Origin of the sequence: Actinoplanes sp. NPDC049598 (assembly GCF_040675435.1) — a bacterium.
Classification (GTDB): Bacteria; Actinomycetota; Actinomycetes; order Mycobacteriales; family Micromonosporaceae; genus Actinoplanes.
In genome coordinates, this window is the sequence record NZ_JBFAOX010000001.1 from 735886 (window position 1) to 791412 (window position 55527).

General features: G+C 72.2%; 53 protein-coding genes, 4 tRNA genes and 1 pseudogene (2 of these 58 cut by a window edge). 35 read left to right on the forward strand and 23 right to left on the reverse strand.

What is annotated here, in order from left to right:
* Together AB0J66_RS03700 and AB0J66_RS03705 are read right to left on the reverse strand one after the other, a co-directional pair.
* On the reverse strand, window positions 1-956 hold the 5' portion of the coding sequence (locus AB0J66_RS03700) for a GGDEF domain-containing protein (RefSeq protein WP_364655371.1). 430 nt of this gene lie to the left of the window's left edge; the window shows 956 of its 1386 coding nt (coding positions 1-956); the start codon lies at window positions 954-956; its stop codon lies beyond the left edge, outside the window.
* Window positions 944-1780 (reverse strand): PaaX family transcriptional regulator C-terminal domain-containing protein, encoded by an 837-nt coding sequence (locus AB0J66_RS03705; protein WP_364655372.1) that lies wholly within the window; start codon window positions 1778-1780, stop codon window positions 944-946. The genes AB0J66_RS03700 and AB0J66_RS03705 overlap by 13 nt, the downstream gene beginning before the upstream one ends.
* An 87-nt stretch (window positions 1781-1867) precedes the next feature.
* Here AB0J66_RS03705 and AB0J66_RS03710 point away from each other — a divergent pair, with 87 nt between their 5' ends.
* The 12 genes from AB0J66_RS03710 to AB0J66_RS03765 all read left to right on the forward strand — a co-directional run bounded on the left by AB0J66_RS03710 (window position 1868) and on the right by AB0J66_RS03765 (window position 9755).
* On the forward strand, window positions 1868-3028 hold the full coding sequence (locus tag AB0J66_RS03710; protein ID WP_364655374.1) for an ABC transporter substrate-binding protein: 1161 nt from the start codon (window positions 1868-1870) through the stop codon (window positions 3026-3028).
* Window positions 3028-3795 carry an ABC transporter ATP-binding protein gene (locus AB0J66_RS03715; protein ID WP_364655376.1) on the forward strand — a complete coding sequence of 256 codons (768 nt, stop codon included), beginning with the start codon at window positions 3028-3030 and terminating at the stop codon, window positions 3793-3795. The genes AB0J66_RS03710 and AB0J66_RS03715 overlap by 1 nt, the downstream gene beginning before the upstream one ends.
* Window positions 3792-4463, forward strand: a complete 672-nt coding sequence (locus AB0J66_RS03720; RefSeq protein WP_364655377.1) for an ABC transporter ATP-binding protein — start codon at window positions 3792-3794, stop codon at window positions 4461-4463. The genes AB0J66_RS03715 and AB0J66_RS03720 overlap by 4 nt, the downstream gene beginning before the upstream one ends.
* Window positions 4456-5307, forward strand: coding sequence for a branched-chain amino acid ABC transporter permease (locus AB0J66_RS03725; protein ID WP_364655379.1), 852 nt, complete (start codon window positions 4456-4458; stop codon window positions 5305-5307). The genes AB0J66_RS03720 and AB0J66_RS03725 overlap by 8 nt, the downstream gene beginning before the upstream one ends.
* 304 nt (window positions 5308-5611) lie before the next feature.
* A complete protein-coding gene (locus AB0J66_RS03730) occupies window positions 5612-6979 on the forward strand; it encodes a branched-chain amino acid ABC transporter permease (RefSeq protein WP_364655381.1) in 1368 nt (455 codons plus the stop codon).
* A gap of 81 nt (window positions 6980-7060) precedes the next feature.
* Window positions 7061-7267 (forward strand): hypothetical protein, encoded by a 207-nt coding sequence (locus tag AB0J66_RS03735; protein ID WP_364655383.1) that lies wholly within the window; start codon window positions 7061-7063, stop codon window positions 7265-7267.
* Between the two features lie 65 nt (window positions 7268-7332).
* A complete protein-coding gene (locus AB0J66_RS03740) occupies window positions 7333-7788 on the forward strand; it encodes a MaoC family dehydratase (RefSeq protein WP_364655385.1) in 456 nt (151 codons plus the stop codon).
* Between the two features lie 4 nt (window positions 7789-7792).
* Complete coding sequence (locus AB0J66_RS03745) at window positions 7793-9286, forward strand: long-chain fatty acid--CoA ligase (protein WP_364655386.1); 1494 nt, start codon at window positions 7793-7795, stop codon at window positions 9284-9286.
* A 107-nt stretch (window positions 9287-9393) separates the two neighbouring features.
* A tRNA-Gly gene (locus tag AB0J66_RS03750) sits at window positions 9394-9466 on the forward strand.
* A 15-nt stretch (window positions 9467-9481) separates the two neighbouring features.
* A tRNA-Leu gene (locus AB0J66_RS03755) sits at window positions 9482-9554 on the forward strand.
* 12 nt (window positions 9555-9566) lie between these two features.
* Window positions 9567-9659: transfer RNA gene (locus AB0J66_RS03760), tRNA-Ser, on the forward strand.
* Window positions 9660-9678: 19 nt separating this feature from the next.
* Window positions 9679-9755 (forward strand) — tRNA-Ile (locus AB0J66_RS03765).
* Window positions 9756-10268: 513 nt separating this feature from the next.
* Here the strand turns inward: AB0J66_RS03765 and AB0J66_RS03770 are convergent.
* A complete protein-coding gene (locus tag AB0J66_RS03770) occupies window positions 10269-11105 on the reverse strand; it encodes a helix-turn-helix transcriptional regulator (RefSeq protein ID WP_364655387.1) in 837 nt (278 codons plus the stop codon).
* Window positions 11106-11192: 87 nt separating this feature from the next.
* Here AB0J66_RS03770 and AB0J66_RS03775 point away from each other — a divergent pair, with 87 nt between their 5' ends.
* Window positions 11193-12029, forward strand: a complete 837-nt coding sequence (locus AB0J66_RS03775; protein WP_364655389.1) for an oxidoreductase — start codon at window positions 11193-11195, stop codon at window positions 12027-12029.
* A 47-nt stretch (window positions 12030-12076) separates the two neighbouring features.
* Here AB0J66_RS03775 and AB0J66_RS03780 read toward each other — a convergent pair whose 3' ends face one another.
* A complete protein-coding gene (locus tag AB0J66_RS03780) occupies window positions 12077-12688 on the reverse strand; it encodes a HEAT repeat domain-containing protein (protein ID WP_364655391.1) in 612 nt (203 codons plus the stop codon).
* Between the two features lie 159 nt (window positions 12689-12847).
* Entirely contained in the window at window positions 12848-14344 is a 1497-nt protein-coding gene (locus AB0J66_RS03785; RefSeq protein WP_364655392.1) for an MFS transporter, read from the reverse strand.
* A gap of 127 nt (window positions 14345-14471) precedes the next feature.
* Between AB0J66_RS03785 and AB0J66_RS03790 the strand changes: the two genes are divergently transcribed.
* The 3 genes from AB0J66_RS03790 to AB0J66_RS03800 are packed head-to-tail and all read left to right on the forward strand — an operon-like array spanning window position 14472 to window position 18626.
* A complete protein-coding gene (locus AB0J66_RS03790) occupies window positions 14472-15092 on the forward strand; it encodes a hemerythrin domain-containing protein (protein ID WP_364655393.1) in 621 nt (206 codons plus the stop codon).
* A complete protein-coding gene (locus tag AB0J66_RS03795; RefSeq protein WP_364655394.1) occupies window positions 15089-15847 on the forward strand; it encodes an AfsR/SARP family transcriptional regulator in 759 nt (252 codons plus the stop codon). The genes AB0J66_RS03790 and AB0J66_RS03795 overlap by 4 nt, the downstream gene beginning before the upstream one ends.
* A 19-nt stretch (window positions 15848-15866) precedes the next feature.
* Window positions 15867-18626, forward strand: a complete 2760-nt coding sequence (locus AB0J66_RS03800) for a BTAD domain-containing putative transcriptional regulator (RefSeq protein ID WP_364656034.1) — start codon at window positions 15867-15869, stop codon at window positions 18624-18626.
* Between the two features lie 266 nt (window positions 18627-18892).
* On the opposite strand, the gene AB0J66_RS03805 is transcribed toward AB0J66_RS03800, so the two are convergent.
* Entirely contained in the window at window positions 18893-19429 is a 537-nt protein-coding gene (locus AB0J66_RS03805) for a TetR/AcrR family transcriptional regulator (protein WP_364655395.1), read from the reverse strand.
* A gap of 64 nt (window positions 19430-19493) precedes the next feature.
* Here AB0J66_RS03805 and AB0J66_RS03810 point away from each other — a divergent pair, with 64 nt between their 5' ends.
* Complete coding sequence (locus AB0J66_RS03810) at window positions 19494-20528, forward strand: aldo/keto reductase (RefSeq protein ID WP_364655396.1); 1035 nt, start codon at window positions 19494-19496, stop codon at window positions 20526-20528.
* A gap of 24 nt (window positions 20529-20552) precedes the next feature.
* Complete coding sequence (locus AB0J66_RS03815) at window positions 20553-21761, forward strand: lycopene cyclase family protein (RefSeq protein WP_364656035.1); 1209 nt, start codon at window positions 20553-20555, stop codon at window positions 21759-21761.
* On the opposite strand, the gene AB0J66_RS03820 is transcribed toward AB0J66_RS03815, so the two are convergent.
* A complete protein-coding gene (locus tag AB0J66_RS03820) occupies window positions 21706-22968 on the reverse strand; it encodes a phosphatase PAP2 family protein (RefSeq protein WP_364655397.1) in 1263 nt (420 codons plus the stop codon). The genes AB0J66_RS03815 and AB0J66_RS03820 overlap by 56 nt on opposite strands.
* Before the next feature lie 135 nt (window positions 22969-23103).
* Between AB0J66_RS03820 and AB0J66_RS03825 the strand changes: the two genes are divergently transcribed.
* The gene (locus tag AB0J66_RS03825; RefSeq protein ID WP_364655399.1) at window positions 23104-23775 is read left to right on the forward strand and encodes a GntR family transcriptional regulator; all 672 of its coding nucleotides are present in this window, start codon (window positions 23104-23106) and stop codon (window positions 23773-23775) included.
* 59 nt (window positions 23776-23834) lie between these two features.
* Entirely contained in the window at window positions 23835-24581 is a 747-nt protein-coding gene (locus tag AB0J66_RS03830; protein ID WP_364655400.1) for a DUF1932 domain-containing protein, read from the forward strand.
* Here the strand turns inward: AB0J66_RS03830 and AB0J66_RS03835 are convergent.
* From AB0J66_RS03835 to AB0J66_RS03855, 5 genes are read right to left on the reverse strand one after another with little or no spacing between them, the layout of a single operon-like run.
* Window positions 24568-25953 (reverse strand): HAMP domain-containing sensor histidine kinase, encoded by a 1386-nt coding sequence (locus AB0J66_RS03835; RefSeq protein WP_364655401.1) that lies wholly within the window; start codon window positions 25951-25953, stop codon window positions 24568-24570. The two genes, AB0J66_RS03830 and AB0J66_RS03835, sit on opposite strands and share 14 nt — an antisense overlap.
* A complete protein-coding gene (locus AB0J66_RS03840) occupies window positions 25950-26639 on the reverse strand; it encodes a response regulator transcription factor (RefSeq protein ID WP_364655402.1) in 690 nt (229 codons plus the stop codon). Before AB0J66_RS03840 ends, AB0J66_RS03835 begins: the two co-directional genes overlap by 4 nt.
* Window positions 26640-26650: 11 nt before the next feature.
* A complete protein-coding gene (locus tag AB0J66_RS03845; RefSeq protein ID WP_364655403.1) occupies window positions 26651-27103 on the reverse strand; it encodes an FMN-binding protein in 453 nt (150 codons plus the stop codon).
* An 8-nt stretch (window positions 27104-27111) separates the two neighbouring features.
* Window positions 27112-28548, reverse strand: a complete 1437-nt coding sequence (locus AB0J66_RS03850) for a ferredoxin reductase family protein (protein ID WP_364655405.1) — start codon at window positions 28546-28548, stop codon at window positions 27112-27114.
* A 55-nt stretch (window positions 28549-28603) separates the two neighbouring features.
* Window positions 28604-29059, reverse strand: coding sequence for a MarR family transcriptional regulator (locus AB0J66_RS03855; protein ID WP_364655407.1), 456 nt, complete (start codon window positions 29057-29059; stop codon window positions 28604-28606).
* A 98-nt stretch (window positions 29060-29157) separates the two neighbouring features.
* Between AB0J66_RS03855 and AB0J66_RS03860 the strand changes: the two genes are divergently transcribed.
* Both AB0J66_RS03860 and AB0J66_RS03865 read left to right on the forward strand, forming a co-directional pair.
* Complete coding sequence (locus AB0J66_RS03860; RefSeq protein WP_364655409.1) at window positions 29158-29391, forward strand: hypothetical protein; 234 nt, start codon at window positions 29158-29160, stop codon at window positions 29389-29391.
* 4 nt (window positions 29392-29395) lie between these two features.
* Window positions 29396-30166, forward strand: a complete 771-nt coding sequence (locus tag AB0J66_RS03865) for an endonuclease/exonuclease/phosphatase family protein (protein ID WP_364655410.1) — start codon at window positions 29396-29398, stop codon at window positions 30164-30166.
* 7 nt (window positions 30167-30173) lie between these two features.
* On the opposite strand, the gene AB0J66_RS03870 is transcribed toward AB0J66_RS03865, so the two are convergent.
* The 7 genes from AB0J66_RS03870 to AB0J66_RS03900 form a co-directional block, all read right to left on the reverse strand.
* On the reverse strand, window positions 30174-31400 hold the full coding sequence (locus AB0J66_RS03870; RefSeq protein ID WP_364655412.1) for a HAMP domain-containing sensor histidine kinase: 1227 nt from the start codon (window positions 31398-31400) through the stop codon (window positions 30174-30176).
* Between the two features lie 208 nt (window positions 31401-31608).
* Complete coding sequence (locus AB0J66_RS03875) at window positions 31609-32283, reverse strand: response regulator transcription factor (RefSeq protein ID WP_364655413.1); 675 nt, start codon at window positions 32281-32283, stop codon at window positions 31609-31611.
* Between the two features lie 72 nt (window positions 32284-32355).
* Entirely contained in the window at window positions 32356-33615 is a 1260-nt protein-coding gene (locus AB0J66_RS03880) for a cation:proton antiporter (RefSeq protein WP_364655415.1), read from the reverse strand.
* On the reverse strand, window positions 33612-34883 hold the full coding sequence (locus AB0J66_RS03885) for a cytochrome P450 (protein WP_364655416.1): 1272 nt from the start codon (window positions 34881-34883) through the stop codon (window positions 33612-33614). The genes AB0J66_RS03880 and AB0J66_RS03885 overlap by 4 nt, the downstream gene beginning before the upstream one ends.
* Window positions 34880-35887 carry an alpha-hydroxy acid oxidase gene (locus AB0J66_RS03890; protein WP_364655417.1) on the reverse strand — a complete coding sequence of 336 codons (1008 nt, stop codon included), beginning with the start codon at window positions 35885-35887 and terminating at the stop codon, window positions 34880-34882. The genes AB0J66_RS03885 and AB0J66_RS03890 overlap by 4 nt, the downstream gene beginning before the upstream one ends.
* 1 nt (window position 35888) lies before the next feature.
* Window positions 35889-37427, reverse strand: coding sequence for an NAD(P)-binding domain-containing protein (locus AB0J66_RS03895; RefSeq protein ID WP_364655418.1), 1539 nt, complete (start codon window positions 37425-37427; stop codon window positions 35889-35891).
* Window positions 37428-37438: 11 nt separating this feature from the next.
* Complete coding sequence (locus AB0J66_RS03900; protein ID WP_364655420.1) at window positions 37439-38932, reverse strand: aromatic amino acid ammonia-lyase; 1494 nt, start codon at window positions 38930-38932, stop codon at window positions 37439-37441.
* Between the two features lie 63 nt (window positions 38933-38995).
* Here AB0J66_RS03900 and AB0J66_RS03905 point away from each other — a divergent pair, with 63 nt between their 5' ends.
* The 6 genes from AB0J66_RS03905 (at window position 38996) to AB0J66_RS03930 (ending at window position 46316) form a co-directional block, all read left to right on the forward strand.
* Entirely contained in the window at window positions 38996-40534 is a 1539-nt protein-coding gene (locus AB0J66_RS03905; RefSeq protein WP_364655422.1) for an NAD(P)-binding domain-containing protein, read from the forward strand.
* Window positions 40524-41891, forward strand: a complete 1368-nt coding sequence (locus AB0J66_RS03910; protein WP_364655424.1) for a long-chain fatty acid--CoA ligase — start codon at window positions 40524-40526, stop codon at window positions 41889-41891. The genes AB0J66_RS03905 and AB0J66_RS03910 overlap by 11 nt, the downstream gene beginning before the upstream one ends.
* A 268-nt stretch (window positions 41892-42159) precedes the next feature.
* Window positions 42160-43077, forward strand: coding sequence for an LD-carboxypeptidase (locus AB0J66_RS03915; protein WP_364655425.1), 918 nt, complete (start codon window positions 42160-42162; stop codon window positions 43075-43077).
* 744 nt (window positions 43078-43821) lie between these two features.
* Window positions 43822-44226 (forward strand): MarR family winged helix-turn-helix transcriptional regulator, encoded by a 405-nt coding sequence (locus tag AB0J66_RS03920; RefSeq protein WP_364655426.1) that lies wholly within the window; start codon window positions 43822-43824, stop codon window positions 44224-44226.
* Window positions 44223-44987: an SDR family NAD(P)-dependent oxidoreductase gene (locus AB0J66_RS03925; RefSeq protein ID WP_364655428.1), complete on the forward strand. Its 765-nt coding sequence runs from the start codon at window positions 44223-44225 to the stop codon at window positions 44985-44987. Before AB0J66_RS03920 ends, AB0J66_RS03925 begins: the two co-directional genes overlap by 4 nt.
* A gap of 63 nt (window positions 44988-45050) precedes the next feature.
* Window positions 45051-46316 (forward strand): FAD-binding oxidoreductase, encoded by a 1266-nt coding sequence (locus tag AB0J66_RS03930; protein WP_364655429.1) that lies wholly within the window; start codon window positions 45051-45053, stop codon window positions 46314-46316.
* A gap of 147 nt (window positions 46317-46463) precedes the next feature.
* Here AB0J66_RS03930 and AB0J66_RS03935 read toward each other — a convergent pair.
* Window positions 46464-47420, reverse strand: a pseudogene (locus AB0J66_RS03935) (acyltransferase); the annotation flags it as partial.
* 88 nt (window positions 47421-47508) lie between these two features.
* Between AB0J66_RS03935 and tnpB the strand changes: the two are divergent.
* Window positions 47509-48474 (forward strand): IS607 family element RNA-guided endonuclease TnpB, encoded by a 966-nt coding sequence (gene tnpB / locus AB0J66_RS03940; protein WP_364655431.1) that lies wholly within the window; start codon window positions 47509-47511, stop codon window positions 48472-48474.
* Window positions 48417-48653: a zinc ribbon domain-containing protein gene (locus AB0J66_RS03945; RefSeq protein ID WP_364655433.1), complete on the forward strand. Its 237-nt coding sequence runs from the start codon at window positions 48417-48419 to the stop codon at window positions 48651-48653. Before tnpB ends, AB0J66_RS03945 begins: the two co-directional genes overlap by 58 nt.
* Before the next feature lie 152 nt (window positions 48654-48805).
* Here AB0J66_RS03945 and AB0J66_RS03950 read toward each other — a convergent pair whose 3' ends face one another.
* The 3 genes from AB0J66_RS03950 to AB0J66_RS03960 all read right to left on the reverse strand — a co-directional run bounded on the left by AB0J66_RS03950 (window position 48806) and on the right by AB0J66_RS03960 (window position 51828).
* A complete protein-coding gene (locus tag AB0J66_RS03950) occupies window positions 48806-49690 on the reverse strand; it encodes an ABC transporter ATP-binding protein (RefSeq protein ID WP_364655434.1) in 885 nt (294 codons plus the stop codon).
* Window positions 49687-50739: an iron ABC transporter permease gene (locus tag AB0J66_RS03955; RefSeq protein WP_364655436.1), complete on the reverse strand. Its 1053-nt coding sequence runs from the start codon at window positions 50737-50739 to the stop codon at window positions 49687-49689. The genes AB0J66_RS03950 and AB0J66_RS03955 overlap by 4 nt, the downstream gene beginning before the upstream one ends.
* A 108-nt stretch (window positions 50740-50847) precedes the next feature.
* Complete coding sequence (locus tag AB0J66_RS03960) at window positions 50848-51828, reverse strand: iron ABC transporter permease (protein ID WP_364656037.1); 981 nt, start codon at window positions 51826-51828, stop codon at window positions 50848-50850.
* A 199-nt stretch (window positions 51829-52027) separates the two neighbouring features.
* Between AB0J66_RS03960 and AB0J66_RS03965 the strand changes: the two genes are divergently transcribed.
* The 5 genes from AB0J66_RS03965 to AB0J66_RS03985 form a co-directional block, all read left to right on the forward strand.
* Window positions 52028-53032, forward strand: coding sequence for an ABC transporter substrate-binding protein (locus AB0J66_RS03965; protein ID WP_364655438.1), 1005 nt, complete (start codon window positions 52028-52030; stop codon window positions 53030-53032).
* On the forward strand, window positions 53033-53632 hold the full coding sequence (locus tag AB0J66_RS03970) for a GNAT family N-acetyltransferase (RefSeq protein WP_364655439.1): 600 nt from the start codon (window positions 53033-53035) through the stop codon (window positions 53630-53632).
* Window positions 53633-53704: 72 nt separating this feature from the next.
* On the forward strand, window positions 53705-53938 hold the full coding sequence (locus AB0J66_RS03975; protein ID WP_364655440.1) for a phosphopantetheine-binding protein: 234 nt from the start codon (window positions 53705-53707) through the stop codon (window positions 53936-53938).
* The gene (locus AB0J66_RS03980; RefSeq protein ID WP_364655442.1) at window positions 53935-55431 is read left to right on the forward strand and encodes an FAD-dependent oxidoreductase; all 1497 of its coding nucleotides are present in this window, start codon (window positions 53935-53937) and stop codon (window positions 55429-55431) included. The genes AB0J66_RS03975 and AB0J66_RS03980 overlap by 4 nt, the downstream gene beginning before the upstream one ends.
* On the forward strand, window positions 55428-55527 hold the beginning of the coding sequence (locus AB0J66_RS03985; RefSeq protein WP_364655444.1) for an MbtH family protein. The gene runs 116 nt beyond the window's last position; only the first 100 of its 216 coding nucleotides appear in the window; the start codon lies at window positions 55428-55430; its stop codon lies off the right edge, out of view. The genes AB0J66_RS03980 and AB0J66_RS03985 overlap by 4 nt, the downstream gene beginning before the upstream one ends.

The following is a 55527-nucleotide window of genomic DNA, read 5'->3' on the forward strand; positions in this document are numbered from 1 at the left end:
CGGTTGGGCAGCCCGGTCAGCGGGTCGCGGAACGCCCGGTCATCGAGCTCGGCCCGCAGTCGCCGCACGATCAGCAGGCTCAGGAACTGCCGCCCGATGGCCATGACGGCCGAGCCCAGCACGACGGCGAACAGCACCGGGCTCAGCGTGCCGCCGGCGCGGTAGTCCATGACGACGGAACCCATCAGCAGCACGGTCGGCACGGTCGAGACCGTGCTCCACGAGCTGGTGAACGCCCGCCACCCGGTCGGGTCGGCCGGCGGCAGGCCCTCCCGGCTGGCCATCGCGAACAGCAACCCGGCCACCAGGTAGGTTCCGCCGAGCCCGTAGGAGTACCAGGGCAGGTCGAACGCGTGGACCCGGACGTTGAGAACCCCGGCCAGGGCGAAGGTCGCCACTGCGACGGCCAGCAGCTGCAGCGTGTTGCGGCCGCTGGTGCGCGACATCATCATCAGCGCCAGCGCGGCCGTGACGATCTCGGGGGTCAAGGTGGCCACCCAGACCGGGTCGGCGCCGGCCGGCACCAGCACGAACTGCCAGACCACGGCGAAGATGGCGGCGGCCGCCGTGACGACCTCGATGAGGTACATGAGACGGGTGTGCCAGTCGGGGAAGGGCGGCGAGGCGAGCAGCACGCCCGGAACGCTGACGAGCGCGGCCGCGATCGACGCGAGGTCGCCCATCGGCTCGATGGCGCCGGCCGGTCCGGGGACGCCCTCCAGGGCGTACAGCAGGTAGGAGACGCCGAGCAGCACGCCCGCGCCGGAGCCGAGCAGCAGGCCGGCCCGTTCCCGGCCGGTGTGGCGGCGGGCCTGGGCCCGGAAGCCGGCCCACGCGACCAGACCGGCCACCGCGATGGGCAGGTTGCCCAGCACCAGACCGGCGCCCTCGTCCAGATGGGGGAGGGCCGCCTGCAGGGCCACGCCCGCGGCGAGGACCAGGATCAGCTTCCGCACTCATTTCCTGTCGGCAAGTTGCTCAAAGAACTCAAGTATTCGAGGACCTCGCCGGCCACGGCCCGGGCCGGTTCGGCGTACGCGGTCTCCAGCTCCCGGAAGACCTTCTGCGCCCGCGGCGCCGGCCAATCGGCGGGCAGGTGCTCGACCGGCAGCCTTGGATCGCGCCGGATGGCGTGCAGCCACTCGGCCATCAGGCTCAGCCGGGCCGCCAGCGGGTCGGCCAGCGGGGGCGGCCCGTCCCAGCGGGCCAGGAAGTCCTCGTAGCGGGCGGCGAGACCCCTCAGGTCGTACGCGTCGGAGACCATGGCGGCGATGTCGGTCAGCCCGCCCGCCCGGGCGTGGAAGACCCGGGCGTGCGCCTCGAGCCCGAGGTCGCTGACGATCTGCTGGGCATCGACCTCGCCCGGCGCGATCCACAGGCCGCCCTGGATCGGCCCGAAGCCCGACCACGCGAGCTGCGAGCGCAGGTCGTGCCGCTGGCGCTGCCACGACTCGGGCAGCGAGAAGCTCAGCAGCGTCCAGGTACCGTCCCAGTGGTCGTTGACCGCGCCGGTGCCCCAGATCCGGGTGCGGCCGTCGCGCAGCAGGGCGGTCGAGCGCTCGGTCAGCCCGAAGTACATGCGCCGGCCGGCCCGCTGCCGGTGCAGCAGATCGCGGCCGACCATGCGGGTCAGCGTGGAGCGGGCGGCGTGCGAGGAGATGCCGAGCCGGGCGCAGACGTCGATCACGCTGCCGGAGAAGACGCGGACGCCGCGGTCGAGCACGAAGTCGCCGAACAGCATCAGCAACAGGGTCTGCGGCCGGGCCTCGGTTATCGGCATGGGCTAGATGTTAGGCAGAATATTGACGGCTGTGGAAGATGCGCCTAACTTCGGTGGCTATCGATGGCCCTGTTACGGGAGGTACCCGTGCGCAGATCCGTGCCGCTTGTCGCTTTCGTGCTCATGTTGAGCGCTTGTTCCGGCTCTTCTTCCTCGGACGACTCCATCCAGGTCGGGCAGATCGTCTCGCTGACCGGCAACTACTCGCCGCTCGGGACCGAGAACCAGAAGTCGGTCGCCCTCGCCGTGGAGCAGATCAACGCGGCCGGCGGCATCGGCGGCCGCAAGATCGAACTGTCCGTCAAGGACGACAAGAGCCAGCCCGACCAGGCCGTCCTGGCCTTCAACGAGCTCAAGGGCGACGCCGACGCCGTCATCGGCTCGCCCTTCTCCAACTCCGCCCTGGCCACCGTCCCGCTGGTCGACCGCGAGGAGATCCCGTACCTCTCCCTGACCCCCGCCGACGAGCAGGTCACGCCCGTCCACCCGTACGTCTTCGTCGTGCCCGCCCTGTCCGGCACCTACGCCGAGGCCGCGCTGCAGTACTTCCAGGCCTCCCGCCTCAGCAAGGTGGCCGTCGCCTACGACACCAAGAGCAGCTACGCGGTCGCCGGCTTCAAAGGCCTTCAGGCCAAGGCCGGGCAGTACGGGGTGACGCTGAACCCGATCGAGCAGTTCCAGACCACGGCCACCGAGTTCGGGGCGGTGTTCACGCACGTACGCTCCTCCGACGCCCAGGCCCTGATGGTGTGGGCCACCGGCGCGCCCGCGGTCGCCCTGACCAAGCAGTACGCGGCCAGTGGCCTCAAGATCCCGCTGGTGCTGACCGGCGCCCAGGCCAGCAAGCTGTTCCTCGACCCGGCCGGGCCGGCCGCCGAGGGAGCGGTCGTGGCCGGCTCGATCGGGATCGTCGGCGACACGCTGCCCGCCGGTGAGCAGAGGACGGCGGTCGAGGAGCTGTCCAAGGCGTTCCAGGCCAAGTACGGGTACCCGCCGCCGCAGTTCGCGCAGGACGGCTACAGCGCCGTCAAGTTGCTCGCCGCCGCTCTCGGCAGAGCCGGCGGCACGGACAAGAAGAAGGTGCGCGACGCCCTGGAAGGCCTGACACTGACCACGCCGAACGGCGCCTACAAGTACTCCGCGTCCGATCACAGCGGCCTCACCACCGACTTCATCGCCATCACGACGGTGACCAAGGGCGCGTTCGTGCCCACCGACTACTCCGCGCAGAAGCTGGGCGGGCGCTGATGACCGGCGCCGCGCTCGCGGTGACCGGTGCGTCGCGGGCCTTCGGGGGCGTCTATGCGGTACGCGACGTCGACCTGCACGTGGCGCCGGGCGAGCTCCGGGCCGTCATCGGGCCCAACGGCGCCGGCAAGTCGACGCTGTTCGCCCTGATCGGCGGTCAGCTCGCGCCCGACGCGGGAACCGTGCGGCTCGACGGCGTACGCATCGACCGGCTCGCGGCGCACCGCCGGTCCCGGCTCGGGGTGGGGGTGGTGTTCCAGGCGGCCCGCATCTTCCCGGGGCTGACCGTCCTGGAGAACGTGATGGTGGGGGCCCACGGCACCACCCGGGCCGGGTTCGTGGCCGCGGCCCTGCGGCTGCCCGCCCACCACCGGGCCGAGCGGGTGATCCGGGCCCGGGCGTTGTCGTGCCTGGAGGCGACCGGCCTGGCCGGCTGGGCTTCACGGCCGGCGTCGTCGCTGCCGTTGGGACAGCAGCGGGCTCTCCAGCTGGCGCGGGCTCTGTGCGGTCAGCCGCGGCTGCTGCTGTTGGACGAGCCCGCCTCCGGCTTGCGGGCGGGGGAGCGCGAACAACTGGCCGCCCTCCTGTCCTCATTGCGTGATTCAGGCCTGACGATGCTCCTGGTCGAGCACGACGTGTCCTTCGTGATGCGGCTGGCGTCCCAGATCACCGTCCTCGACCTGGGCCGGGTCATCGCCTCGGGCTCGCCGTCGTCGGTCCGCGCCGACCCGGACGTCATCGCCGCCTACCTGGGAGCGAACGCATGACGCTGGTCGACGTCTCGGATCTGACGGTGCGGTACTCGGGCGCCACCGCCCTGGCCGGCGTGTCGCTGTCGTTGGACAAGTCCGAGATGGTCGCGCTCATCGGGGCCAACGGGGCCGGCAAGTCGACATTGGTCAAGGCCCTGTCCGGCCTGGTCGCCCCGGCCGCCGGGCGGATCTCGATCAACGGGCGGCTGGCCCAGGTGCCCGAGGGCCGCGAGGTGTTCGCCGACCTCAGCGTCGACGACAACCTGCGGCTGGGCGGCTGGCGCAACGGGCGGCGCGGCCGGAACACCGACGGCATCTACGACCTGATGCCGGCGCTCGTGCCGTTGCGCCGCCGCGACGCCGGGACGCTCTCCGGCGGGCAGCAGCAGATGGTGGCGATCGGGCGGGCGCTGATGGCCCGGCCCGACGTGCTGGTCATCGACGAACTCAGCCTGGGCCTGGCCCCGCTGGTGGTCGCCGCGCTCGTCGAGCACCTGCGGGAGCTCCATCGCACCCGCGGGCTCGCCGTGCTGCTGATCGAACAGAACGCGCGCCTCGCGCTGTCGTTGTGCTCACGGGCGTACGTCCTCGAAGCCGGACGGATCGTCCTGGCCGGCGAATCGCCGGTGCTGGCGAGCGACGAGCGGGTGACCGCGGCCTACCTCGGCGGGCACTATGCGTGACTTCCTCGGCTATCTGCTGACCGGGCTCGGCCTCGGGGCCGGCTTCGCGCTGGTCGGCAGCGGCCTCGTCGCCATCTACCGGGTCACCGGCGTGGTCAACTTCGCGCAGGGCGCCTTCGCGGTCATCGCCGCCATGCTCACCTCGTCGCTGTTGACCGCCGGGCTGCCACACGTCGTCGCCGAGCTCGCCGCGGTGCTGGTGGCCGCAGTCGTCGGAGTCCTCGTCGGGCTTGTGGCCACCGGCCGGGACCCCGGCGCCGCCCTGATCATCACGCTCGGGCTGGGTGTCCTCGCGTACGCCGTGGAGATCGTCATCTGGGGCGACCAGCCCCGCTCCTTCGCCGGCCTGAGCGGCGTGGTGACCGTCGGCGGCGCCCGCATCCAGGCCCACTACCTGCTGATCCTGGCTGTCACCGGCCCGGTCTTCCTGGCCCTGGCCCTGTTCTTCACCCGCACCGACCTCGGCAAGGCCCTGTCCGCCTGCGCCTCCAACCGCTACGCCGCCCGCGTCGTCGGCATCGACGTCCGCCGCATGGGCCTGCTGGCCTTCGCCCTGGGCGGCGCGCTGGGCGGCCTGGCCGGCGTCCTGACCACCCCCGTCCAGCAGGTCACCTTCGACAGCGACGTCACCCTGATCGTCAACGGCTTCGCCGCCGCCGTCCTGGGCGGCCTCACCCGCCCCGGGATCGCCCTGGCCGGCGGCCTCCTGCTGGGCGTCACCCAAACCATGATCGCCGGCTACGGGGGCGCCGCCTACCAGCTGGAGGTCGCCCTCCTCCTGATGCTCACCGTGATGATCGTCCAAGCCACCCGCTCCGGCCCCGTCCGCGAGGCCACCGGATGACCAGCTTTGCCGCCGCGCCCCCGCCCCTCGCGAACCGGGCCGCTTTCCCCCACTCGCGGCGCCTCCGCTGGGCTGCCTTCTGTCGCTCGTGCCTCCTCCGCTGGGCCGTCTTCCCTCGGTCCCGGTCCTTCCGCCGGGCTGTTTTCCCTCGCTCGCGGTCCTTCCACCGGGGCGCCTTCCCCCACTCGCGACTCCTCGGCCGCGCTCCCCAGGCCGGGCCGATGCCAACCTGCCCGCCGCCACCGCGTGATGGGGTCGGCCCATCGCCGTGGTGCCGCGCGGGCGGGCGACGAGGGGCGGTCCGGTGAGGAAGTTGCTTCTGCTTGCTGCGGGTGTGGTCACGCTCGTGCTACCACCGCTCCTGCCGGAGCGGCAACTCTCGGTCTTCATTCTGCTCGGCCTCGCCGCGACCGTGACCGCCGGTGTCTCTCTCCTCATGGGATATGCCGGGCAGGTGTCCCTCGGTCAGGCCGCGTTCTACGCCATCGGTGCCTACGCGGCTGGTCTCTCCGCCGTGCACGGTGTCCCGTCGCTGGTCGGACTGTTGCTCGCCCCCGTGGTCGCCGCCGTCGCTGCCGTGCTGCTCGGGGCGCCCCTGCTGCGTCTGCGCGGCCACCACCTGGCGTTCGCCACCCTAGCCGTCCAGCTGATCCTGCTGTCTCTGCTCGGCCAGGGCACCTGGGCCGGCGGCGCGATCGGCCTGCAGGGCATCCCGCGCCTGTCCCTCGGCCCCCTGGAACTGAAGGAGGACATCGGCTACGCGTACGTCGTCTGGGCCGTCCTCGCCATCGTCCTGCTCATCTCCCGCAACGTCGTCGCCTCCCGCCCCGGCCGCGCCCTGCGCGCCGCCGCCACCAGCGAGATCGCCGCCGCCGCGAGCGGCGTCCCCGTAGGCGGCTACCGCCTGGCCGTCTTCACCCTCTCCGCCGCCTTCGCCGGCCTGGCCGGCGGCGTCTACGCGTTCTACCTGGGCTACCTGGCCCCCGGCTCCTTCCCGGTGCTCCTGTCCATCGAGTTCGTAGTCATGGCCGTGGTAGGCGGCCTGGGCACCATCGCCGGCCCGCTGGTCGGCGCCACGGTGATCGTCCTGCTCGTCCAGCTCCTCAACGAGCTCGGCACCCAGCCCGGCATGCCCAGCTACGCCCCCAGCGTCCTGTCCTACGCGGTCTACGCCCTGCTCCTGATCCTCGCCATCCTCTACATGCCCAAAGGCATAGTCCCCGCCCTCCACCAGCTGTCCGCCCGCTTGCCGCTGCTCCGAACCCCCTCACCCCAAACCACACCCACACCCGCGCCGTCGTCCCCAGCCCGAAATGCCCCTGTTGCCGAGCCGCCGCCCGCTGCCCGTGGTGTACCGATGGCCGAGCCGCCGTCCCCAGCCCGAGATGCCCCTATCGACGAGCCGCCGTCCACAGCCCGAGAGGTCCGTCCTGGCGAGCCCGCGTCCACAGCCCGAAATGTCGCTGAGGAGGCGGAGCCTGAGCACGGTAGATCGGACGGTGGGGTGCCTGGGGTCTCCGGTGGGGGTGCCGCGTCGGGTTCGAGTGGGGGCGCTGAGTCGGATTCGGGTGGAGGTGCCGTGTCGGGTTCAGGCAGCGGTGCGGGGTGGGGCGCGGCGTCGGGTTCGGGTGGGGCTGGGTCGTCTGCTGATTCTTTGGAGGGGCGCGCATGAGGATTCGCCGCGATCATCGGCGCGCTGGTGGGGGGTGCTGCGCCGGTTTCTGCTCCGGTTGCACAGGGCTCGCAGCGGCTGTTGCGGCAGGCGTTCGTGCACCGCGCCGGCCACTGCACCTTCACCACCGGCGAAATGCTTGCCGCCCTGCGCAGCCTGGAACGCCGGGTTGCCACCGGCCGCTGGCCGGACACCTCACCCCGCGCCTTGAACACGCTGGCCACCTCCGTGGACACCCCGGTCCACGTGAACTACACGCCGGCCCTTCACCGTGAGGCCGAAGTTTGAGACGCGTGTCGCACAGGTGGCAGCGCAGAATCAGTCAACACAGACTCACAGCTAGGGGAGACCGGATGATCAGCGTCAACGGCATCGATGAGCTCAAAACCCTCGGCGGAAAGGACCTCGGGCACAGCCAGTGGCTGGAGATCACCCAGGAGCGGGTCAACCAGTTCGCCGAGGCCACCGGCGACCATCAGTGGATCCATGTGGACGTGGAGCGGGCCCAGGCCGGGCCGTTCGGCGGCCCGATCGCGCACGGCTACCTCACGCTGTCCCTGGTCATCCCACTCTTCTCGGAGCTGCTCGAAGTGCGCGGGGTGTCCATGGGCATCAACTACGGCCTCGACAAGGTGCGGTTCCCGTCGCCGGTGAAGGTCGGCTCGAAGGTGCGGCTGGCGGCCACCGTGGCGGAGGTCGGGCCGGTCGGTGGCGGCGGAGCGCAGGTGAAGCTCGACTTCACGGTCGAGATCGACGGGGCCGAGAAGCCGGCGTGTGTCGCGCGGCCGATCTACCGCTACTACCCCTGACGCCATGAACAGGGGACTCGGCTCGTGGCCGGCCCGCCGGGCCGCCATCTCGCCGGATCGGGTCGCGCTGGTCTTCGGTGACGACTCATGGACGTACGGCCAAATGAGTGACCGAATCACCCGGCTCGCCCACCGTTTGCGCGCGGAAGGGGTCGGCCGCGGCGACCGCGTCGCCTACCTCGGGCCGAATCATCCGGCGCTGGTCGAGACCCTGTTCGCCACCCACCTGCTCGGCGGCATCTTCGTTCCGCTGAACTTCCGGCTCACCTCGGCCGAGGTCGCCTATCAACTCGAGCATTCCGGCGCGCGGCTCCTCATCCGTGCGCCGGAATGCGCCGCGGCCCAGGCCCCGGCCACGATCCTCGTGCCCGAGCTGGCCGGCCCGGAGCGGCCCGAGCCGGCCGACCTGGAGACGATCGACACGGAGTTGGACGATCCGGCGTTCATCCTCTACACGTCGGGAACGACCGGGCGGCCGAAAGGCGCGGTGCTCACCCACGGCAACGTCATCTGGAACACGTTCAATCTGCTCGTCGGGGTCGATGTGGCGGGCGACGAGGTGACGCTGATCGGGGCGCCGCTCTTCCACGTGGCGGCGCTCAACCAATGCCTGCTGCCGACCGTTCTCAAGGGCGGCCGGTCGGTCATCATGCCCTCGTGGGATGCCGAGGCGGCGCTCGAGCTGATCGAGTCGCAGCGCGTGACCTGGATGTTCGGGGTGTCGGCGATGTTCGCGGCGCTGGCCCGGTCGCCGCGGTGGGCGTCCACGGACCTGTCCTCGCTGCGCTGCGTGATGAGCGGGGGCGCGGCGGTCCCGCCGGCGCTGATCCGTGCCTATCAGGAGCGGGGCCTGACCTTCTGCCAGGGCTACGGCATGACCGAGACCGCGCCCGGCGCGACCTTCCTCGAGGCCCGGGCAAGCCTGAGCCATGTCGGCTCGGCCGGGGTCCCGGTCTTCTTCACGGACGTACGGGCCGTGCGGCCCGACCTTACCGGCACGTCCCCCGAGGAGCCGGGCGAGGTGCTGGTACGCGGCCCCAACGTGACCCCCGGCTACTGGAACGACCCGGCGGCCACCGCGGCCGCCTTCACCGACGGCTGGCTGCACACCGGCGACATCGCGGCGGTCGGCGCGGACGGCCACTTCCGCATCCTCGACCGCCTGAAGGACATGTACATCTCCGGCGGCGAGAACGTCTACCCGGCCGAGGTCGAGGCCGCCCTCTTCACCCACCCGGCCGTCGCCGAGGCCGCGGTCATCGGCGTACCCGACGAGAAGTGGGGCGAGTCCGGCCACGCCTTCGTCGTCCCGGCCGCCGGCCGGCCACCGAGCGCCGGAGAACTGCGCGCCCACCTCACGGAGCGCCTCGCCAAATACAAGATCCCGGCCGTTTTCACCATCGTGGACGACCTCCCCCGAACCGGATCGAACAAGGTCCGCAAAGCCGAACTCCGCCGCCGATTTAATCCGTTGCCCCACCAGCGCGACGCCTCCTAACATCGTCATCACCACCGAGGCGCAGGGAAAGGAGAAGCAAATGTTCACGATTCCCCTGCGCATTGATCGAGGTCGGTGGCCCAGCTGAAGCACGCTGATGCCGCTCTGCGGTTGTAGCTCAGCAGGGAGAGCGCCACCTCGCCATGGTGGAGGTCGCCGGTTCGATCCCGGTCAACCGCTCGCAGGAAACACCAAGCCCGGGTAGCCCAACGGCAGAGGCGCGCCGCTCAGGACGGCGTTGGTGCGCGTTCGAATCGCGCCCCGGGTACGCACCGAAAATGGAGAGCTGGCCGAGTCCGGTTGAAGGCGGCGGAGTGCTGATCCGCAACGGGAACCTCGGTTTCCGTCGAGGGTTCGAATCCCTCGCTCTCCTCGAAGAAACAGCGAACAATGTCGCCGTAGCTCAGTCGGTCAGAGCGCGGACCTGATAAGTCCGAGGCCGGTGGTTCGACCCCACCCGGCGACACCAGAACGGCTCAGCGCGAGAGGACCGGATGCCGGCGAGCCGCTCGGACCGCGACCCCAGCTCGGCCGCCCGGTCCGGGTCGTACGAGGCCCGGCTGGTACGGACGACAGCCGGTCGGCCGGTGCGCTGAAAGAGACCGTCCAGCCCGATGCAGGTGCCGCCGACGACCTCGGCTGCGGTCGCCGCGTGGAGGATGGGCAGCGCCCTGCTGTGGGCTCTGACCCGACCCGCCGTCCCGCCGCCTTCGCGGCGATGGAACGCGCCGAGGCCGCCGGAAACGAGTTGGCCGCGGCGGTGTTGGCCTGCTGGCGGTGGGACCAGAGTCTCGACCCCTCCCTTGAGCCGGCCCTGCGCGCAGCGGCGGAGCTTTACCCCTCGGCTCGCAACGCCTCGGCGACCGGGCCGGGGCCGAGGACACTACCGGCAAGCCGCGGACGGCGGAGACACCCTGGCCGCGGCGGCGTTGCGGGACCTGCTGGAGGACTGAGCACGCGGTTTCGCTCCACCGCCCAGCGATCACGGCTGGGGCGAGAACGGCTGGATTCCGATGGCCGCCAGCAGGTCCAGTTTGCTGCGGGCGTCGGTGCCAGGGCGTGGGGTGTAGACGACCAGGCGCAGGTCGGAACCCTGGGTGGTGAGGACGTTGGAGTCCAGGGGGATGTCGCCGACGTCCGGGTGTTCGACGACTTTGGTGGCGGTCTGGTGGGCGGCGACCGAGCGCTGGGCCGCCCACAGTTCGCGGAAGCGGGGGCTGCGCCGCAAACGGGTGAGCAGGGCGGCCAGGGCCGGGTCGTTCGGGTAGCGGCTGGTGGTGCCGCGCAGGTCGGCGACGAGGGATTCTTCGAAGTCGGCGCGTTCGGCCGGGGTCTGGCGGGCCCGGCTGAAGCCGCCTTCGAACTGGCGGATCAGGACGTGCCGGTCGTCGGCGGGGTGGGCGGTGGGGTCGCCGAAGGTGGCGGCGAACAGCGGGTTCCACGCGAGCAGGGCCCAGGTGGCGTCGTGGACGGCGAGCGGGCTGGCCGACAGCTGGTCCATGATGCGGTGCAGGCTTTCGGGGATGTGCCGGGGCACCCGGGACGGGTCGGCGGCGTGGCCGGCCAGGCGCATCAGGTGGGCCTGCTCGTCGGCGGAGAGCCGCAGCGCGCGGGCCAGCGCCGCGCAGACCTGGGCGGACGGGGTCGGGGCGCGGCCCTGTTCGAGGCGGACCACGTATTCGACGGAGATGCCGGCCAGCATGGCCAGCTCGCCGCGGCGCAGGCCGGGCACGCGGCGGGCGGTCTGCTGGGGCAGGCCCACGTCGGCCGGTGCGGTCCGGTTCCGCCAGGCTCGCAGGGCCGCGCCGAGTTGGTTCATGGGTTCCATGCTGCCCCGCGCGCGGGGCCGGTGAGTGGTACAGGCTGTAGCACCCGCGAGGCGGGACACCGGGGCACGCTGGGCGGCATGACCGAATCACTGAAGCTCGCCGACGACCTGGTCCTCTCCCGCATCGGGTTCGGGGCGATGCAGCTGGCCGGGCCGGGCGCCTTCGGGCCGCCGCGGGACCGGGCCGAGGCCGTACGCGTCCTGCGCACCGCGGTCGAGCTCGGCGTCACCCACATCGACACCAGCGACTACTACGGCCCGTACGTCACCAATGAGATCATCCGGGAGGCGCTGCACCCGTACCCCCAGGGCCTGCGCCTGGTCACCAAGGTCGGCTACCGCCGGGGTCCCGACGGCAGCTGGCTGCCGTCCCCGCACAACCTGCGCGAGCAGGTGCAGGACAACCTGAAGCGGCTCGGGCTGGACGCCATCGACGGGGTGAACCTGCGGGTGGAGAAGACCGATGCGGTGGCCGACCGGTTCGGCGAGCTGGCCGAGATGCAGAAGGAGGGGCTCGTCCGCCACCTCGGGCTCTCGAACGTGACCAGCGCCCAGGTCGCCGAGGCCCGTGCGGTCGCCCCGGTCGTCTTCGTGCAGAACATGTACAACGTGGTGCTGCGTGACGACGACGCCCTGATCGACGAGCTGGCGGCCGACGGCATCGGCTTCGTCCCGTTCTTCCCGCTGGGCGGCTTCAGCCCGCTGCAGTCCGGGGTGCTGGACGAGGTGGCGGCCGGGGCCGGGGCGACGCCGCAGCAGACGGCGCTGGCCTGGCTGCTGCGGCGCTCGCCGAACATCCTGCTGATCCCGGGGACGTCGTCGGTGGCCCACCTGCGGGAGAACATCGCCGCGGGCGCGGTGGAGCTGTCGGACGACGCGGTGGCTCGCTTGAACGGCCTCGCCGGAAGCCGCTGACGAGCCGCGGCGGGGCGGGCCGAGCTACAAGCCGGCGGCGGGCGGCACTACGAGCCGTTGAAGCGGCCCGCCAGCTCCTCGGCGGCCGAGCGCCATTGGTCCTCGGCGGACGCGGTCAGCCGGTCGAACAAGTGGGGCACATTCTCCGGCGGGCGCCGGTCCCCGGCGTACCGCAGGAGGGTCGTCGCGGCGTGGTAGCGCACCAGGTATTCGGGATCGCGCACGGCCCGGGTCAGCGCGGCGACCAGCGCGCTGGTGGGCGGGAAGCGGGCCAGGGCGATGGCCGCGTCGAGCCGCGCGAACTCGGAGGCGGCCGCGCTCAGCACCCCGACGATCGGGCGGGCCCAGGACGGGTCGCCGGTGAGGGCGTAGAGGGCCTCGGCGACCCGGATCCGCATCTCCCCGGTGGCCCCGCCCAGGGCGCCGCGCAGATAGCTGACCGCGTCGGCCGGGGCCCGTCCGGCGGCGGCCAGCTCCATCAGAGCACGCGCCGCAAGGGGGTCGCCGGCGGTCAGGCCCGCGCGGAGCATGCGCTCGACGCGGCGGGGGTCGGCCCGGACGGCGGTGAGCAGCCCGGCGAAGTCGGGGCCGTTGTGGTGGACGAGGTACGGGTCACCGAAGACTTCCCGCCGCCACGTCTGCCACTCGTTCATGCTCATTGACATCCATTATTGCCTTCAGTCCGTTTTAGGGTGGCGGGCGGGGCGGTCGGATGGGTGCCGAAGATCCGCACACAGGATCACCCGGCCACCACATGACGAAAGACGATCAAGCAAGCGAAAAGCCCCGGCCGGAGCCGGGGCTTTTCGTAACAAACTTCAGTGCGCCATCGCGGGCGGCGCGTCCGGGTCCACGTCGAGCGGCCCGCTGCGGAACATCAGCGCCGACACGACCGCCGCCACCAGGAAGAATCCGCACGACCACCAGAACACCGTGTGGTAGCTCTGCAGCTGCGCCTCGGCGGCCAGCGTGGCCGACGGGGTGTGCGAGGAGGCGTAGTTCGACGCCGCCGTGGCCGCGAACGAGCTGAGCAGCGCCGTGCCGATCGAGCCGCCGATCTGCTGCACCGTGTTGATCATCGCCGAGGCCACGCCCGCGTCGTGGTGCTGCACGCCGCTGGTGGCGGCGTTCTGGGTCGGGGCGAAGACCAGGCCGAGGCCGAGGCCGATGATGAGCAGGCCGGGCAGGACGCCGCCGGCGTACGTCGAGTCGAGCTGCAGGCGGGTCAGGTAGACCATGCCGAGCGCGGCCACGAGGGCGCCGACCGGGACCAGCGGCCGCGGGCCGACCTTCGGGGTCAGGATCGAGCCGGCCAGGGTGGCCGAGAACATGATGCAGGCGAGCATCGGCAGGAAGGCCAGGCCGGTCTGGATCGGCGTGAAGCCGAGCATCGCGGTCAGGAAGTAGGTCAGGAACAGGAAGATGCCGAACATGCCGGCGCCGGCGATGCCGATCGCGGCGTAGGAGCCGCCGCGGTTGCGGTCGAGCACCACGCGCAGCGGCAGCAGCGGCTGGGCGACCCGGCGCTCGATGAGCACGAAGGCGATCAGGAAGACGACGCCGACAGCGATCGGGATCAGGGTGGCCGCGGCCGTCCAGCCGTCGGTCTCCGCCTTGCCGAGGCCGTAGACCAGGCCGACCAGACCGACGACGACCGCGACGACACCCGGGACGTCGATGCGGCCCTTGCCGTCGACCGGCTCGTCCTGCAGCTTCATCAGGCCGCCGACCACGGCGATGGCCGCGATGACCAGGTTGACGTACAGGCACCAGCGCCACGACGCGTACTCGGTCAGCACCCCACCCAGCAGCAGGCCGACGGCGCCGCCGGCGCCGGAGATGGCGCCGAAGATGCCGAACGCCTTACCGCGCTCGGCCGGCTCGGTGAACGTGGTCGACAGCAGCGAGAGGGCGGCCGGGGCGAGCACCGCGCCGAAGGCACCCTGCAGGGCGCGGGCGACGATCAGCATCTCGAGGCCGTTGGCGGCGCCGCCGAGGGCCGAGGCCAGCGCGAAGCCGACCAGGCCGATGAGGAACATCCTCTTGCGGCCGAAGAAGTCGGACAGGCGGCCGCCGAGCAGCAGCAGGCTGCCGAAGGCCAGCGCGTAGCCGGTGACCACCCACTGCCGGTCGGCGTCGGAGAACGCCAGGTCGGCCTGGGCGGTGGGCAGCGCGATGTTCACGATGGTGGCGTCGAGGACGACCATCAGCTGGGCCATGGCGAGCACGACCAGTGCCCACCATCGCCCGGTGCCCGGCGAGGAGGCCGGCGGCGCGGGAGGCCGCATCAAACGGGTGTCGGTATCGGTGGACATTGTCGCCTTCCGTAGCGAGAGGTTCACGTCCCCCTCTGCATCGGCAAGCGACCGGGCCGACTTGAGGGCCCGTCAAGTCGCGGGCAAGTCGGCTGGCCGAGACTGCGCCCTCGTGAGGGAAATGACCATGGACCACGAGCTGGTGATCATCCACCGGGTCTTCCGCCGGGAGGCGGCGCTGCTGTCACGCTTCGTGACCGGCTGCCGCCCCGGGGACACGGCGCGGGCCACGCAGGTCGCCGACGCGGTCCGGCGCTACACCGGTGAGCTGCTCTGCCACCACCGGGCCGAGGACGACCTGTTGTGGCCGCTGTTGCGCGAGCGGGCCCGCCTCTACGACGAGCTTCTGGTCCGCATGGAGACCCAGCACGCCCGCCTGGAGCACTCCCTGCTGACGATCGGGGACCTTCTGCCGCGCTGGGAGGCGGGTGCGGCCGAGGCCGTACGCGACGAGCTGACCGACCACCTGGCCGAGCACCGCGTCGTCCTCGTCGAGCACCTGGACGACGAGGAGGAGCTGATCCTGCCGCTGATCACCGAGCATCTGGCCCCGGCCGAGTGGGAGCACGTGGCCCGCCGCGGCCTGGCCACCCTGACGCTGGGCGCGATCCTGGAGGAGGCCGAGCCCGACGAGCGCCGCCACTTCCTGGCCAAGGTGCCGCTGACCGGGCGGATGGTGTGGTGGCTGATCGGCCGGCACCAGTACCAGCGCACCGTGTCCCGGCTGCGGGAGCCGCAGCCCTGGTGAGCGTCGGGGTCACATTCTCGCTGCTCGGACCGGTGCGGGCCTGGCGCGACGGCGTCGAGCTGCCGTTGGGGCCGCCGCCGCAGCGTACGGTCCTGGCCGTGCTGTTGCTACAGGAGGGCCGGGTCACCGATCTCGACGAGCTGGCCGCGGCGGCCGGGACAACCCAGCAGAGCCAGGTGCGGACATACGCCTACCGTCTGCGCCGCACCCTCGACGGCGGCCCGGTGCGCCTCGCCTGGTCGGGTGGCGGCTACGCGCTGCACGTGCCGCCGGAGTCGGTCGACGCGCGCCGGCTGGTCGGCCATCTCGCCCGGTCGGTGCGGGCCGAGCCGGGTGAGGCCGCGCCGGAGCTCGAACAAGCGGTCGCTCTGCGCCGGGGCGTACCTCTCGAAGGGGTGACCGGGTCTTTCGCCGACGCGCAGCGGGACCGGCTGGACGAGTTGTGCCGCACGGCGGCCGGCCGTCTGCTCGCCGTGCAGGTCGAGCTCGGCCGGTACGACGAGGCGATCGCCGGCCTGCAGGAGCTGGTGGCCGAGCGGCCGCTGCACGAGCCCGGGCATGCGCTGTTGCTGACCGCGCTGCATCGCGCGGGGCGCCGAGCCGAGGCGCTGGCCCATTACCGCACGGTCCGTTACACCCTGGCCACAGAGATGGGTGTCGAACCGATGCCGGAGCTGCAAAACCTGAACCGGATGATCCTCGATGTCGACTACCCGACCGTTTCAGCAGTTCAACGCGGGTCGGGGGGCACCTAGGATCGGTTCCGTGATCGAGATGAGGGTTCTCGGTCCGGTCGAAGTTCTGCTCGACGGCGAGCCGATCGCCGTCCGCGGCAACCAGCCGCTCGCCGTGCTGGCGATCCTGGCCGCCGCCCGCGGCCGCCCGGTCGCCGCCGACCGGCTGATCGACGATTTGTGGGGCGACCTCCCGCCGGCCGGGGCCGCCGCGGTGCTGCAGTCGCACGTGTCCCGGCTGCGCCGGGCCCTGGAGCCGCACCGGCCGCCCCGTGGCGCCGCCTCCCTGCTGGTCCGCGAGTCCGCCGGGTACGCGTTGCGGCTGCCGGCCGGCTCGCTCGACGCCGCCCGGTTCGAACAGGGTGTGCGCGCGGCCGACGGGCTGCCACCGGCCGGGGCGCTCGACCGGCTGCGCGCGGCCCTGGCGCTGTGGCGGGGCCGGCCCTACGAGCAGTTCGCCGACGACGAGTGGGCCGCCGCCGAGACGGCCCGGCTGACCGAGCTGCACCACACCGCCCGCGAGCGCGCCGTCGACGCCCTGCTGCGGCTGGAGCGCACGGACGAGGCGATCCCGGCCGCCCGGGCCCTCACCGCCGAGGACCCGCTGCGCGGCGAGCCGTGGCGGCTGCTGGCGCTCGCCTTGTGGGCGGCCAGCCGCTCGGGCGAGGCGCTGGCCGTGCTCGGCGAGCATCGGGGCATCGTGGCCGACGAGCTCGGCCTCGACCCCGACCCGGCCCTGGCCGCGCTCGAGCAGGCGATCCGCGAGCAGCGGGCCGAGGTCCTCGAGGCGGCGCTGCGACCCGGGCCGACCCCGATCCGCCCCGAGCAGCTGCCGCGCTCGCAGCCCGCGTTCGCCGGGCGGGCCGACGAGCTGCGCCGGCTCGACCGGCACACCCCGGCCCTGGTCGTGGTCAGCGGGACGGGCGGGGTCGGCAAGACCACCCTGGCCGTACGGTGGGCCCACCAGGCCGCGGCCCGTTACCCCGACGGGCAGCTCCACGTCGACCTGCGCGGCTTCGGTCCGGAGGACGCCCCGGCCGACCCGGGCGACGTGCTGGCCGCCTTCCTGGGCGCGCTCGGCGTGCCCGACCAGCGCATCCCGGCCGCCACGGCCGAGCGGACGGCGCTGTTCCGCAGCGTGCTCGCCTCACGGCGGATGCTCCTGCTGCTCGACAACGCCCGCGACGCCGACCAGGTGCGCCCGCTGCTGCCCGGCAACCCGGACTGCGCGGTCGTGGTGACCAGCCGCAGCCACCTCATCGACCTCATCGTGACCGACGGGGCCTACCCGATGCGGCTCGACGCGTTCCGGCCCTCCGAGGCCGTGGCCTATCTGCGGCGGCGGCTCGGCGACGAGGTGGTCGACGCCGATCCCGAGGCGTGCGAGGCCATCGTCGAGCGCTGCGGCGGCCTGCCGCTGGCCCTCGCGCTGATCTGCGCCCGGGGCGCCTTCCCGCCGGCCGAGATCGACGCCGAGCTGGCCTTCGCCGAGGGCCTCGACGGCTTCGCGGTGCCGGGCGTCAAACACGACCTGCGGGCGGTGTTCTCCTGGTCGTACCGCCGGCTCGTGCCCCTCGCCGCCCGCATGTTCCGGCTGATCGCCCTGCACCCGGGGCCCGACCTGAGCATCGCGGCGGCGGCCGCGCTGGCCGGCACCGAGGGCGCCCTGGCCCGGGTCCTGCTGCGGCGGCTGACCGACGCGCACCTGATCGACGAGCACCGGCCGGGCCGCTTCGTCCTGCACGACCTCGTCCGGACGTACGCCAAGGAGACCGCCGGCCGGGTCGACCCGGCGGCCGAACGCGACGCCGCGGTGACCCGGCTGCTCGATTTCTACCTGCACTCCTCGGGCAACGCGGCCCAGACCCAGTACCCGTACCGCCGGCCGGTGATGGTCGGCCCGCCACCGCCCGGCGTGCACGGCTTCTCCTTCGCCGACCCGCCCGCGGCCATCGCCTGGCTCGACGCCGAGTACGAGAACATCCTGGCCCTGCTCGACCTGTGCCGCTCCGAGGCCCTCCAGCACTACCTGCCGCTCTTCGTCTGGACCCTGGCCTCCTACCAGCAGGACATCCGGTTCCACCTGGCCGACTCCCTGGCCCTCACGGCCGACGCGCTGAAGGCCACCGGCGAGCCGTGGTGGACCGGCTACCTGCACTACATCCTCGGCCGCGGCCTGCTGCGGATGAACCGGCACGAAGAGGCGCGCACCGAGCTGGAGAAGGCGATCGCCATCGGCCGCGAGATGGACGACCCCGCCCGGATGGCCCACGGCCTGCTCAGCGTGGCCGTCTCCATCGTCACCGTGCACGACGTCCCGACCCGCGCCCAGGCCGAGGCGGCCTACCCGTTCGCCGTCGAGGCCCGCGACAACTACCTGCGGATGGGCACCGAGCAGGGCGCGGTCGAGGTCGCCAACGCCCTGCACCCGATCGCCTGGTACCACGCGTATCAACCGGGCGGCCAGGGCGAGGCCCGCCGCCTGTTCGAGGAGAGCATCACCATCAACGAGCGCTGGCGCAACACGTACGGCGCCGCCGCCGGCTGGATGCAGCTGGCCCGCTTCCACCAGCACGCCGGCGACCTGACGGCGGCCGTCGCCGCTTTCCAGCAGGCCATCGACCTGTACGGCGACATGGCCGACCTGCGCATCGAGCCCCTCATCGGCCTGTACTCGTGCTACCGCGAAGCGGGCGACCCGACAGCCGCCGGCGAAGTCCGCGAGGAGGCCCTCCGCTTGCTGGAGACGGCCCGCTACCCCGACCTCACCCGCCTGGCGAACACCCTCGACCTCAACTGACGGCCTGCTCGGGTCTGCGGGTGAACGGCCGGGCTCTGCTGCCGTATGGTGCCGACGTGGCCGGTCCGGTGTTGACCATCGAGCTTCCTGGTCCGGTTCCCGATCAGGCGCTACCCGGGTTTCGGCTGATCAAGTGAGCTGAGGGGCAGGCTCGTAGGCGTCCACCGCCTCCGCCCAGCGTCCCTGCCCGGCCAGGCAGTTGCCGAGGTCGAACGCGCCGACGGCTTCGCCGAGCTCCGACGCCCTCTAAAAGAGAGATCTCTCTCCTACTGCTTGACGATCGCCAGGAGGGCGGCGGTGAACGGCGCGGGGTCCAGGTCACCACGGATGGCCAGCTGCTGGTTGTAGCTGACGCACAGCGCCACGAAACCCTCGGCGATCTGCCCGGCCCGGGCCCGCCGGTCGTCGGGCACGAGCTCGGCGATCGCGGCCCGCATGGCGGCGAGTTGCCGCTGGACCACGGCGGCCAGCGCCGGTGACACCGCGGCCTCGGCGTAGATCTGGGCGACCAGCTGGGCGTGGCCGGTCTCCCGGGCCCGGGTCCGGACGTGGTCGAGGAAGCCGGCCACGGCCTCGGCGGTGAGCGCCCGCGGCAGGGCCTCGGTGCCCTGTTCGCAGACGGCGATGACGAGCTGTTCCTTGCTGCTGAAGTACCGGTAGACGGCGCCGTTGGACAGCCCGGACTCGGCGATGACGTCGGCCATCGACGTGTGGGCGAAGCCGTGGCGGGCGAACCGGGTGCGGGCGGCGTCCACGATCTGCTGGCGGCGCGCGTCGAGGTGAGCTTGACTGACCCTGGGCATTTAAAAGAGTGACCTCTCTTTTTAGCTGCTACTGTCGGAGCCTACCCCCCAGGAAGGAACTCTCATGCGCTACCAGACCTTCGGCCGCCGGACCGGATTGCGCGTGTCGGAGTACGCGCTCGGCACGGCGAACTTCAGCACTGCGACCGCCGCACAAGCACGGGAGATCTTCGAGGCCTTCGTCGCGACCGGCGGCACGACGTTCGACACCTCCGACATCTATCAGGACGGGCAGGCCGAGACCGTGCTCGGCGGCCTGCTCGGGCGGGACCGGGACGACTTCGTCGTCATCACCAAGTACAGCGGGACCCGGCAGGCCGACCCCCGTCCGGGCACGACCGGCAACAGCCGCAAGAACATGGTCCGGTCCCTCGAGGCGAGCCTGCGCCGCCTGGGCACCGACTACGTCGACGTCTTCATGCCGCACTTCCCGGACGGTGTCACGCCGATCGAGGAGATCCTGGCCGGGTTCGACGACCTGATCCGGGCCGGCAAGATCCGGCACGGCGGGCTGTCCAACTTCCCGGCCTGGCGGGTGGCCGGCGCCGCCGTGCGGGCCGACCTGCGCGGGCTGGCCCCGCTGGTCGGTCTGCAGACGGAGTACAGCCTGGCCGAACGATCCGCCGAGCGGGAGCTGCTGCCGATGGCGCAGGCCCACGGCCTCGGCGTGGTGCTGTACTCCCCGCTGGCCGGTGGTCTGCTCACCGGCAAGTACCGGCAGGGCGGGCAGGGCCGCCTGAGCGCCCGGGGCGGCGGGGCCGAGGGCACCGCGCAGCGCACCGAGATCCTCGACGCCGTGCTGGCGATCGCGGACGAGATCGGCGCCGGACCGGTCCAGGTCTCGCTGGCCTGGCTGCGCCGCCGGGCCGCGCTGGCCCCGACCGCCCTCGTCCCGATCGTCGGGCCGCGCACCTTGAGCCAGCTGGAGGACTACCTGAAGTCGCTGTCGGTCGAGCTCGGCGAGCAGCACTACCGCCGCCTGGACGAGGTCAGCGCGGTCCGGCTGGGAACCCCGCACGAGGACGTCGCCGGGGCGCTGAGCCACGGCGTCGACGGCGACCGTACGCTGCTCGACCCGTCGCCGGTCGCCGTCGTCTGAGCCTGTGGCAGGCTGGGCCGGGTGATCGCACCCGTGGACGTCGACATCGTGCTGGTCGGCGGTGGGGGAGCGGCCTCGCTCGTGCTCGCCGCGCTCGGGCGGGGGCGGCTTCCCGGCGTACGGCTGGCGGTTGTCGATCCCGTGCGCAAGCGCGGGCAGGACCGCACGTGGGCGTTCTGGGGAACGCCGGGCTCCGCGCTCGATCCGCTGCTGAGCGCGAGCTGGGACGAGGTCGACGTGGTCACCCCGGCGGGCCGGCGGGCCTTACCCCTCAAACCCTTGCGGTACGCCATGTTGCGCTCGGCGCCGCTCTACGCGCTGGCCGCCGAGGCGGAGGAGAAGCTGGGTGCGGTACGCATCACCGCGCCGGCCGGGGGTGTCCGCGACGACGGCGCGGGCGTCGTCGTCACGGATCCGGACGGCGCGCCGCTGGTGCGGGCGGCCTGGGCGCTCGACTCGCGGCCCCGCCAACCGCGGCGGCCGGGCCGGACCAACTGGCTGCAGCACTTCCGGGGCTGGTGGCTGGAGGCGGACGGGCCGGTCTTCGACCCGGACCGGGCGGTGTTGATGGATTTCCGGACGCCGCAACCGGCCCGCGGCGTCTCGTTCGGCTACGTGCTGCCGGTCAGCGACCGGTTCGCGCTGGTCGAGTACACCGAGTTTTCGCCGTCGGTACTCTCCGGCGACGCCTACGACACCGCGCTGCGCGCCTACGCCGACCTCATCAAGCTCGACCTGAGCGGGCTGCGGGCGCGTGAGGTCGAGGAGGGTGTCATCCCCATGACCGACGGCGTCTTCGACGCTCGCCCTTCACCCCGGGTGGTACGCCTCGGCACCGCGGGCGGCGCCACGAGGCCGTCCACGGGCTTCACGTTCTCCGCGATGGCCCGGCAGGCCGACGACATCGCCCGTGCGGTGGCGGCCGGTCGTCCACCCGTACCGGCCAAGCCTTATCCGCCCCGGCACCGGTGGATGGACGCCGTGCAGTTGCGCGCGCTCGACCGCGGTCTGGTCGACGGCGTGGCCTTCTTCGACCGGCTCTTCGACCGCAACCCGCCCGAGCGGGTGCTGCGCTTCCTCGACGGCACCACCTCCCGGGCCGAGGACCTGACCCTGATGGCCTCGAGCCCGCTGCTGCCGATGACCCGGGCCGCCGCCGGGGACGCGCTCGGCCGGCTCAGCGCGGGCAGGCCCCGACGTGGGCCGGCCCGCTCCGGACCAGCAGGCGGGTAGCGAGGACCTCGGCGGCCACGCCCCGGCCCGTGGACAGGCCGGCCTGGTTGCTGAACTCGAAGTGCTGACCCCCGTACACCCGGGACCGGCCGGCCTCGGCGGCCGCCGCCGAGAAACCGGGGTAGGAACGGGCCGTGCCACCCGGCGCCGAATCGGTGGCGTGGGTGAACGCGACGGCGTCGTCGCAGAAGAAGCCGGCCAGCAGGGCCGCGCCGGCGCCGCTGTAGGAGCTGTGCCCGGAGACGTACTCGGGAGTGCTTCCAACGCTGCCCGCGCGGGCCGACCACGCCGGATCCGGTGCGGTCAGGGGGTTCCCGTCGGTGTCGGCCTCGCGAATGGCGGTGGTCGGCCGCCAGTGGCGGTAGCGGAACTTGGTGGCGACGGTGGCGACCGTCGTGTCGGCCAGGCCCATGGTGAGCAGCGCGGTCAGCCGGGTCTGCTCGGCCAGGGGCAGGTGCCGGGCCGCGGCGACGGCCAGGCCGATCCGCAGCCACTCGCCCGGCGGCTGGTCGGAGCCGGCCGGCAGCGACCAGAACTGGTACGTCGCCAGCAGATCGGGCGCGGGCCGGGCGGCGTTGCCCAGCAGCGCGACCTCGGCGAAGGCGGCGGCGTAGGGCAGGCTGTCCAGCGCGGGCGGGGCGGCCGGGACGTAGCGGGTGGGATCGGCCACGGCGAACGGGCGCACGGCGCGGTATTGGGCCCCGGACCAGGCTGTACGGAACACACTGGGACCCGTTCCGGCGGGTTGCGTCTCGACCGGCGCCGAGCCGTCGGCGGCCCGGACCGAGACGACGGCCCGGCCGACGTGCCGGCCCCAGGCCGCGCCCGATCGCGCGTGGGGCAACCGGGCCAGGTCGGCCGTGAGCCGGGCATCGTAGGCGGCGGCGCGGGGCGGGTCGAGGGCGACCAGCACCTCGTGGGCGGCCGACACGGCGGCGGCTTCCGGGCCCGCGTCGCGCGGGCCGGGGCCCGGGACCAGGGCGGAGGTACGGGCCCGGGGACCGGCCAGCCCGTTGACGGCGTCGTACATCGCGACGTTGACCATCGCGTAGAGCCGGGCCGCGTCGGCGTCCGGGGCGCGCGTGACCCGTACGGCCTCGAGGGCCAGGTCGTTCCACCCGCGGACGCTGTCCACGGTCGCCGGCGGCTGCCCGGCCGCGAACCCGCCGGCCAGGCCCATCATCACCACGACCAGGGTTTTCCTCATCCGCTCAGCCTGCCCCCGGCGGGCATCCAGCGGACTCGATCGGTCCTCGATCAGACTCGGCGGGGATTGTTGACAATCTTGTCGCCGTCATGCGATAGGCTGCACCGGCCCCCGACTGACGAAGGACCGTCAACGATGTTGCCCGACCGGGAGAAGGACCGAGGAACGGCCGCCGCCCAGGCGCGGGACGGGCTGCGCGAGGCCATCCTGCGCGGCGAGTACCTGCCGGGCGAGCGGCTCGTCGAGGCCCAGCTGATCGAGCGCTTCTCGGCCAGCCGCTTCACCGTGCGCGCCGCCTTGCAGGACCTGGCCGGCGAGGGCCTGGTGCAGATGGAACGCAACCGCGGCGCCCACGTGCGCAAGGTGTCCCTCGAGGAGGCCGTCGAGATCACCGAGGTCCGCATGGTGGTCGAGGGGCTGATCGCGGCCCGCGCGGCCGAGCGGGTCACCGGCGAGCAGGCGGCCGAGCTGAGCGAGATCGGCCGGCTCATGCGGGCCGCGGTGGCCGACGGCGAGTACCGCGCCTACAGCGACCTCAACCAGCGGCTGCACGCGCTGATCCGCCGGATCGCCGGGCACGGCACGGCCGACCGGATCGTCGAGACGCTGCGCGGTCAGCTGGTGCGCCACCAGTTCATGCTGTCGCTGCTGCCGGGGCGGCCCCAAACCTCGCTGCCGCAGCACGAGCGCATCATCGCGGCCATCGGCCAGCGCGACGCCAAGGGCGCCGAGAACGCGATGCGCGAGCACATCGCGAGCGTCATCGAGGCGCTGCGCTCCATCGACTCGCTGGGCGGCCCGGCGTGAGTCTCCCCCCGGCTGCGGCGACCGCGGCGCCCGGTCCGGCAGCCTTCCCTCCGATAGCGGTGCTTGGTCTCGGGGAGGCCGGCAGTCGCATCGCGGCCGATCTGGTTGCCGCGGGCGCTACGGTGCACGGCTTCGACCCGCTGGTCGCGGCGCCTCCCGGAGTGATTCCCGCGGGGAGCGACGCCGAGGCCTGCGAGGGCGTGGGGCTCGTCTTGAGCGTGAACAGCGCGAGCCAGGCGCTCGACGCGCTGCGGCAGTCGCTGCCCGCGTGCCGGCCGGGAACGTTGTGGGCCGACCTGAACACGTCGGCGCCCGGATTGAAGAAAGAGCTGTCCGCGGTGGCGGGCGGGGCCGTGGAGGTCGTGGATGTGGCGCTGATGGCGCCGGTGCCGGGGCGGGGGCTGCGGACTCCGATGACGGCGAGCGGCCCGGGCGCGGCCGGCGTCGCGGCGGTGCTGTCCGCCTACGGCGCTGACGTCCAGGTCATCGACGGGCCGGTGGGGGCGGCGGCGACCCGCAAACTGCTGCGCAGCGTCTTCTACAAGGGCATGTCCGCCGCGGTGACCGAGGCGCTGGCGGCGGCCCGGGCGGCCGGGCTCGAGGAGTGGCTGAGCGACAACATCCGTGCCGAGTTCGTCCGCAGCGACGCGGCGACCCTGGATCGCGTGGTCGAGGGATCCCGGGTGCACGCGGTGCGCCGGCGCGAGGAGATGGCGGCGGCCGCGGATCTGCTCGACTCGCTGGGCGTGCCGGCCCGGGTGGCCCGGGCCAGCCGGGACTGGCTGGACGACCTCACTCGCTCCTAGGCAGCTTCACCGTCACCACCGTGCCGTGCGGCTGGTTGGCGGTCGCGCTGACCGTGCCGCCGTGCTGGGCCGCGGTCTGGGCGACGATGGCCAGGCCCAGGCCCGAGCCGGGCATCGACCGGGCGGCCGGCGCCCGGTAGAACCGGTCGAACACATGCGGCCGGTCCTCCTCGGCGATGCCCGGCCCGGTGTCGGCCACCGTCAACGCCCACCAGTGCGGGCCGTCGGCCTTCAGCGACGTCGCCACCGTCGCGCCGGGCGGGCTCCACTTGGCCGCGTTGTCCAGGATGTTGACGATCATGCGTTCCAGCTCGCCGGGGCGGCCGGTCACGGTGGCGGGGGTCAGGTCGGTCGTGAAGGTGAGGCCGGGGGCGCGCGTACGGACCCGGTTGGCCGCGGCGGTGACCACGTCCGGCAGCTCGACCGGTTCGACGGCCTCGCGGGTGGTCTCCTCCCGGGAGAGCTCGACCAGTTCGGTGGTCAGGGTGGCCAGCTCGCGCACCTGGGCGTCGAGATCCTCGAGCAGCGACGCCCGTTCCGCGGGCGGCAGGCGGTGCGCGAGCTCGGGGCGGCGCTCGACCTCCAGGAGCAGCTCCACATTGGTCCGGATGCTCGTCAGCGGGGTCCGCAGCTCGTGCCCGGCGTCCTCGACCAGGGTGCGCTGGGCCCGCCGGGCCGAGTCGATGGCCGCCAGCATGGTGTTGACCGAACGCCCGAGCCGCGCGATCTCGTCGACCCCGGTGACCTCGACCGGCTTGGTCAGATCGGTGGTGACCGCGACCTGCTCGACGGACTTGGTGAGCTTCTCCACCGGCGCGAGACCGGCCCGCGCCACCGCCCGCCCGAGCCAGGCCGCGCCGGCGATCCCGAGCACGCACACCGCGGCCAGCGCCCCGGCCAGCAGGGTGAGCAGATCCCGCGTACGTTCCTGGTCGATGGCCACCTGCACCGCGCCGTCGCCGTACTTCACCGGCACGGTGAGCATCTGGTGGTGGTCCCCGTCGATGATCACCTCCTCCTGCAAGGGAGGCCGCTTCCCGGCGGCGATCTCCTTGGCGGCCGCGGTCACCGGCAGGGTCTTGGCCGAGCCGCTGACGATCGCGCCCGACGCGTCGAGCAGCTGCCAGGTCGGCCCGAGCGGCTTGTGTTTGTCGTAGCCGCGGGGCATGTCCGCCCACTCGTCCGGGGCGGCCGCGATGGACCGGGCATCGGAGTTGAGCGCCGCCTCCAACTGGTGGGCCTGCAGGGCGGCCACGGTCAGCAGGGCCGCCCCGCCCATCAGGACGACGGCGGCCGCCACCGCGCAGGCCACCATCAGCGACAGCCGCGTGTGCAGGGTCCGCCGCTGCCACCAGCCGGGGCGGTCGGTCACAACGGGTCCTCGCGGAGCACGAACCCGACTCCCCGCACGGTGTGCAGCAGGCGCGGCTCGCCGCCAGCCTCCAGCTTGCGGCGCAGATAACCGAGGTAGACGTGGATGCTGTTCGACCCCTCGCCGAAGTCGTAGCCCCACACCTGCTCGAACAGCGCGGCCCGGGTCAGCACCTGCCGCGGGTGCCGCAGGAAGGCCTCGAGGATGGCGAATTCCGTACGGGTCAATCGCAGTTGCCGTTGACCGCGCCGGACCTCCCGGGTGACCTCGTCCATCCAGACGTCGCCGAAAGCGAGACGGGAATCGTCGCCCGCGGGAGCCGTCAGGGCCGACCGCCGCAGCATCGCCCGGATCCGGGCCAGCAACTCCTGCAGGGCGAACGGCTTCACCAGATAGTCGTCGGCGCCCGCGTCCAGGCCGGCCACCCGATCGCCGACGCTGTCCCGGGCGGTCAGCATGAGCACCGGCAGCAGCAGGCCCTCGGCCCGCAGCTTGCGGCACGCCTCGAGGCCGTCCATCACCGGCATGCTGACGTCCAGGATCATCGCGTCCGGGGCCAGCGCCTTGGCCACGTCGATCGCCTGCTTGCCGTCGCCGGCCGTGTCGACCTGGTAGCCCTCGAACCGCAGCGTCCGGGCCAGCGAGTCCCGCACGGCCGCGTCGTCATCCACAACAAGAATCCGCATCGCCTCCGACCCTAAAGGTGCGCGGCGTCCAGGGCGGCCTGCAGGGACTGCCGGTAGGCCTCGCTGGTGAAGGTGGCGCCGGAGACGCCGTCGATGGTGGCGCTCTGCGCGGCCAGGACCTGCTCGCGAAGTTGGGGGAGGGCGCCGGCGGTGACGCCCGCGTCGGCCGGGTTGTCGGCGGGGGAGGCCGGGGCGGTGACCTCGGTGATTCTGCCGTTGGCGACGGTGATGCGGACCTGGAGCGGGCCCCACTGCGTCTGGACGGACGAACCGTCGTACTCCTTGGGGGCGTTGCTTTCGCTTTCCGTCCCGGCGGAGGTCGGGGCGCTGCCGGCCGCGGTGGGATCCCCGATCGGGGCCTCAGCGGCGGCCGGGGTGGCGGGGCTGTTCGTGCTGGTGCGGTAGCTGAAGAGCAGAACCACGGCGGCAACGGTGGAGAACAGCCACAGGGTGATTCGTCGCATCGGAATCCTTACCAGGAGAAGAGTTCGGTGTGCAGGCGGGCGGCGGGCACCCCGGCGGCGCGGGCGGCGCTGCGGGCGGCCTCGGTCCAGGCGTCGGGACCGCACAGGTAGACCTCGGCCCGGGCGACGGAGGGGGCCAGACGGCCCAGGGCGTCGGCGTCGCGGTGCCCGGCGGGCCGCCCGGAGCCGTCGGTGTCACGGTGGCCGGCGGGCAGCCACGAGCCGTCGGCGGCGCGCGGGCCTATCAGGTACTTCACGGTCACGCCGCGCTGGGCCGCGAACCGGTCCAGCTCGGCCCGGAAGGCGATCTCGGCCTCGCTGCGGGCCCGATAGACGAGCGTGGCCTCGCCGGGGGCGTACGGCAGCTCGCCGAGCAGCGAGATCAGCGGGGTGATCCCGATGCCGCAGGCGAGGAGGACGACCGGCCCACCGCGGTAGGACTCGCCGGTGAGCTTGCCGTAGGGGCCTTCGACGAGCGCGCGGGTGCCGGGCCGGAGCCGGGCGACGCGGTGGCTGCCGTCGCCGGAGTCCTTGACGGTGATGCGCAGGCGGTCGCCGTCGGGCGCGGCCGACAGGGAGAACGGGTGCGAGCGGGTCCACCCGGGCCCGTCGAGGAAGCGCCACTGGAAGAACTGGCCGGCCCGGGCCGGCAGGCGGTGCAGCTCACGCCCGGTCAGATAGACCGACGTGAGGCCGGGCCCCTCGGTGACGACCCGGTCGACGACCAGGCGGTGCCGGCGGTTGCGCAGCAGCGGCAGGCCGAGCCGGAAGAGCAGCACGGCTGCGGCAGCGACTCCCCACAGCGTCCACCAATAGGCGGTGGCCCAACTCGAGCTCACGAAGTCGGAGCCCGACCAGAGTTGATGGGGCAGGGCCAGCCCGGCCCCGAGGTACGCGTACAGGTGCAGCAGATGCCACGACTCGTACCGCAGGCGCCGCCGCGCCGCGCGGATGGACGTCACCACGACCATGATCAGGGCGAGCGTGCCGGCCGCGGCCAGCAGCATTCCCGGAAAGTTCCCGACCATGGTCCAGAGCTGGGCGAACGGGTTGGTCCGGGCGGTGCCGGCGTAACCGGCGGTGATCAGCACGATGTGCGCGACCATCATCCAGAACGACGTGAAGCCCGACCAGCGGTGCCAGCGGGCGAGTTTGTCCTGGCCGAAGGCGCGTTCGGCCAGCGGGATCCGGGCCATCGTCAGCACCTGCAGGAGCAGCAGGTCGGAGGCCCACAGGCCGAGGAGCCGGCCGATCGAGGAGACCGCGCCGGGCCCGCCCTCGCCCACGGATCGCAGGCCGCCGTGGCTCACCCAGAGCGCGGTGACCACGAGCAGGGTCGTGCCGGCGACGACGGCGGCGGCGTCGGCCCACCAGCGTGGCGTCGCGGAAGGCCCGGAAACGGGTGGCGCCTGTTGTCCGGCGCCGGGTCTGGCCGTGATCGTCATGGCCCCACCATGACCCGGTTAGATGAAGGCTCAAGTAAACCGGGCTAAGAGATCCCTAAGAAGCGCCGCCGTCCCGCTCCAGCACGGACAGCAGCCGCCGCACCGCGGGCAGCGCCTCGCGAACGGCCCGCCGGTCGGCCTCGTCCAGGCGCTCCAGGGCCGCGGCCAGCACCGCGTCCTGCGTCTCACCCCAGGCGGCCAGGTGCTCCTCACCCTGGGTGGTCAGGTTCAGCCGGGCGACACGCCGGTCCTCCTGGTGCCGTACGCGGGTGAGCAGCCCCGCCGTCACGAGCTCCCCGATGATGGTCGACACCGTGTTCGGCACCAGCTGCAGCTGCTCGGCGGCCGCCCTCGTGCCGATGCCCGGGTTGGCCTCGACGGCCCGCAGCACCTCGACCTGGGCCAGGGAGAGCCGGTCGACCGGGGCGGCCCGCCGGACGGCCCGGCGCAGCACCCGGCCCACCGCGCCGAAGACGGTCATCTGCCGGGCCAGCTCGAGGGAGTCGTCCACCCGCCCACCCTACGGGTGGTCTCGAAGCCAATTGCACGCGTGTGACCGGTTTGCAAGCGCTCTGGACTGATCTTCGTGTGCCTGGCAGACTGCGCCCTGTGACTAGATCACTGATTGTGCTGGGTTGCGAGCTACCCCTCGGCTCGGGCGTGAAGTGCAATGTGGTGACGACTCGGCGCTGCTCGGACTGCCGGCGGCGCATCTGCCGCTCCCACTCCGCGCTGCTGGCCGATCAGCTCACCCTCGCCTCGCAGTGCAAGGAGTGCGCGGCGCCCCGCCCGATCCCGCGCCAGGTCCCCCGCAACCGTGGCTGGTTCCGCCGCCGATCGTAAGACGATGCGCGTTCTCACGTGGAACGTCTGGTGGCGCTTCGGCGGCGCCTGGCGCGAGCGTGAGACCGGCATCATGGCGACGCTGTCGTCGCTGCGGCCGGATGTCGTCGGGCTGTGCGAGACCTGGGCCGGCGACGGCACCACCCAGCCGCACCGGTTCGCCGAGCGCCTCGGCGGGATGCACGCGGCGTTCGCGCCCACCTCGCTGCCACCCGAACCGCAGCCGCCCGAGGAACCGTCGCAGGCCGGCGTCACCATGGGCATCGGGCTGATCAGCCGGTCACGGCCGTCCGACGTGACCGTGCACGAGCTGCCCCATCCTCAACGGCCCGGCCCGCCACCCACCGCGCTCTCCGCGGTGGTCGACGGTTGCCGCGTCATCGTCACCTGCCTGGAGTGGGAACCCCGGTACGCCGGGGACCAGCTGGCCCAGGCCCGGGCCGTGGCCGCCCTGGCCGCCGCGAGTGACGTGCCGGTGCTGGTGATCGGCGACCTCAACGCCCCCGCCGACGCGCCCGCGCTGGCCCCCCTGCTCGCGGTCTTGACCGACACATGGCCGGCCGGCGGCGGCGACCCGGACGCGGTGACCCTCAGCACGGCCGTCCCCGAGGCGCCCCTGGAGGCAACCGCCCAGATCGACCGCCGCATCGACCACATCCTGGCCCGCACGCCCGGCACCCTGACCGTCCACCGCGCCTTCCTCGCCGGCCACCACCCGATCGCCGGCCGCTACCCCTCCGACCACTTCGCCGTCGTCGCCGACCTCGACCTCTGAGAGCGGGTCAGCGGCGCCAGGCGAAGTCGCGGCGCGGGTGGGTGGGGAAGAGCCGCCGCGACGGGCGTAGCGGGTGGGCCGGGGTGAGGGCCGGCAGCCGCACCGTGAAGGTGGCGCCGCGGCCCGGGCGGCCCTCGGCCGTGATGCTGCCGCCGTGACTGGTCACCACCTCTTTGAGCAGGGCCAGGCCCAGGCCGAAGCGGCGGTCGCCGGCGCCGGCGCCGCGGTGGAAGCGGTCGAAGAGGCGTTCGGCGTCGGCCGGGTCGAAGCCGTCGCCGGAGTCGGCCACCACCACCTCGGCCAGGTCGCGGTCGGCGCGCACGGTGACCAGGATGTGGCCGCCGGCCGGGGTGTGCTTGAGGGAGTTGGCCAGCAGCTCGCAGACCACCCGGCGCAGGGCCGACTCGACGCCGGCGACCTGGACGGGGCCGCCCGGCGTGGCGGAGGTCAACGTGATCTGGCGCTCGGCGGCGCGTTCGGCCTCACCGGTCACGGCGGCCGTGGCCAGCGCGGTCAGGTCGACCGGGGTGGCGGCCGGGCGGTGCTGCGGGTCGGCGGCGAGCTGGGCCGACAGCAGGAGTTCGTCGACGATCTCGCCGAGCTGGCGGGTGGTGCCGATCAGCCGTTCCAGGTCGCGGCGCTCGGCCTTGCCGGTGCGGCGGGCCAGCAGCTGGGCCCGGGTGTGCACCTGCGCGATCGGCGTGCGCAGCTCGTGGCTGGCGTCGGCCACGAAGCGGCGCTGCCGCGACAGCGCCTCGGCCAGCGGGGCGACCGAACGCTGGGCCACGACGGCGCCGGTGGCCGTCGCCGCCAGCAGCCCGACCAGGGCGGCCACGGCGAACGCCCACAGCAGGTGCCGCCGGTCGGCCAGCTGGTAGCGGGCGTCGAACACGACCTGCACGACGCCGCGGGCGGTGGCCTCCGTGCGTACGTGGTAGGTCGTGCCGTTGCGGGCGACCGTCGTGATCTCCTGCTCGCCGCCGGCGGCGACCCGGTCGAGGGCGGCCCGCTGCGGGAAGCCGGGCGGGGGAGCGACCGGCCCGGCGCTGATCCGGCCGTCCACGAACGTGATGATCCAGTTGCATCCGACCGGGCCGTTGACCGTGCCGTGCTCGGCGCCCCAGGCCAGCTCGCGCTGGATCTGCCGCTCCTGGTTGGCCACCAGCGTCGCGTAGGCTACCCCGCCGACCAGCGTGAGCAGGATCCCGACCGCAAGCCCGACGAATAGCCCCATGCGCAGCCTCGCACGGCGCACGAGAGCCCGCTCCGAGCCTGTCATCGCTCGACCCGTCGTCCAGCGCCCGTTTGCGGGCGGTTCACCGTGTGCCCCGGTCGTCCGCGGCCGCTTGGCCGGCGCGTCACAGGGTGCCCCGGTCGGCCGCACTCGCTCTGGCGGCGGGTCACAGCGTGCCCCGGTCGTCCGCACTCGCTTCGCCGGCGGGTCACAGTGTGCCCAGGCGGTAGCCGAGGCCGTGGACCGTGCGCACCACGGCCCGGCCGAGTTTGCGGCGCAGGTAATACACATAGGTGTCCACGATGGACGCCGCGGCCGCCTCGTCGAAGACGCGGCTGCGCAGCTGGGAGCGGGAGTGCACGTTGTGCGGCCGGGCCGCCAGCACCCGCAGCAGCTCGAACTCGCGGGCGGAGAGGGCGACCCGCCCGCCGTCGGGCAGGACCACGTCGCGCAGGGCCAGGTCGATCAGGCCGCCGCCGTCGATGCGGAGCACGTCGGCCGGTTCGGGGGTGCGTCGGCACAGGGCCCGCAGCCGGGCGCTGAGCTCGTCCAGGTCGAACGGCTTGGCCAGGTAGTCGTCGGCGCCCGCGTCCAGCCCGGCGATGCGATCGGTCACGGTGCCGAGCGCCGTCAGCATCAGCGCGCGGGCCGGCACTGCCCGCGCCCGCAGCCGCGCGAGCAGGTCGAGCCCGTCCAGCGCGGGCAACAGACGATCGATGACCATCACGTCGTACGGCCGGGTGAGCCCCAGATGCAGCCCGCGCTGCCCGTCCGGGGCCCCGTCGACCTCGTAGCCGTCCTCGCGCAAGACATCGATGAGCATCTCGCTCAGCTCAGCGTCGTCCTCGACGAGCAGGACCCGGTGTGATCGTCCGCTCTGCACTGATCGACCATGACATATCCCCTGAGTCCTTGCATAGCCGAAAGTTGCAATTACAACTTTTCCCGCGGCGAATCACGCCGCGAACTCGGGCACCTGCGCTGCGGGGGCCCGGCGGCGCTCCCGCCGCTCGATCCAGCTCAGCATCGGCGTCGTCATCAGCGTCGTCACGAGCGCTACCAGCACGAGCACGGTGAACAACGAGGAGTTGACGATCCCGGCCTCGAGCCCGACGTTCAAGGCGATCAGCTGCATGAGCCCGCGGGCGTTCATCAGCGAGCCGATCCGCAGCGCCACCCCGTTCGGCTCGCCCCGCAGCCGGGCCGCGGCCCAGCAGGCGCCGAACTTCCCGGCGATGGCGACGGCGATGCAGGCCAGCGCGAACAGCAGCACCTTGGGGTCGCTCAACAGGCCGAACTCGGTGCGCAGGCCGGAGAAGGTGAAGAACAGCGGCAGGAAGACGGCCGAGGCGACCGGGGTCAGGGTGTCGACCACCCTGTCGGTCTGCTCGGCCCGCGGCATCACCACGCCGATCGCGAACGCCCCGAAGACCGCGTACAGACCGATCTCGTCGGTGTACCAGGCGACGACGAACAGCAGGGCCACCGTGCCGAGCAACCGGCCGCGGTCGTCGAGCCGGGGCGAGGTCATCAGCGCCCCGGTCACCCGGCGCCCGCCCAGCCAGAGCGCGAGGCCGAACAGGACCGCGCCGCCCGCCGTGACGAAGGCCGGGCCGGCCTCACCCGAGGCGAAGGCCAGCACGACGGCGAGCAGGATCCACGCGATCATGTCGTCGATGGCGCCGCTGGCCAGCGCCAGCGAGCCGTGCCGGGTGCCGGCCTGGCCGCGCTCGGTGATGATGCGGGCCAGCATCGGGAAGGCCGTGATGGCCAGGGCCACGCCGACGAACGCGGCGGAGACGCCGATCGACACGCCGTCGGGCCGCATCGGCACGGCGTGGGCGGTGACCACGACCAGCGCGGCGCCGAGCACCAGGGGAACGGTGACGCCGGCCAGGGAGATCGCCCCGGAGGTGCCGACGAGCCCGGTGACACGGTGGCTCGTGAACGCGTACCCGGCCTGGAACATGAAGAGCACCAGGCCGACCTGGCCGACCACGTAGAGCACGGGGTAGAGGGCGGGTGGGAAGAGCGCGTCCTGCACGCCGGGCAGCAGCAGGCCGAGCAGGGACGGGCCGAGCAGCACACCGGCGAGCATCTCGCTGACCACGGGTGGCTGGCCGCCCTTGCCGAGCAGCCAGGAGACCAGGCGGCAGAAGAGCAGGATGACCGCGACGGCGATGAAGAACCGTGGGGCCAGTTCGGTGGGCGTCACTGCCTTACCTCCTCGAAATAACGGGCGCAGAGCTTCTGGCGGCGTGCGTCGAGCACCATCCAGGTGCCGAGGACCAGTTGGAGCACCGAGCGGCCCGCGTCCTGCCAGCGGTCGGCCACTTGCATCGCCCGCAGCCGGGCCCGCCCCGGTCCGGGCCGCCCGGCCGGGGTCAGGAAGGCCGGTCCGCGACTGGGCAGCGACCGCGTGTGCCGGGCGCTGGACGCCAGCGCGTATCTGCGCAGCACCTCGCGGGTCGCCGCGCGCAGCATGACCGGCGCGACGCCCCGGGCCGGGCAGGCCCGGTTGTGCGTGATTCCGTACGGGATGAAGTGCGCCTCTTTGCGCGTGACAGTCAGCCAGCGCTCGGGGTCGAACGCGTCGTCGGCGGCGGGTCCCGTGCGCTGGAAGGCGAGGTAGTTGAACAGCAGCACCGAGCCCGCCGGCAGCGTCACCCGGGAGTCGACGACGATCGGGGCCGACGTGATGCGGTGGGCGATGCCGAAGAGCGGGTGGACCCGCAGCGTCTCGTCGATGAGCCGGTCCAGCGCGTCGTCGTCGTCCACTTGCGTCGCGACGGCCGGGTAGGCGGCCGCGCAGAGCAGGATGTGCGCCATCGCCTCGGACATCTGCACGACCGCGGTGTTGAAGAACGCACCCTGCAGATACCAGGCGGTCTCCTGCGCGGTGAACGGCGCCGGCAGCGCGACGGGGCACGTGCCGTTCTCGATGCGCCGCAGCAGATACCGGGTGAGCCGATCCCGCCGCGCCATGTGCCGCAGCCGGGTGCCCTTGAGCGCGCTGACGACGTCGTCGGCGTTGGCCACGATGAGGTCGCGGGCCTCGGGCGGGCAGGGTTCGCCGAAGACCAGCTCGTAGTGGACCTCGGCCCAGATCGGCATCATCAGGTCGCGCAGCCGTACGAAGCTGGTGCGGTCGGCGGGCAGCTCGCTCAGGACGCGCCGGGCGGCCGCGGTCACCCGGGCGTCGGCCTCCGCGTGCGGGATCGCCAGCACCCGCCGGGTCGTCCGGGACACGGTCTTGTAGCGTTCGCCCGGCTCGAGGTGCTCCTGGTGCATCTGCGGGCCGGGCGCGAGCCAGTACCAGAACAGGTCGGACAGCCCGGCGCCCCGGCTGCGCCCGTCGGCCGCCGGGTCGGCGTAGACGCGCTCGAAGTGCTCGGCCCCGACCAGCGGCCCGGGGATCGGGATCCCCTCGGCGCCGTTGACCCGGGTGAAGATCCATTCGCGGAGCCGGACGACCGCGTTCATGCGACGAGGTCCGCGGTGAGGTCGCCCGGGCGCTTCGCGCCGGCCAGGGCCAGGTCGTGGTCCAGCTCCGTGCGGAGGGTTTCGAGGACCTGCCGTACGCCCTCCGGTCCGCCCGCCGCGAGACCCCACACCACCGGACGGCCGAGCAGGACGGCGTCCGCGCCGAGAGCCAGCGCGACGAGAACGTCCGTGCTGCGGCGGATGCCGCCGTCGACCAGCACCGGGATCCGGCCGTCGACGGCCCCGGCCACGGCCGGTAGCGCGTCGATCGTCGCGATCGCCCCGTCGAGCTGACGGCCGCCGTGGTTGGAGACGATGAGACCGTCGACGCCGTGGGCGACGGCCTCGCGGGCGTCGGCCGGATGCAGGACGCCCTTGAGGACGATCGGCAGGGTGGTGCTCGCGCGCAGCCGGTCGATGTGGTCCCAGCCCAGGGCCGGGTCCATGGTGATGTCCCGGATCCGGCCGGTCGCGTCGCGCATGTTCTCGCAGGCGAAGCCGGGCGGCAGGTCGGTGAAGCCGTTGCGCAGGTCGCGCTCGCGGCGGCCGAAGACCGGCGAATCCACGGTCACCACGAGCGCCCGGCAGCCGGCGGCCTCGGCCCGGGCCACGACGTGCCGCTGGAACGCCGCGTCGGGCTGGGGATACATCTGGAACCAGAGGGCCGCCCCGGTCGCCGCGATCTCCTCGATCGGCTGGGTCGCGGCCATGCTGACCACCATCACCGTGCCGGTCCGCTGGGCGGCGCTCGCCGTTCCGGCCTCGCCCGACGGGTGGGCGAGGCGGTGGAAGGCGGTCGGCGCGATCAGCACCGGCATGCTCATCGCGGTGCCGAGCACGGTGGTGCTCAGTTCCCGCTCGCCGACGGCCCGCAGGACGCGGGGGCGGATCCGGCGCCGGTCGTACGCCTCCTCGTTGGCCCGCAGGGTGCGCTCCTCGCCCGCCCCGCCGGCGAAGAAGTCCCAGCGGGCCGGCTCGAGGGCGGCCCGTGCCTTCTCGCGCACGTCAGCCCCTCAGGCTGCGCTCGACGAACTCGGCCAGCGGGGCGACGTGGACGTCGGGCCGGTCCCAGCGGTTCTCCAGGTTCTCGGCCAGGTGGTGCTCGCCCGCGAGTTCGCCGTCGCGGTAAAAGCGCACGACCGGGTGGAGGTACGCGGCGTCGTGGGCCCGGCCCGGAGTGTCCTGGGCGATCCGGCTCACCGTGATGTCGAACGGGTCTACCTTGTCGTGGTCGGGGCCGTACTCGAGGGTGACCACGAAGGCCGGGCCGGCGCCGATGCCGCCGTCCTTGAAGTAGCCGACCGGCACCTCCTCGTGGTACTTCGCCGCGTCGTCGCCGACGGTGACTATGTCGGCCAGGAAGCCGAACTGCTGCCACAGGGCGGAGGACCGGTTGACCCGTTCGATGACCGCGGCGGTGATGGCTGCGGGCGTGCTCCCCAGCGAGGAAGCCGGCCACGGCGTGTCCTCGTACCGCTGCTGGAGGATCTGATAGAGCGACCGCACCGAATAACGGAAACCGTGGATGAAGCCGCTCGTCGACTTCTTGAAATCGCGTTGCTGCGACAGGGTCCCGGCGAAATAGAGGCCGGGAACGTTGACCGATTCCCAGGCGGAGGTCTGCTCCGGGAACCGGTCGTTGATGACGAGGTTCGGCCGGGCCTCGCCGGTGAAGGGCGACGCGTCGAAGGCGAATCCCGTGCAGGCCAGCACCCGGTCGTAGCGCAGCTCCTTGATGACCTCGTCGGCCCGGGAGAAAGCGAAGGTCACCTTGTACTCGTCGCCGTCGCGCTCGATGCGGCGGATGACGCCGTCGAGGATCGCGTTGGCCGACTTCAGCTGATAGGTGTCGAGGAAGTTGTTGTTGACCGCCCGCAGATGGCCCACGTAATGGGTGCGCCAGGCGAGCTTGACCTCGCTCGGGCCGGCCACGTGGATGAGGGTGGTCGTCTCGATGAGATTGTCGGCGGTCTCGAAGGCGGAATTGCCCTTGCCGATGATGAGCACCCGCTGGTCGAGAAAGTCCTGCGGGTCGACCGGCATGGTGTCGTAGGTCTCGGCCAGGTCGAAGCCGGGGATGTCGGGGCGGTGGATCCGGCTGACCCCCGTCGTGACGATGACGCGCTTGGCCGCGTACGTCTCGGTCGTGGTCTTGACCTGGAACTCGCCGTTTTCCTTGGCGACGCTCTCGACCCGGCTGTGATAGCGGACATTGACCCCGGTCTTGGCCGCGTAGTCGGCGAGATACTGCACCATGAGGTCGGCGCCGGGAAAGTAGCGGTCGGTGTAGCTCGTGAAGCGCAGGGCCGGGTCGTCGCTCAGAATCGAGTTCCAGTCCAGGCGCAGGTTGAGCTCGGGGTCGTCGCTGCCCGTGCGCGGTTTGTTGATGGAGATGAGCGTCCGGTGCCGGGGATAGGTGCGGAAGAACGTGCCCGCACCCTCCCCGGCCTCGAGCACGAGGTAGTCGTGACCGTCGCGTTCCAGGTGGGCGGCCAGCTGCAGGCCGGCGGGGCCGGCGCCGATGATCAGGTAATCGAGCGTCACGTACAGGGACGCTAGGAACCGGAAATCAGAGAAATTTCAGTTTGTTCGACGATCTCGGCGCATTTCCGCACGTCGTCCTCGAGAGGACGGTCCGGATCGATGGGTGCGATCTGCTCCTCGAGGCGTTCGAGCAGCGCCCTGGTCCCGGACGCGGTGGGCCGCCGGGCGCCGCAGTGGGCGGCCTGGCGCAGGCCGAGCGCCAGCGAACCGCAGATCAGGCGCAGGAGTGCGGCCTGGTCGAGGGCGCGCAGGGCGGCCTGGGTGCCGAACGGGACGACGTCCTGATTGTGCAGATTCGTGGGCAGGCTCTGCATGCTGGCCGGGACAGCGTCGCGGCGGATCTCGGCGATCAGCGCGGTCGAGGCGAGCTGGGCGCCCTGCAGACCGTGCTGCTGGCCGGGGCCGGCGGCGAGCATGGGCGGCAGGCCGCCGTTGCGGTGCGGGTCGACGAGCAGGTCGAGCTGGCGTTCGACCAGGTTGCCGATCTGGGCCAGCACGATGGCGAGCAGATCGGCGGCGAAGGCGGCGGGCTGGCCGAAGAAGTTGCCGCCGTGGACCACCGCGTCGTCGTCCGGGAAGAGCAGCGGGTTGTCGGAGACGCCGCCGAGGTCCGCTGCGACCGTCCGGTCCACGTGGGCCAACGCGTCCTCGGCCGCCCCGAGCAGCTGCGGAGCACATCGGATGCTGTACGGCTCCTGGAGTGGCCTGGTTCCGGTCGGTTCGATCGTCGTGGCGAAATGTCGCATCCGGGCGGCCACTTGTGTCGTACCCCGGTGGTTGAATCGGGCGATCAGACGGGAGTCGAGGAACTGGGGATCGCAACCGAGGAGGTCGGCCAGGAGGCAGGTCATCAGCAGGGCGGAGCGGTGCGAGCGGCGGACGCTGTCCAGCGCCAGCGCCAGCGCGGCCGTGGTCAGCGAGGTCCCGTTGACCAGGGCGAGGGCGTCGCGGCCGTCGAGCGGCAGCGGCTCGAGGCCGGCGCTGCTCAGCGCGGTGGCGGCCGGGAGCCGCCGGCCGTCCAGGTAGGCGTGCCCGCGGCCGCGCAGGGCCTGGGCGGCCGCGCCGAGCGGGATCAGGTCCCCGCTGGCGCCGACCGAGCCGAAGCGCGGCACGGCCGGGGTGAACGTGGTGGCGAGCATGGCGGCCAGCGCGTCGACCACGTGCGGGGAGGCGCCGGACGCGCCCTGGGCCAGCGACCACGCGCGCACCAGCAGGGTGGCCCGGACGACCGCCGGGTCGAGGTCGGGGCCCTGACCGGCGCCGAGGTGGGCCAGGGTGTTGTCGGCCTGGTCGCGCGCGTCCGGCCGGCCCGCGTAGTTGACCAGGGCACCGAAGCCGGTCGTGGCGCCGTACACCGCCCGGTCCTCGCCCTTGACCTTGTCGAAGTAGCGGCGCGCCACCTCCATGGTCGCTCGTGTCCGGTCGTCGACGACCACCGTGATCGGGTCGCGGGCGGCCAGCAGGTCGGCGGGGAGCAGCGGCGCGGCCAGGTCTACCTTTCTCATGAAAGCGGACGCTAGAGGCGGATTCTCAGAAGCCTCTGAAATCGCCTCGATACGGTGCGCCGCATGACGCACGACTACCTGATCATCGGGGCCGGACCGGCGGGCCTGCAGCTCGCGGCGCTTCTGGAGCGCGACGGTCGCGACTACGTCGTCCTGGAGGCGGGGCAGAGCGCGGGGACGTTCTTCCGCACCTATCCGCGGCACCGGCAGCTGATCTCCATCAACAAGATCTGGACCGGGTCGAGCGACCCCGAGTTCAATCTGCGGGCGGACTGGAATTCGCTGCTCACCGACGATCCGGCGCTGCAGTTCCGCAACTACAGCTCGAAGTACTTCCCGGCCGCCGACGACATGGTCCGGTATTTGGAGGATTTCGCGTCCGGCCTGAACGTCGTCTACGGCGCTCGGGTCACCTCGGTCATCCGGCCGTCCGATTTCGTGGTCACCACCGGCGACGCTGTCTACGAAGCACGCCGGGTCATTGTCGCCACGGGGGTGTCGCGGTTGTACGAGCCGCCGATCGAGGGCGCGGCGCTCGCCGAACGGTACGACACGGTCAGCGTCGAGCCGGCCGACTTCACCAATCAGCGGGTGCTGATCATCGGCAAGGGGAACTCGGCCTTCGAGACAGCGGACGCGCTCGTCGAGACGGCGGCGGTCATTCACGTGGCCGGGCCGCACTCGGTGAAGCTGGCGTGGCAGACGCATTATGTGGGACATCTGCGGGCGGTCAACAACAACTTCCTCGACACGTATCAGCTGAAGTCGCAGAACGCCGTTCTCGACGGCACCGTGGAGCGCATCGTCAAGCGGGACGACGGCGGCTACCGGGTCGACTTCCGCTACGCGCGGACGGTCGAGGCCATCCGGGTCCTGGCCTACGACCGGATCATCCTGTGCACGGGATTCGCTTTCGACGCCACGCCATTCGAGGGGGATGCCGCGCCGTCGCTCGTGATCAACGACCGATTCCCGTCACAGACCGCGGCTTTTGAGTCGGTCAATGTGCCGGGGCTGTATTTCGCGGGGACACTGTCGCAGCAGCGTGATTTCAAGAAGTCGACGAACGGGTTCATCCACGGTTTCCGGTACGGGGTGCGGGCGCTGTCCCGGATTCTGGCCGCGCGCTACGAGAACCAGCCGTGGCCATCCGCGACCCTGGACACGACGCCGGAGGCGATCACGGCGGCCGTCATCGCGCGCATCAACCGGAGCTCGGCGCTGTGGCAGCAGTTCGCGGTGCTCGCGGACGTGGTGACGGTGAACGGGTCGGCGGCGTACCACGAGGAGGTGCCGGTCGCGTACTTCAAGGACGGCGCGCTCGGGCCGTACGGCACGGCCTTTGTGGTGACCCTCGAATACGGGCCGGAGCACGACAAGGTGGACCCCTTCGACATCGATGTGCCGCGGGTCGCCGAGAACGACGCGGCGGCGGCCCAGGACGCCAGCTATCTGCATCCGGTCGTACGGGCCTATCGCGACGGCGAGGTCGTGGCCACCCACCACCTGGCCGAGAACCTGGAGAACGACTGGAACCTGCCGGGCGTGCACGTGGCCCCGCTCGAGGTCTTCGTCAAGGGCGTCCTGGCCGATGTGGCCTGAGCCCGTCCTGCGGATCCTGGCCGGGGCCGGCGACCGGACGGTCTTCGAGGACGGACCGCTCGAGGTGTCGGGCGCCGAGATGTCGGCGATGGTCCGCCGCATCGCGGCCGGGATGCGGGCGGACGGCATCGGTCCCGGCGACGGCGTGGTCCTGTCGCTGGGCGTGGACGCGCCGGCCTTCGCCGCGATTCTGGCCGCCTTCGCGGTGGGGGCACGCGTCTCGGGCGTACGGCCGGACCAGCTCGACCACGTCCTGGCCGCCGGCGGTGGCACCCTGATCGACGACGCCCGCGTCCGGGTCCTGCTGCAGAGCGGCGACGAGCCGCTGACGCCGGCCGGGCGCGGCGACGACATCGCGCGAATCATTTACACCAGCGGCAGCACCGGCGTTCCCAAGGGCTGCTGCCAGACGTACGCCGCGATGACCGCCGCCTGGGCCGCGCACCCCGACCGCTGGCCGCCCGCGATCCGCGACCTGGCCGCCCGCCTGCAGCGGTTCCTCGTCTTCGGGTCGCTCACCAGCCAGGTCATGCTCGAGTACGGCATCCTGGCCCTGGCTGCGGGCGGCCGTCTCGTGGTCGCCGCGAAACCGGTGTTCCCAGCCGCGATCGTCGAGTACCGCGCGACCGCCTCGGTCATCACCGTGGGCAAGCTCCACCAGCTGGTGCGCTCCCACCCGGAGCCGATGCCGACGCTGGGCGCGCTGATGGTCTCCGGCTCCCCGCTCGAACCCGGCCGCCTCGCCGAGGCCCTCGAAGTCCTCGGCCCGGTGATCTTCCACGGCTACGGCCAGACCGAGACCGGCATGATCGCCATGGTCACCCCGGAGGAGATGCTGGCCACCCCGTCAGTCCTCGCCTCGGTCGGCCGCCCACCCCCGAGCGTCGAGGTCAAGGTCAAGGACGGCGAGCTGTACGTCCGTACGCCCGCCCAGGCCTCCTCCTACTGGCAGGACCCGGCCCTCACAGCCGAAGTCTTCACCGACGGCTGGGTCCGCACCCGCGACCTGGGCCACCTCGACCCCGACGGCTACCTGCACCTGACCGGCCGCGCCCGCGACGTCATCATCGTCCACGCCGAACTGATCCACGCCGGCGCCGTCGAACGCATCCTGGCCACCGACCCGTCCGTAGCCGAGGCCTACGTCATCGGCCGCCCCCACCCCGACTCCGGCGAGGCCGTCCACGCCTTCATCGTCCCCACCGCAGGCCGAACCGCCGACCCCGCCGCCTTGACCGCCCTGGTCACCGCCCACCTGGGCGCGAAGGCCACCCCCACCACAGTGACCCTGATCGACCAGGTCCCCACCGCCCCCAGCGGCAAACCCGACAAGGCCGCCCTCGCCACCCACCTGTGACGGCACGCAGCTCACCCTGATCCGCAGGTCGTTCGGTGCCGGGCCCCGCGCCCTCCACTCCCGGTGGTGGGTGCCCGGCGTAGCCGCTCAGCGGCAACCGGTCCCGGGCCCTTCCATTTCCGGGCAGTGGCCCCCGCCCCGTGCCCCTCCATTTCCGGACGGCGGGGCGCGCCGCGGAGCCGCCACCACCGGCGTTTCAATTCTGCGGCGCTGCGGCGGCTCGTCGCGGTCTGGGGCTTCCGCGCGGAGCAGGCGTAGGCTGCCCGCCATGATCCAAGGGCAGCGTCTGGTGGCCGGGGACCTTGTCGCGCTGGTGTCACCGTCCGGGGCCATCGACCCGGCGCGCACCGAGGCCGCGGCGAAGACGCTCTCGACGTGGGGCCTGCGGGTGCGGGTCGGCGCCCACGCCCACGCCCGGCACGGCAACCTCGCCGGCACCGACGAGCAGCGCCTGGCCGACCTGAACGCCGCCCTGCGCGACCCGGAGGTCCGCGCCGTCCTCTGCCTGCGCGGCGGCTACGGCATGCAGCGCATCGTCGACGGCGTCGACTTCGGCGCCGTCCGGGCCGACCCCAAACTGATCGCCGGCTTCTCCGACATCACCGCCCTGCACGCCGCCCTCTGGCACGAGACCGGCCTCGCCACCATCCACGGCCCGACCGCTGGCCAGCTGGACCGCGGCCCCGACACCCCCACCGCCCAGAGCCTCCGTCACGCCTTGACGACCGCCGCCCCCGTGACCGTGCAAGCCGACCCCGACGAGGACACCTTCCCCGTGCGTGTCCCCGGCACCGCCGAAGGCACCCTCCTGGGTGGCAACCTAGCCATGCTGACCTCAACCATCGGCACCCCTCACGCCCTGGACACGTCCGGCGCCATCCTCGTGCTGGAGGACGTCAACGAGGAGCCCTACCGCGTAGACCGCATGCTGGTCCACCTACGCCGCGCCGGCTGGCTGAACACCCTCGCCGGCGTAGCCATCGGCCAGTTCACCGACTGCGTCGACCCCGACCCCAGCCCACCCGTCATCGACTACCTGACCGCCGAACTGACCCGCCTCAACATCCCCGTCCTGGGCGGCCTCCCCATCGGCCACGGCCCCGAACAAATCGCCATAGGCCTGGGCGTCCCCGCCCACCTGAACGCCACCACCGGCACCCTGACCGTCACCGCCCCCGCCACATAGGCGCACCCCGCCACATAGGCGCACCCCGCCACATAGGCGCACCCCGGCCCGTAGGCGCCGCCAGCCGGCCGGCCGCGGCCCGCCGCCTGGGTGCACCCCCAGCCACGTAGGTGCCGTCCGCCACCTGCGTGCCGCCGGTCGCCTGAGCGCTCCCCGGCCATGTCGGCGCCCCGGCTATCTGGGCGCGCTCTTGCCGCACAGGCACGCCTACACGACGTAGGCGCCGCCCGCTACCCTTGGCGCCGTCCGCTACCTGGGCGACGCTCGCCACCTCGGCGCGGCTCGCTACCTGGGCGCGGCTTGCCATCTGGGCGCGGCTTGCCATCTGGGCGCGGCTTGCCATCTGGGCGCGGCTTGCTACCTGGGCGCGGCTCGCCATCTGGGCGCGGCTTGCTACCTGGGCGCGGCTCGCTACCTGGGCGCGGTCCGGCCATGTAGGCACGGGTCGACCACGCGCGGCCGTCCCGCTGTGACTCACGGACGCGCCACCCCGGAAGCGTCGCGCCCGATCGGGAGCGCCTGGCCCGCCGGCGCGTCGCGGTATGCCCCTACGTGCAGCTCTTGTGGCGTCGCATTCCGCTGGGCGTCGCCGCTGGGTTCTCCTGGTCAGGCCGGTCGGCCCGCCATGCGAGGCAGATCACTTTGCTGACACGTCAGCAAAGCCGTAACTTTGCTGACGTGTCAGGGAAATTGAGTGCCGCTGAACGGCGTGTATGGCAGAACTTCATCGTTCTGGGCGAGGTCGTGCGACGGGAGGTGGGACGCGACTTGTGGGCCGACGCGCAGCTGTCCGAGGCCGACTTCACCGTGCTGGCCGAGCTCGCCGCCGCGCCGAACGGCACCATGCGCTCGACCGGCTGCGCCCGGGCGCTCGGCTGGGACACCGGCCGCTTCTCCCACCAGCTGAAGCGAATGGAGGAGCGCGGCCTGGTCCAGCGCGGTCGCGGCGAGGCGGGTGACGGCCGCGCCGCCGTCGTCACGTTGACCGACGAGGGCCGCACCGCCTACCGCAAAGCGCTCGGCCCCCACATGCGCTCGGCCAAGAGCTGGTTCCTCGAGGCGCTCGACCCCGAGCAGGTCGAGCAGCTCGACGCCACCCTGCAGACCCTGCTCGATCATGTGCACAAGAAAGCGGAGCACACCAAATGACCACCACCTCTCAGGAGCCGGCTCCCGCCTGGGCCCGGCCCGAAACCGACCTCACCGGCAAGACAGTCCTGGTCATCGGCGGCGCCGGCGGCGTCGGCGAGGGCGTCACCCGGACCCTGCTGGAGCGCGGCGCCACCGTCGTGGTGACCTCACGGCGGCCGGTCACCCTGAACGACTTCGCCACCCGCATCGGCGACCCGAGCCTCCACGGTGAAACCCTGGATCTGCTCGACCCGGCCCTCGGCGAGCGCGCCGCCGAGCTGGCTGCCACCTACGGCCCGTTCGCGGGCGTCGTGCTGAGCGTCGCCGACTGGGGCCGCCAGGGACGCAAGCCGCTGCTCGCGCTCACCGACACCGAGTGGGACGAGCTGATCGTGCAGAACCAGACCACGATCTTCCGCGCCTACCGCGCGTTCCTCACCACGCTCGCCCCCGACGGCATGATCGCGCAGCTCAACGGCCTCAGCGCCGACCTGCCGTTCCCCGGCGCCGGCGGCGTCGCGCTGACCGCGGCCGCCACCAAGTCGATGACCAGAACCATCGCCGCCGAGCTGGGCGGGCGCGGCCCCCGGGTCTACGAGGTGATCCTCGGCGTCATCCGTACCCGGGCCCGCCAGCTGGCCGGCGTCGACAACGAGCGCTGGATCCCGGCCGCCCACGTCGGCGCCCACATCGCCGAGCTCGTCGCCGGCACCAGCCCGCTCACCGCCGACGACCTGCACTACTTCGTGGACCTGTCCGAGGGCCCCCGCACAGCCTGAGCCGCCATCCGGCGGAGAGGACCCGGGCCCGAACGGTACCGGGTCAGTCGAAGGAGCTTTCCGATGCTTGAGGTTGTCCGCCCCGGAGACCGGCTCTACCCGGCCGTCCGGGATGTCTACACAGCCGTGGGCAAGCCCTCGGCCGTGGCCCGGCCGTCGTCGACGGTCGAGGTCGCCGAGGCCTTGCGCCTCGCCCGCGAGGCCGGCGGCCCGTTGTCGGTACGCAGCGGCGGCCACGGCATCAGCAGCGTCGCCACCAACGTGGACGGCACCGTCATCGACCTGGCCCGCCTGAACACCGTCGAACGTATCGGCGGCGACCTGGTCCGGATCGGTCCGGGAGCGCGCTGGGGCGACGTCGCGGCCGCGCTCCACCCGTGGGGCCTCGCCATCAGCTCGGGTGACTCCGGCGACGTCGGCGTGGGCGGTCTCGCCACCACCGGCGGGATCGGCCTGATGGGACGCGCACACGGCCTCACGATCGACCACCTCGTCGCGGCGGAGATCGTCACCGCCGACGGCACCGCGCGCCGGGTCGACGCCGAGCACGATCCGGAGCTCTTCTGGGCGATCCGCGGCGCCGGAGCGAACGTTGGGATCATCACGTCGTTCGACTTCCGGGCCGATCGAGTGCCGGTGGTCGGTCACGCCACACTGCAATACCAGGTCGACGACACCGCACGGTTCCTGCGCGCCTGGGGCGAGACCGTCGAGTCGGCGCCCCGGGAGATCTCCGCCTTCCTGTACCTGATGGGCGGCGGGTTCGCCCTCGCCACCGTGGTCTACGCCGGCGACGACCCCGAACGGGCCAGCCGTGCCTTCGGCCCGTTCACCGGCGTTGCGCCCCTGCTCGGCCAGCGGGGCCAGCTCGTGCCCTACGCCGGAGTGGTCGCCGCGACCCACGCGCCGCACCGCGGACAGCAAGGCGCCAGCACCCATAGCGGTCTTGCCGTCCACCTCGACGAGACGGTCACCGAGCGCCTGGCCGAGCTGGTCGCCGACGGGACCGCCGAGATGCTGCAGATCCGATCGGTCGGCGGCGCCATCAACGACGTCCCGTCGGACGCCACCGCATACGCCCACCGCCATCAGAACTTCTCGGTGACCGCAGTCTCCGGAACGGGTGGCGCCGCCTTCGACGACGGGTGGGAGCGGGTGCGGCCGGCGATGGACGGGCTTTACCTCAGCTTCGAGACGAGCTTCTCGCCGGAGTTGCTGGAGGCCGCGTTCCCGCCGGCGACCCTCGGCCGCCTGCGGGACCTCAAGCGCGCGGTCGACCCGGACGACGTCTTCCACCAGAACTTCCCCGTCGCCGTCCCGGTCGGTTGAGGTGCCGCCACCCGGACGCGGCCGCTCCGGTCTGAGGGGCATGCCAGGCTCGGGTCGGCGGGCCGGGCGTTCCCAACGCTGGAAGGCGGCGCAGCACAGCATGAGGACGACGGCGAAGACGGGCAACCATGCCAGGCGAGCCAGAATCCAGCCGGAGCCCGATGGCGTAGTGTGCAGACCCGGCAAGAGCCGGCCGGACATCAGGGCCACCGCGGTCACCGTGATCATGGCGGTCTGATGCCAGAGGAAGATGGTCATGGCGTTCAGGTTGGCCAAGGCGACCGGCGCCCACGCCGCCGGGCGCGTAAGCAGTCGCCGTAGCGGATCCAGCAGGAGGCCGGCGGCACCGCACTGGGCCAGGCCGAACGTCACGGCGGCCAGGCTCGGCGGGTCGAGGTTGGAGAAGCCGTCACCGGGCACGCCGACCATCGAAGCGGGATAGCCGCACCAGTGCACCAGCGCGATCGTTGCTGCGGCGCCGCCCAGCAGCATCACCCAGAGGGTTGAGCGATCCTGAAGGCGGCCTCGCGCCCACGCCATGCCGAGACAGAAGGGGACGGCCCATCCGGCCATGACGTTCATCCAGCCCAGACCGGCCGGGCCGTCCAACGCCAGCCGCACGAGGTCGACCAAGGCGACGATGGCGAGCGGCCACGCCGGATGGATGCGCCGGAGCACCGGCGCAGCGGCGGTCAGCACGGCGAACACCAGCAGGAACCAGAGCGGGCTCACCACGAGGCGTACCGGCGCCGAAGGCACCAGAAGCGCAACCCCCGCCCACACCGCCACCAGGACGGCGACCGGGCGGAACAGCCGGGACAGGCGGGCCGAGATCCAGGAGCCGTAACGCGGACCCGGGCGAGTGGTCAGGCCGCCCACCAGGAAGAAGACCGCGAGGGTCTGGAACAGCCAGCTCACCGGGACCAGCGCGGGTTGATAGTGCAGCGGGCTGGCTCCGTGAAGAGCGCCGCCGCCCGCCACGAGCGCGGTGACCAGCCAATGCCCCGACACCACGCCGAGCACGGCGATCGCTCGTAATCCGTCGACACCCCTGTCCCGGCGGGCCGGCGTCGCCCCGTCGATCCGTTCAGCCAGTGCCCGCATCGCCTCCGCCTCCCTCCGTAGCTCGTGCCGACGAAGCTACGGAGGAAGACGGGTGATGTCGTCAGACCACGGTATGACCGACCCAGGTATGACAACAGGCGAGGCGGCGGCTGCGAGGCTTCAGGGGTTAACAGCTGCTGGCTTATGGTCGCTGCCCGCTCTGCGTAAGGCGTGGAACGCCGCCAAACCGGTTGCTGCCCCGTGGTGGGGTGAGGTGTCGAAAGAGGCGTTCAACACCGGCCTCGATGTGCTCGCCCGCGGACTGAAGAGCTGGGCCGACTCCCGCAAAGGCAAGCGGGCCGGCCGGCCGCTCGGGTTCCCGCGTTTCAAGTCCCGCCGCCGTTCTACCCCGACAGTCCGCTTCACGACCGGCGTCATCCGGGTCGAGCCGGACCGGATGCACGTTGCGCTTCCGCGGCTGGGCCGGTTGAAGCTGCACGAGTCGGCCCGGAAGCTGGCCCGGCGTGTCGAGAACGGCACAGCCCGGATCATGTCTGCGACCCTGCGCCGCGATGGCGGGCGCTGGTATGTGTCGTTCACCGTCGAGGTGGAACGGGCCGAGCGGGCCCCGGCGCGGCTGGACTCGACGGTCGGTGTCGACGTCGGCATCAAGCACCTCGCGGTGTTGTCGACGGGTGAGCTGGTCGCGAACCCGCGGCACCTGGTCAAAGCGCAATCCAGGATGCGGGCCCTCGGCCGGGATCTCTCCCGCAAGACGGGCCCGAACCGGCGTACCGGCCGGAAGCCATCGAGACGGTGGAAGCGGGCCGCGGCGAGGCTCGGCCGAGCGCACGCCCGCGTGGCGAACCTGCGCCGGAACGGGATCCACAAGTTGACGACCCGCCTTGCCCGTGAGCACGGAACGGTCGTGGTCGAAGACCTGAACGTGACCGGCATGCTCCGTAACCGGAGCCTGGCCCGGCACATCGCCGACGCCGGGTTCGCGCAGATCCGTCGCCAGTTGACTACAAGACGGAGTGGAACGGCGGCCAACTCGTGGTCGCTGACCGCTGGTTCCCGTCGTCGAGGACGTGTTCGGGATGCGGCGCGGTGAAAACCAAGCTCGCCCTTTCCGATCGTGAGTACGTGTGTGAGGCGTGCGGCCTGGTCATCGACCGGGACCTGAACGCCGCGCTCAACCTCGCCGCGCTAGCGGCAGCAACCGCCGGGAGTGGCCCGGTGGCAGCACGTGGAGCCGACCAGAGACCCGCGTACGCGGGCAGGTGGCCGTGAAGCGTGAACCCGGCACGGCATCCGCCGGTCAGACCGGGACCGTCCTACCGCAAGGCAGGACCATCGAGCAGGCGCTTACTAAAGCGCACTGGAAGATAACGGCAACAAGGACAGCGAGGAAGGCGAGGGCCGAGAGATGAGGAAAGACGAGCTCAGGTGCGGGGAAGCGGCACGACCAAAGGTGTTCCCGTGGCCGGGTCCGGCACGACCAGCGCGGCCAACCCGAACACGTCGGCCAGCAGCTCCACCGTAAAGACGGACTCCGGCGGGCCCTGAGCCACGATCCGGCCGTCCTTCATGGCCACCACGTGCTGGGCATATCGCGCGGCGAGGTTCAGGTCGTGCAGCACCATGACGATGGTGCGGCCGCGCTCACGGTGCAGACGGGCCACCAGGTCGAGCACGTCGATCTGGTGGCTCAGGTCCAGGTACGTGGTGGGCTCGTCGAGCAGGAGCATCTCGGTGCCCTGGGCCAGCGCCATCGAGATCCAGGCACGCTGGCGCTGGCCGCCGGAGAGGGCGTCCACCGGGCGCTCGGCCAGGTCGCGCATGTCGGTCCACTCGAGGGCCTCGGTGACGATGCGCTGGTCGGTGGGCGACCACTGGCGGAACCAGTTCTGGTGCGGGTGCCGGCCGCGCATGACCAGGTCGGCGACCGTCAGGCCGTCGGGCGCGACCGGGCTCTGCGGCAGCATGCCGATGATGCGGGCGACCTCGCGGGTGGGCATCCTGTCGATGCGCTGCCCATCGAGGAGGACCTCGCCGTCGCGGGGGCTCAACAGGCGGCCGAGGGCTCGCAGCAGTGTCGACTTGCCGCAGCCGTTCGGCCCGACCACGGCGGTGATCGCGCCGTCGGGGACGTCCAGGTCCAGGCCGTCCACGACGATGTTCTCGCCGTAGCCGAGCCGGAGCCCGCGCGCCCGCAACCGCGGCTCCCGCCACCGGGGCCGGGTGGCGTCGAGGGGGGAGGAGCCGGCGGCGGCGTGGTGGCCGGCCGCGGTCATCGGGGGGCGCTCCGAGGGCGTCGGGACGGTCATGCGGAAATCCTTCGATTGGCGCGTACCAACAGCCACAGCAGGTAGGGGGCGCCGACGATCGCGGTTACCAGGCCCACGGGGAGTTCACGGGTGGGCAGGATCGTGCGGGCGGCGAGGTCGGCCGCCACGACGAGCAGGGCGCCGAGGATGGCGGAGACGATCAGGGGCGGGCGGGAGCCGCCGCAGAGACGGAGGGCGATCTGGGGGACGAAGAAGGCCACGAATTCGATCGGGCCGGCGGCGGCCACGGCGGCGGCGGCCAGGGCGACGGCGGTCAGGACCACGGCCAGGCGGGCCAGTTGGAGGCGGATGCCCAGGGCCTGGGCCACGTCGTCGTCGAATTGCATGGCCTGCAGGGTGAAGGCGGTGGCCACCGCTAGGGGGAGGAGGATCAGCAGAGCGATCGACAGGGGGCGGACCTGGGTCCATTCGGCGCCGGCGACCGAGCCGTTGAGCCAGATCGTGGCGCGGGTGGCGTCGACGATCTCGGCGCGGACCAGGAACCAGGAGATACCCGCGGTGAGGACCTCGCCGACGCCGATGCCGACGAGGACGAGGCGGAAGCCGTCGATGCCGCGGCGCCAGGCCAGCGCGTAGACGAGTACGGCAGTGACCAGGGCGCCGGCCAGCGCGGCGAAGGGCACCAGGGAGGAGGCGAGGCCGAGGACGATGACGGCGACCGCGCCGAGTGAGGCGCCGTGGGTCACCCCGAGGACGTCGGGGCTGGCCAGCGGGTTGCGGGCGAAGGTCTGCGTGAGCGCGCCGGAGACGGCCAGGGCGGCGCCGACGAGCAGGGCGACGAGGATGCGGGGCAGGCGCAGGTCCAGAACGATCAGCTTCTGGGCCGCGGTGCCGCCGCCGAGCAGCACCTGGACTACGTCGCCCGGCGCGATGGTGAAGCTGCCGTGGCCGATGCTGAACACGGCGACGGCCAGGGCCGCCGCAAGCCCGGCGATACCGACCGCCACCGCTCGCAGCGAGACGGTGCCGGAGACCGGTCCGGCCTGGACGACGCGCCGGCCGGCGGGCGCGACGGGTGCCTGCGTCACGGGCTCACCGTCCCGCGCTGAGTGACGAAGACGCGGCTGTGTGCTGGACGGCGGCGAGCGGCGTGGCTGCGGGCCGGGTGGCTGGGGCCCGGAGGGCCGGGGGAGTGGTCACAGCTTCACGACTCCTCGACGGCGGCGGACCAGGGCGATGAAGAACGGGGCGCCGACGGCGGCCAGGACGATGCCGGTCTGTAGTTCGCCGGGGCTGACGACGATGCGGCCGAGGACGTCGGCGGTCAGCAGGAACGTGGCGCCGGCCAGGGCTGAGCAGGGGATCAGCCAGCGATGGTCGGGGCCGGTGAACGAGCGGGCCACGTGCGGGACGATCAGGCCCAGGAAGCCGATCGGGCCGCAGGCGGCAGTGGCGGCGCCGGCCAGCAGGACGATCGCGGCTACGCCGACCACGCGGGCGGCGGTGACGCGCTGGCCCAGGGCGCGGGCCACGTCCTCGCCCAGGCCGAGCGCGTTCAGGGCTGGGGCGTTGACCAGGGCCAGCAGCAGGCCGACGGCGATGAACGGCAGCACCTGCACGGCCACGTCGGCGTCGCGGCCGGAGAGGGAGCCGACGACCCAGAAGCGGAAGACGTTCAGGCTGGCGTCGTCCGAGAGCAGCAGCGACTGCGTGAACGAGGCCAGCAGCGCGCTGATCGCCATGCCGGCCAGGGCCAGCGTCACGGGGGTGGGGCCGCCGCGGCGGCCCGCGGCGATGCCGAAGACGGCGATGCTCGCGGCCAGGGCGCCCGCGAAGGCGTACCAGATGTAGCCGGTGAGCTGGGCCGCGCCGAACTGGATGCCGATCACCACGGCGAACGACGCGCCGGCCGAGATGCCGAGCAGGCCCGGGTCGGCCAGCGGGTTGCGGGTGTGGCCCTGGATCAGGGCGCCGGCCGCGCCCAGCGCCAGTCCGACCAGGACCCCCAGAACCGTGCGGGGCAGGCGCAGCTCGCGGACGATCGCGGTGGCCGGCGCCGCCGGGTCCGGGTCGAACACCGCACGCCAGACCGAGCCCGGCCCGAGCCACTGTGTCCCGATGGCCAGGCTGAGCACGACGGCCACGACAACCGCCGCCACGAGACCGACCAGCACCAGAAGGCGGCGGGGGCGGACGTCGACGTGCACCCTGCCCTCCTCAACACCCAGCACAGTGGCCATCTGTGCCAACTAACCGTGCACGGTCTCGTGCAATCCGATGGAAGGTTAGCCTTACCGAAACTGGGACCCGGCCTTGCCCCCACGAACCGACGTCGCTTAGCTTAGGCAAACCTAACTTGCGAACGTGAGGTCCGAAATGTCCTTCAGCAGACGTGTCGCCGCGGCCGGCCTGGTCGCCGCCGTCGGGCTTTCCCTGCTCAGCGGCTGTGGCGACGACAGCGCCGGCGACGATGCCGTTCAGAGCGGCGCGACAAATGCCGGCTTCCCGGTCACGCTGACCCACAAGCTGGGCACGGCCGAGGTCAAGGCCGCTCCCCAGCGGATCGTCGCGCTGTCCGACGCCGACCTCGACGCCCTGCTCATGCTCGGTGTGCAGCCGGTCGGGGTGGCCGAGTCGTCCGGGCCGGACGGCATCACCGAGTGGGCCAAGCCCCTGCTCACCTCGAAGCCGACCGTGCTCACGGCCGGCGACACCGGCTTCGACGTGGAGAAGATCGCGGCCCTGGCCCCCGACCTGATCCTGGCCGGCGGCGACTACTACATCGACGACGAGTACGCCAAGCTCAGCAAGCTGGCGCCGACCACCGCGTACGAGACCACCGGCGCCTTCGAGGACCCGTGGCAGACCACGCTCAAGCAGGTCGCCCGGGCCATCGGCCAGGAGGCCAAGGCCGCGCCGATCATCACCGACGTCGAGGGCAAGATCGCCAAGGCGAAGAGCGACCACCCGGAGCTGGCGGGTAAGGAGTTCACGCTCAGCCAGATGTGGGAGGCCGGCTCGATCGGCGTGCTGCGCTCCGACAAGGACGCCGGCGTGAAGATGCTCAACGACTTCGGCATGAAGCTGGCCCCGGCCGTGGCCGCGCTCAAGGGCGAGGACTTCGCGGTGCAGCTGAGCCTGGAGAAGGTCGGCATCCTCGACGCCGGCACCACCCTGATCTATTACGCCGAGCCGTCGCTCCAGCCGACCCTGGAGGGCAACACGCTCTTCAAGAACCTGGCCTCGGTCAAGCGCAAGTCCTACGTGGCGCTGACCGGTCCGCAGTTCAGCTCGCTGCGCACTCCGACGCCGCTGTCGGTGCAGTACATCATCACCGACGTCCTGCCGACGATCGCCACCGCGGCCAAGGCAGCGCCCTGAGTGTCCACCCGTGAGGTGACGGCCGGTCTCGCCGCGGCCGTGGTCGCGGCGGGGCCACCCCCGTCGCCCGTCCTGTCGTCGCCGTGGTCGCTGCGCCCGATCGATCCCGCCGGCCCGGATCCCGGGCTGGTCAGCCGGTGGATGCGTGAGCCCCACGTCGAGAAGTTCTGGGAGCAGGCGTGGCCGCCCGGGCAATGGGCCGACACTTTGGCTGGGCAGGTCGAAGGCGACTGCACAAGGCCCTACTTCGTGTCGTACGAGGGTGAGCCGCTGGCCTACGTCGAGGTCTACCGCACGCCCCGGGACGTCGTCGGGCAGGTGTACGACGCCGACCCGTACGACCTCGGATTGCACCTGGCGATCGGGGACCGGACCCGCACCGGGCGCGGCCTGGGGCGGGCGATGGTGCGTGCGATCGCGCAAGGGCTGGGCACCGCGGACGGGCGCACGAAGAAGGTCTTGGCGGACCCGGACGAGCGGCACGTGATGGCTCGCCGCATGTTCTTAGGCGCCGGATTCCAGTTGCTGGGGATTCGAGATCTTGGACACAAGCGGGCTGCGCTGCACGTTTACGACTTATCCGCAGAAAGAGCGAGATGAATCCTTTACTCACGAGAAACCGTCAGGTAAGCCTTACCTAACAACGCCCGCCGGACCGAAGGAAGCGCACAGATGACCGCATCCCTGAGCCTCGAACGCCTGCGCGGCGACGTCGCCGAGGTGCTCGCCGAGGAGCCCGGCAGCTTCGCCGACGACGACAACCTCATCGACCGCGGCCTCGACTCGATCCGGCTGATGAGGCTCGCGACCCGGTGGCGGGAGGCCGGCTTCGAGGCCGGTTACCTCGATCTGGCGCAGGAGCCGACCGTCCAGGCCTGGTACAACCTCGTGGAGGCGCAGCGATGAGCCCGGTCGCCGAGAACGCCGACGTCGTCGTGGTGGGTGGCGGCCCCGGCGGGTCGACCACGGCCACGCTGCTGGCCAAGCGCGGTCACCGCGTGGTGTTGCTGGAGAAGGAGAAGTTCCCCCGGTATCAGATCGGCGAGTCGCTCCTTCCGTCCACAGTGCACGGCATCGGCCGTCTGCTCGGCGCCTCCGAGGAACTGGAGAAGGCCGGCTTCATGGTCAAGCGCGGCGGCAGCTTCCGCTGGGGCACCAACCCGGTCCCGTGGAACTTCCTGTTCGCCGTCGCCCCCGAGCTCTCCGGGCCCACCTCGTACGCGTACCAGGTCGAGCGCATGAAGTTCGACGAGATCCTGCTGCGCAACGCCGCCGCCAAGGGCGTCGACGTGCGCGAGCAGAGCCAGGTCACCGAGGTCATCGCTGACGACGAGCGGGTACGCGGCGTCCGGTACACCGATGCCGACGGCACCCCGCACGAGCTCCGGGCGTCCTTTGTGGTCGACGCCTCCGGCAACCGCAGCCGGATCCACCAGAACGTGGGCGGCGAGCGCATCTACTCCGACTTCTTCAAGAACATCGCCATCTTCGGCTACTTCGAGGGCGGGAAACGCCTGCCCGCGCCCGACTCCGGCAACATCCTCTGCGCCGCCTTCGACGAGGGCTGGATCTGGTACATCCCGCTCTCCGACACGCTGACCAGCGTCGGTGCCGTCATCTCGCGCGAGCACGCGGCCAAGCTGCAGGGCGACCAGGAGACGGCGCTGCGCGGCTTCATCGACCGGTGCGAGATCGTCAAAGGTTTCCTGTCCGACGCGACCCGGGTCACCGACGGCACGTACGGCGAGATCCGCACCCGCAAGGACTACTCGTACACCAACAGCTCGTTCCACCGGCCCGGCATGGTGCTGGTCGGCGACGCCGCCTGCTTCATCGACCCGGTCTTCTCGACCGGCGTGCACCTCTCGACGTACGCGGGTCTGCTCGCGGCCCGCTCCATCAACAGCGTGCTGGCCGGCGACATCAGCGAGGACCGCGCGTTCGAGGAGTTCGAGGGCCGCTACCGCCGCGAGTTCCGCGTGTTCTACGAGTTCCTGTCGGCCTTCTATGACATGCAGAGCAACGAGGACTCGTACTTCTGGAAGGCCCGGAAGGTCACCAACTTCGAGGCGACCGACCTCGAGGCGTTCGTGACCCTGGTCGGCGGGGTGCACTCGGGCGAGCAGGCGTTCACCAACGCCGACGCGCTCGTCGAGGAGTTCCAGAAGTCCTCGGCCGGGCTCGCCGACGCGGTGCAGCGCACCGGCAGCATGCAGACCGAGTCCGGCGAGCGCATGCACCACCTCTTCGGCACCCCGGTGGTGCGCGAGGTGATGACCGAGATGAACAACATCCAGGTGCGCGGCGTGCGCGGCGAGGACGCGTTCGAGGCCCCGCTGCTCGACGCCGGCCTGGTGCCGAGCCCGGACGGCCTGGCCTGGACGGAGGAGAGCAAGTGACGACCAACCCGTTCGAGGACGAGGACGGCCGCTACCTGGTGCTGGTCAACGACGAGAACCAGCATTCGCTGTGGCCGGTCTTCGCCGAGGTCCCGG

Coding starts and splice junctions, on each gene's coding strand:
- AB0J66_RS03825 (WP_364655399.1), top strand. CDS start 23,104: ATGTTGCCCGACCGGGAGAAGGACCGAGGAACGGCCGCCGCCCAGGCG.
- AB0J66_RS03975 (WP_364655440.1), top strand. CDS start 53,705: ATGACCGCATCCCTGAGCCTCGAACGCCTGCGCGGCGACGTCGCCGAG.
- AB0J66_RS03885 (WP_364655416.1), bottom strand. CDS start 34,883: ATGAACGCGGTCGTCCGGCTCCGCGAATGGATCTTCACCCGGGTCAAC.
- AB0J66_RS03910 (WP_364655424.1), top strand. CDS start 40,524: ATGTGGCCTGAGCCCGTCCTGCGGATCCTGGCCGGGGCCGGCGACCGG.
- AB0J66_RS03915 (WP_364655425.1), top strand. CDS start 42,160: ATGATCCAAGGGCAGCGTCTGGTGGCCGGGGACCTTGTCGCGCTGGTG.
- AB0J66_RS03870 (WP_364655412.1), bottom strand. CDS start 31,400: ATGGGGCTATTCGTCGGGCTTGCGGTCGGGATCCTGCTCACGCTGGTC.
- AB0J66_RS03715 (WP_364655376.1), top strand. CDS start 3,028: ATGACCGGCGCCGCGCTCGCGGTGACCGGTGCGTCGCGGGCCTTCGGG.
- AB0J66_RS03725 (WP_364655379.1), top strand. CDS start 4,456: ATGCGTGACTTCCTCGGCTATCTGCTGACCGGGCTCGGCCTCGGGGCC.
- AB0J66_RS03845 (WP_364655403.1), bottom strand. CDS start 27,103: ATGCGACGAATCACCCTGTGGCTGTTCTCCACCGTTGCCGCCGTGGTT.
- AB0J66_RS03775 (WP_364655389.1), top strand. CDS start 11,193: ATGACCGAATCACTGAAGCTCGCCGACGACCTGGTCCTCTCCCGCATC.
- AB0J66_RS03745 (WP_364655386.1), top strand. CDS start 7,793: ATGAACAGGGGACTCGGCTCGTGGCCGGCCCGCCGGGCCGCCATCTCG.
- AB0J66_RS03950 (WP_364655434.1), bottom strand. CDS start 49,690: ATGACCGTCCCGACGCCCTCGGAGCGCCCCCCGATGACCGCGGCCGGC.
- AB0J66_RS03965 (WP_364655438.1), top strand. CDS start 52,028: ATGTCCTTCAGCAGACGTGTCGCCGCGGCCGGCCTGGTCGCCGCCGTC.
- AB0J66_RS03930 (WP_364655429.1), top strand. CDS start 45,051: ATGCTTGAGGTTGTCCGCCCCGGAGACCGGCTCTACCCGGCCGTCCGG.
- AB0J66_RS03740 (WP_364655385.1), top strand. CDS start 7,333: ATGATCAGCGTCAACGGCATCGATGAGCTCAAAACCCTCGGCGGAAAG.
- AB0J66_RS03925 (WP_364655428.1), top strand. CDS start 44,223: ATGACCACCACCTCTCAGGAGCCGGCTCCCGCCTGGGCCCGGCCCGAA.
- AB0J66_RS03810 (WP_364655396.1), top strand. CDS start 19,494: ATGCGCTACCAGACCTTCGGCCGCCGGACCGGATTGCGCGTGTCGGAG.
- AB0J66_RS03800 (WP_364656034.1), top strand. CDS start 15,867: ATGAGGGTTCTCGGTCCGGTCGAAGTTCTGCTCGACGGCGAGCCGATC.
- AB0J66_RS03790 (WP_364655393.1), top strand. CDS start 14,472: ATGGACCACGAGCTGGTGATCATCCACCGGGTCTTCCGCCGGGAGGCG.
- AB0J66_RS03705 (WP_364655372.1), bottom strand. CDS start 1,780: ATGCCGATAACCGAGGCCCGGCCGCAGACCCTGTTGCTGATGCTGTTC.
- AB0J66_RS03720 (WP_364655377.1), top strand. CDS start 3,792: ATGACGCTGGTCGACGTCTCGGATCTGACGGTGCGGTACTCGGGCGCC.
- AB0J66_RS03780 (WP_364655391.1), bottom strand. CDS start 12,688: ATGAGCATGAACGAGTGGCAGACGTGGCGGCGGGAAGTCTTCGGTGAC.
- AB0J66_RS03770 (WP_364655387.1), bottom strand. CDS start 11,105: ATGAACCAACTCGGCGCGGCCCTGCGAGCCTGGCGGAACCGGACCGCA.
- AB0J66_RS03865 (WP_364655410.1), top strand. CDS start 29,396: ATGCGCGTTCTCACGTGGAACGTCTGGTGGCGCTTCGGCGGCGCCTGG.
- AB0J66_RS03850 (WP_364655405.1), bottom strand. CDS start 28,548: ATGACGATCACGGCCAGACCCGGCGCCGGACAACAGGCGCCACCCGTT.
- AB0J66_RS03805 (WP_364655395.1), bottom strand. CDS start 19,429: ATGCCCAGGGTCAGTCAAGCTCACCTCGACGCGCGCCGCCAGCAGATC.
- AB0J66_RS03820 (WP_364655397.1), bottom strand. CDS start 22,968: ATGAGGAAAACCCTGGTCGTGGTGATGATGGGCCTGGCCGGCGGGTTC.
- AB0J66_RS03900 (WP_364655420.1), bottom strand. CDS start 38,932: ATGAGAAAGGTAGACCTGGCCGCGCCGCTGCTCCCCGCCGACCTGCTG.
- AB0J66_RS03980 (WP_364655442.1), top strand. CDS start 53,935: ATGAGCCCGGTCGCCGAGAACGCCGACGTCGTCGTGGTGGGTGGCGGC.
- AB0J66_RS03905 (WP_364655422.1), top strand. CDS start 38,996: ATGACGCACGACTACCTGATCATCGGGGCCGGACCGGCGGGCCTGCAG.
- tnpB (WP_364655431.1), top strand. CDS start 47,509: ATGACAACAGGCGAGGCGGCGGCTGCGAGGCTTCAGGGGTTAACAGCT.
- AB0J66_RS03785 (WP_364655392.1), bottom strand. CDS start 14,344: ATGTCCACCGATACCGACACCCGTTTGATGCGGCCTCCCGCGCCGCCG.
- AB0J66_RS03840 (WP_364655402.1), bottom strand. CDS start 26,639: ATGCGGATTCTTGTTGTGGATGACGACGCGGCCGTGCGGGACTCGCTG.